General features: G+C 42.7%; 45 protein-coding genes and 1 tRNA gene (2 of these 46 running past the window's edge). 26 read left to right on the forward strand and 20 right to left on the reverse strand.

The features are described 5' to 3' along the window. Positions 1-288 carry the 3' portion of a GatB/YqeY domain-containing protein gene (locus HFD85_RS03140; protein ID WP_167605146.1) on the forward strand. It extends 162 nt beyond the left edge of the window, so the window shows 288 of its 450 coding nt (coding positions 163-450); the start codon falls outside the window, past its left edge; it ends in the stop codon at positions 286-288. Between the two features lie 64 nt (positions 289-352). Here the strand turns inward: HFD85_RS03140 and HFD85_RS03145 are convergent, their stop codons facing one another. Then, positions 353-730: a hypothetical protein gene (locus HFD85_RS03145; RefSeq protein ID WP_167605147.1), complete on the reverse strand. Its 378-nt coding sequence runs from the start codon at positions 728-730 to the stop codon at positions 353-355. 311 nt (positions 731-1,041) lie between these two features. Next, positions 1,042-1,479 (reverse strand): peptidylprolyl isomerase, encoded by a 438-nt coding sequence (locus tag HFD85_RS03150; protein ID WP_167605148.1) that lies wholly within the window; start codon positions 1,477-1,479, stop codon positions 1,042-1,044. Between the two features lie 426 nt (positions 1,480-1,905). Here HFD85_RS03150 and HFD85_RS03155 point away from each other — a divergent pair, with 426 nt between their 5' ends. Together HFD85_RS03155 and HFD85_RS03160 are read left to right on the forward strand one after the other, a co-directional pair. Next, positions 1,906-2,550 carry an O-methyltransferase gene (locus HFD85_RS03155; RefSeq protein ID WP_167605149.1) on the forward strand — a complete coding sequence of 215 codons (645 nt, stop codon included), beginning with the start codon at positions 1,906-1,908 and terminating at the stop codon, positions 2,548-2,550. Between the two features lie 7 nt (positions 2,551-2,557). Continuing rightward, positions 2,558-3,919 carry an APC family permease gene (locus HFD85_RS03160; RefSeq protein ID WP_167605150.1) on the forward strand — a complete coding sequence of 454 codons (1,362 nt, stop codon included), beginning with the start codon at positions 2,558-2,560 and terminating at the stop codon, positions 3,917-3,919. Here the strand turns inward: HFD85_RS03160 and HFD85_RS03165 are convergent. From HFD85_RS03165 to folB, 4 genes are all read right to left on the reverse strand, one after another. Beyond that, positions 3,907-4,653 carry a lysophospholipid acyltransferase family protein gene (locus tag HFD85_RS03165; protein ID WP_167605151.1) on the reverse strand — a complete coding sequence of 249 codons (747 nt, stop codon included), beginning with the start codon at positions 4,651-4,653 and terminating at the stop codon, positions 3,907-3,909. The genes HFD85_RS03160 and HFD85_RS03165 overlap by 13 nt on opposite strands. Positions 4,654-4,758: 105 nt before the next feature. Then, positions 4,759-4,829 (reverse strand) — tRNA-Cys (locus tag HFD85_RS03170). A 66-nt stretch (positions 4,830-4,895) separates the two neighbouring features. Continuing rightward, positions 4,896-5,066 carry a hypothetical protein gene (locus tag HFD85_RS03175; protein ID WP_167605152.1) on the reverse strand — a complete coding sequence of 57 codons (171 nt, stop codon included), beginning with the start codon at positions 5,064-5,066 and terminating at the stop codon, positions 4,896-4,898. Positions 5,067-5,639: 573 nt separating this feature from the next. Then, a complete protein-coding gene (gene folB / locus HFD85_RS03180; protein WP_167605153.1) occupies positions 5,640-5,990 on the reverse strand; it encodes a dihydroneopterin aldolase in 351 nt (116 codons plus the stop codon). A 111-nt stretch (positions 5,991-6,101) separates the two neighbouring features. On the opposite strand from folB, the gene HFD85_RS03185 reads away from it, so the two are divergent. The 9 genes from HFD85_RS03185 to HFD85_RS03225 all read left to right on the forward strand — a co-directional run bounded on the left by HFD85_RS03185 (position 6,102) and on the right by HFD85_RS03225 (position 19,176). After that, positions 6,102-7,808, forward strand: a complete 1,707-nt coding sequence (locus HFD85_RS03185) for a glutamine--tRNA ligase/YqeY domain fusion protein (protein WP_167605154.1) — start codon at positions 6,102-6,104, stop codon at positions 7,806-7,808. A 166-nt stretch (positions 7,809-7,974) separates the two neighbouring features. Continuing rightward, positions 7,975-8,352: a LiaF transmembrane domain-containing protein gene (locus HFD85_RS03190; protein ID WP_167605155.1), complete on the forward strand. Its 378-nt coding sequence runs from the start codon at positions 7,975-7,977 to the stop codon at positions 8,350-8,352. 93 nt (positions 8,353-8,445) lie between these two features. Further along, complete coding sequence (locus tag HFD85_RS03195) at positions 8,446-9,186, forward strand: LiaF transmembrane domain-containing protein (RefSeq protein WP_167605156.1); 741 nt, start codon at positions 8,446-8,448, stop codon at positions 9,184-9,186. A gap of 7 nt (positions 9,187-9,193) precedes the next feature. Continuing rightward, positions 9,194-10,243 (forward strand): sensor histidine kinase, encoded by a 1,050-nt coding sequence (locus HFD85_RS03200; protein ID WP_167605157.1) that lies wholly within the window; start codon positions 9,194-9,196, stop codon positions 10,241-10,243. A 2-nt stretch (positions 10,244-10,245) separates the two neighbouring features. Continuing rightward, entirely contained in the window at positions 10,246-10,995 is a 750-nt protein-coding gene (locus HFD85_RS03205; protein ID WP_167605158.1) for a LytR/AlgR family response regulator transcription factor, read from the forward strand. Between the two features lie 246 nt (positions 10,996-11,241). Further along, on the forward strand, positions 11,242-14,517 hold the full coding sequence (locus HFD85_RS03210) for a WD40/YVTN/BNR-like repeat-containing protein (RefSeq protein WP_167605159.1): 3,276 nt from the start codon (positions 11,242-11,244) through the stop codon (positions 14,515-14,517). 475 nt (positions 14,518-14,992) lie between these two features. Further along, positions 14,993-15,367, forward strand: coding sequence for a BlaI/MecI/CopY family transcriptional regulator (locus tag HFD85_RS03215; protein WP_206081847.1), 375 nt, complete (start codon positions 14,993-14,995; stop codon positions 15,365-15,367). Further along, positions 15,364-17,967 (forward strand): M56 family metallopeptidase, encoded by a 2,604-nt coding sequence (locus HFD85_RS03220; RefSeq protein WP_167605160.1) that lies wholly within the window; start codon positions 15,364-15,366, stop codon positions 17,965-17,967. The genes HFD85_RS03215 and HFD85_RS03220 overlap by 4 nt, the downstream gene beginning before the upstream one ends. Positions 17,968-18,027: 60 nt before the next feature. Beyond that, a complete protein-coding gene (locus tag HFD85_RS03225) occupies positions 18,028-19,176 on the forward strand; it encodes a tetratricopeptide repeat protein (RefSeq protein ID WP_167605161.1) in 1,149 nt (382 codons plus the stop codon). Positions 19,177-19,311: 135 nt separating this feature from the next. On the opposite strand, the gene HFD85_RS03230 is transcribed toward HFD85_RS03225, so the two are convergent. The 6 genes from HFD85_RS03230 to gdhA form a co-directional block, all read right to left on the reverse strand. Further along, positions 19,312-21,927 carry a TonB-dependent receptor gene (locus HFD85_RS03230; RefSeq protein WP_167605162.1) on the reverse strand — a complete coding sequence of 872 codons (2,616 nt, stop codon included), beginning with the start codon at positions 21,925-21,927 and terminating at the stop codon, positions 19,312-19,314. Between the two features lie 79 nt (positions 21,928-22,006). Further along, complete coding sequence (locus HFD85_RS03235) at positions 22,007-22,486, reverse strand: hypothetical protein (protein WP_167605163.1); 480 nt, start codon at positions 22,484-22,486, stop codon at positions 22,007-22,009. Continuing rightward, on the reverse strand, positions 22,483-23,295 hold the full coding sequence (locus HFD85_RS03240; protein ID WP_167605164.1) for a peptidylprolyl isomerase: 813 nt from the start codon (positions 23,293-23,295) through the stop codon (positions 22,483-22,485). Before HFD85_RS03240 ends, HFD85_RS03235 begins: the two co-directional genes overlap by 4 nt. 54 nt (positions 23,296-23,349) lie before the next feature. Beyond that, entirely contained in the window at positions 23,350-23,985 is a 636-nt protein-coding gene (locus HFD85_RS03245; protein ID WP_167605165.1) for a DNA-3-methyladenine glycosylase family protein, read from the reverse strand. 180 nt (positions 23,986-24,165) lie between these two features. Then, positions 24,166-26,565, reverse strand: a complete 2,400-nt coding sequence (locus tag HFD85_RS03250) for a TonB-dependent receptor plug domain-containing protein (RefSeq protein WP_167605166.1) — start codon at positions 26,563-26,565, stop codon at positions 24,166-24,168. Between the two features lie 210 nt (positions 26,566-26,775). After that, complete coding sequence (gdhA, locus tag HFD85_RS03255) at positions 26,776-28,131, reverse strand: NADP-specific glutamate dehydrogenase (protein WP_167605167.1); 1,356 nt, start codon at positions 28,129-28,131, stop codon at positions 26,776-26,778. 321 nt (positions 28,132-28,452) lie between these two features. Between gdhA and HFD85_RS03260 the strand changes: the two genes are divergently transcribed. Both HFD85_RS03260 and leuS read left to right on the forward strand, forming a co-directional pair. Continuing rightward, positions 28,453-29,079 carry a hypothetical protein gene (locus HFD85_RS03260; RefSeq protein WP_167605168.1) on the forward strand — a complete coding sequence of 209 codons (627 nt, stop codon included), beginning with the start codon at positions 28,453-28,455 and terminating at the stop codon, positions 29,077-29,079. Between the two features lie 147 nt (positions 29,080-29,226). Then, positions 29,227-31,878 carry a leucine--tRNA ligase gene (gene leuS / locus HFD85_RS03265; RefSeq protein WP_167605169.1) on the forward strand — a complete coding sequence of 884 codons (2,652 nt, stop codon included), beginning with the start codon at positions 29,227-29,229 and terminating at the stop codon, positions 31,876-31,878. Positions 31,879-31,947: 69 nt separating this feature from the next. On the opposite strand, the gene HFD85_RS03270 is transcribed toward leuS, so the two are convergent. The 3 genes from HFD85_RS03270 to HFD85_RS03280 form a co-directional block, all read right to left on the reverse strand. Beyond that, positions 31,948-32,316: a DsrE family protein gene (locus tag HFD85_RS03270; protein WP_167605170.1), complete on the reverse strand. Its 369-nt coding sequence runs from the start codon at positions 32,314-32,316 to the stop codon at positions 31,948-31,950. 36 nt (positions 32,317-32,352) lie between these two features. Next, positions 32,353-33,009 (reverse strand): cysteine dioxygenase, encoded by a 657-nt coding sequence (locus HFD85_RS03275; protein ID WP_167605171.1) that lies wholly within the window; start codon positions 33,007-33,009, stop codon positions 32,353-32,355. Positions 33,010-33,111: 102 nt separating this feature from the next. Further along, the gene (locus HFD85_RS03280; protein WP_167605172.1) at positions 33,112-33,972 is read right to left on the reverse strand and encodes a helix-turn-helix domain-containing protein; all 861 of its coding nucleotides are present in this window, start codon (positions 33,970-33,972) and stop codon (positions 33,112-33,114) included. A 295-nt stretch (positions 33,973-34,267) separates the two neighbouring features. Between HFD85_RS03280 and HFD85_RS03285 the strand changes: the two genes are divergently transcribed. The 11 genes from HFD85_RS03285 to HFD85_RS03335 all read left to right on the forward strand — a co-directional run bounded on the left by HFD85_RS03285 (position 34,268) and on the right by HFD85_RS03335 (position 50,894). Further along, positions 34,268-36,406 carry a sensor histidine kinase gene (locus tag HFD85_RS03285; RefSeq protein WP_167605173.1) on the forward strand — a complete coding sequence of 713 codons (2,139 nt, stop codon included), beginning with the start codon at positions 34,268-34,270 and terminating at the stop codon, positions 36,404-36,406. A gap of 195 nt (positions 36,407-36,601) precedes the next feature. Beyond that, positions 36,602-37,480, forward strand: coding sequence for a YitT family protein (locus HFD85_RS03290; RefSeq protein ID WP_167605174.1), 879 nt, complete (start codon positions 36,602-36,604; stop codon positions 37,478-37,480). A gap of 106 nt (positions 37,481-37,586) precedes the next feature. Beyond that, positions 37,587-38,861: a M23 family metallopeptidase gene (locus HFD85_RS03295; protein WP_167605175.1), complete on the forward strand. Its 1,275-nt coding sequence runs from the start codon at positions 37,587-37,589 to the stop codon at positions 38,859-38,861. 231 nt (positions 38,862-39,092) lie between these two features. Then, a complete protein-coding gene (locus tag HFD85_RS03300; RefSeq protein ID WP_167605176.1) occupies positions 39,093-39,962 on the forward strand; it encodes a hypothetical protein in 870 nt (289 codons plus the stop codon). Between the two features lie 2 nt (positions 39,963-39,964). Continuing rightward, the gene (locus HFD85_RS03305) at positions 39,965-41,302 is read left to right on the forward strand and encodes an NAD(P)-binding domain-containing protein (protein ID WP_167605177.1); all 1,338 of its coding nucleotides are present in this window, start codon (positions 39,965-39,967) and stop codon (positions 41,300-41,302) included. Beyond that, the gene (locus HFD85_RS03310; RefSeq protein WP_167605178.1) at positions 41,303-42,895 is read left to right on the forward strand and encodes a cytochrome c3 family protein; all 1,593 of its coding nucleotides are present in this window, start codon (positions 41,303-41,305) and stop codon (positions 42,893-42,895) included. Next, positions 42,895-46,296: a multiheme c-type cytochrome gene (locus HFD85_RS03315; RefSeq protein ID WP_167605179.1), complete on the forward strand. Its 3,402-nt coding sequence runs from the start codon at positions 42,895-42,897 to the stop codon at positions 46,294-46,296. The genes HFD85_RS03310 and HFD85_RS03315 overlap by 1 nt, the downstream gene beginning before the upstream one ends. Continuing rightward, the gene (locus HFD85_RS03320; RefSeq protein ID WP_167605180.1) at positions 46,289-47,908 is read left to right on the forward strand and encodes a hypothetical protein; all 1,620 of its coding nucleotides are present in this window, start codon (positions 46,289-46,291) and stop codon (positions 47,906-47,908) included. Before HFD85_RS03315 ends, HFD85_RS03320 begins: the two co-directional genes overlap by 8 nt. A gap of 33 nt (positions 47,909-47,941) precedes the next feature. Beyond that, positions 47,942-48,676 (forward strand): hypothetical protein, encoded by a 735-nt coding sequence (locus HFD85_RS03325; protein WP_167605181.1) that lies wholly within the window; start codon positions 47,942-47,944, stop codon positions 48,674-48,676. A 63-nt stretch (positions 48,677-48,739) separates the two neighbouring features. Further along, positions 48,740-48,991 carry a hypothetical protein gene (locus HFD85_RS03330; protein WP_167605182.1) on the forward strand — a complete coding sequence of 84 codons (252 nt, stop codon included), beginning with the start codon at positions 48,740-48,742 and terminating at the stop codon, positions 48,989-48,991. A 148-nt stretch (positions 48,992-49,139) separates the two neighbouring features. After that, the gene (locus tag HFD85_RS03335; RefSeq protein ID WP_167605183.1) at positions 49,140-50,894 is read left to right on the forward strand and encodes an alpha-L-fucosidase; all 1,755 of its coding nucleotides are present in this window, start codon (positions 49,140-49,142) and stop codon (positions 50,892-50,894) included. On the opposite strand, the gene HFD85_RS03340 is transcribed toward HFD85_RS03335, so the two are convergent. From HFD85_RS03340 to HFD85_RS03360, 5 genes are all read right to left on the reverse strand, one after another. Further along, positions 50,891-52,312, reverse strand: coding sequence for a sulfatase (locus tag HFD85_RS03340; RefSeq protein WP_167605184.1), 1,422 nt, complete (start codon positions 52,310-52,312; stop codon positions 50,891-50,893). The genes HFD85_RS03335 and HFD85_RS03340 overlap by 4 nt on opposite strands. 109 nt (positions 52,313-52,421) lie before the next feature. Further along, a complete protein-coding gene (locus HFD85_RS03345; RefSeq protein ID WP_167605185.1) occupies positions 52,422-52,982 on the reverse strand; it encodes an outer membrane beta-barrel protein in 561 nt (186 codons plus the stop codon). 11 nt (positions 52,983-52,993) lie between these two features. Continuing rightward, the gene (locus HFD85_RS03350) at positions 52,994-54,346 is read right to left on the reverse strand and encodes a hypothetical protein (RefSeq protein ID WP_167605186.1); all 1,353 of its coding nucleotides are present in this window, start codon (positions 54,344-54,346) and stop codon (positions 52,994-52,996) included. Between the two features lie 39 nt (positions 54,347-54,385). Further along, positions 54,386-54,580, reverse strand: a complete 195-nt coding sequence (locus HFD85_RS03355; protein ID WP_167605187.1) for a hypothetical protein — start codon at positions 54,578-54,580, stop codon at positions 54,386-54,388. Positions 54,581-54,836: 256 nt separating this feature from the next. Beyond that, positions 54,837-56,207 (reverse strand): dipeptidase, encoded by a 1,371-nt coding sequence (locus tag HFD85_RS03360; RefSeq protein ID WP_167605188.1) that lies wholly within the window; start codon positions 56,205-56,207, stop codon positions 54,837-54,839. A gap of 632 nt (positions 56,208-56,839) precedes the next feature. Between HFD85_RS03360 and HFD85_RS03365 the strand changes: the two genes are divergently transcribed. Beyond that, positions 56,840-57,671, forward strand: the beginning of a protein-coding gene (locus tag HFD85_RS03365) for a DUF885 domain-containing protein (protein ID WP_167605189.1). 887 nt of this gene lie beyond the right edge of the window; only the first 832 of its 1,719 coding nucleotides appear in the window; its start codon is at positions 56,840-56,842; the stop codon falls past the right edge of the window.

Below are 57,671 nucleotides of genomic sequence, written 5' to 3' on the forward strand. Positions count from 1 at the left end.
ATTTCGAAACTGGCAAAACAGGGTGGCGATTCAGCCAATATTTATAAAGAACAGGGGAGGGAAGACCTCTACGAACAGGAAATGCTGCAGGTAAAAATCTTTGAATCGTACCTGCCTGCAAAAATGTCGGACGAAGCGCTCGAGGCGGCCGTTAAAGCCATTATCGACGAAACCGGCGCCAGCGGTATGAAAGATATGGGAAAAGTAATGGGGATTGCTTCCAAAAAATTAGCCGGTCAGGCCGATGGGAAAGACATTGCAGATAAAGTAAAATCAATGCTCGCTTGAGAGAGTTGCATAAATCAGGAAATACAAAAGAAAAAGGCTTGCGATTGCAAGCCTTTTTTATTTATTAATCTTCGTCGTCGTCTTCGTCTATTTCTTCTTCCTCTTCTACGTCATCTTCGTCTTCGTTAAGCTTATCAGCAATGTGATCAAGTTCTGAATACTTATCTTCGTATTCCTGCTTAACTTCATCTTTCAGGAAGCCGTCATCATCATAGTCATCATCTTCATCAACCAGCGCCACAGCTTCGTTCTCGGTCATGCGCAGCATATAATATTTGTCTTCGGTTTCAAAAGGAAGTACGGTTATTTTAAGCCCGTTTTTATCAAAAAAGTGAATCAGATTGTCGGCAAAACCATCTGCATAAATTAACTTGATCTGCTGCTGCAGATCTTTGTCCAGTTTGTTGTAATCTTTTATTACCCTGGGTTTGCTGTTTGTCATCTCTCGATCGTTAAGTATTTGTTTTTAGCCTTAATATACAGCGGTTGAAAATTCAACCCTTCAAAAAAATCTAACTGAAGTATGTATAAATTCCTTCAACAAATAAATGTTATCAATTCGACATTTGCAATAGCTCGATGTTATTTTTTTTGATTCTGGCTTTTATTATTTGTAAACGGCAGAATTACAGGGTTGTTGGCTACTTATTGACATATCTTTTATTTAATTGAGCTAAGTACCAAGCCACGGAATTTCAAAAACAAAAAAAGGGATCTGTTTTGCAGATCCCCCTTGTTATTGTATTGCTTTTCTTAAGCTTCTGAAATAACAATCTTCTCGATTTCATCACCCTGGCGGATGTCGTCGATCACATCAAGTCCTTCGTAAACCTTACCGAAGCACGTGTGGTGACGATCGAGATGTTGCGTGTTTTCACGATTGTGACAGATAAAAAACTGTGAGCCGCCGGTATTTCTTCCTGCGTGAGCCATCGAAAGAACACCTTTATCGTGATACTGGTTATTTCCATCCAGTTCACATTTTATCGTGTAACCAGGTCCGCCCGCACCTGTCCCGTCGGGGCAACCACCCTGGATCACAAAATTCGGGATCACACGGTGAAAAGTCAGGCCATCATAAAAACCTTCTTCCGAAAGTTTAATAAAATTAGCCACAGTTCCGGGTGCGTCTTCCTCGAAGAATTTTACTTTCATTACACCTTTACTGGTATGAATTTCTGCTGTCTTCATATTAATAATATTCTTAGAATTCGGCACAAAAGTAGAAAAAGAGATTGGATTTCATAATGAGATTGAATCGCCGCATTAGTTTTAACTTCTTTTAGGAAGAAACATTTTATAGCGTGAATGGGATATGTAAGCTGTTTTGGTTGATTTTCAGTTTCTTGTAAAAGAAAGAAGGAGACTCATCAGTCTCCTTCCTAAATGTTAACCCCCAAACACACAATATGGGATGAATCCCAAATGCAATGCAAATATAGTCAAATAAATTTTCCGTCAAAAATGATTTTTGTCATTTTAACAATATTCTTCTATATGTTTACATAATTATATTATTGCATATTAAAATTTGATTGAAAAGCATTATTTTGTAATATTGATTTTGAAACTTTCTTTATTTGAATTGTTTTAACTTTAGGGCTTAAATTAACCGCGATGAAACTAAAGCTAATAATACTACCTCTGATTTTATTTCTATCCTTTGGGCAAACTTTTGCGCAATATCCCCAGGTGGAAACGAAGCTGGATAAGAAGATTAAAACTTTCCTCGAAGAGAATGCCAGTAATTGGACGGATATGAATGTGCCCTTGTCGGATGGAAAAATTATTTACGATATCATTATAAAAAACGGCTATACAAACGCCGTCGAAATTGGAACATCAACTGGTCACTCTGCGATTTGGATTGCCTGGGCGTTAAGTAAAACCGGTGGGAAATTAATTACCATCGAAATTGATAAAAACCGCTACATACAGGCCAAAGCCAATTTTAAAAAGGCGGGAGTTAGCAAGTATATCGATGTACGTTTGGCCGATGCACACGAACTGGTTCCGCAACTTGAAGGGAAATACGATTTTGTTTTTTCCGATGCCGACAAATACTGGTACAAGAACTATTTTATTGCCATGGAGCCAAAACTTAAAGTTGGTGGCTGTTTTGTAGGACACAATGTGGGAATGCGTGCAAACGGAATTCGCGACTTTTTAGACTATATTGAAAACGCTGAGAATTTCGCGACTACCTTTGATAAAAACAGCCGGGCAGGCATGTCGATTAGTTATAAGCTGAGCGAAAAATAGCACAAGTTTGAATGATTCCAATCATAGACTCCAACGAAAACTAGGACTTTTCCCTGTTACCAACATCGTTATAGCCAACATTATTGGTGCCGGTATATTTACCACCACAGGTTACCTGATGGGATTTCTTGGGAATGCGATGATAATGTTAGCGCTTTGGGTCATTGGTGGAATGATTGCACTGTGCGGAGCCATTGCTTTTGGCGAACTCGGCGCTGCTTATCCCGAAGCCGGTGGCGAGTATGTTTTTATTTCGAAACTTTTCAATCCCTTATTGGGCTTCTTAAGCGGTTGGCTTTCGTTGATTGTGGGTTTCTCTGCGCCAATCGCTGCCTCTGCAATTGGCTTCAGCGACTATTTTACCTGGGCATTTCCAAACTTACAGAATTGGTTAATGCTGAATGGAGTGATCAGCGGGCAAAGCTTTAGCCGAATACTGGCCATTGCCCTGATTTTAATTTTTAGTGTGATTCATTCTCGGGGTGTAGTACTCGGAGCCAGGGTACAAAATATTCTTACTCTGTTAAAAATAGTTTTGGTAGCCGGACTGATAATAGCCGGATTTACCGTTGGTGAAGGCAGTTTTTCGCATTTGGAAAACCGTGAAATGCTGAGTTTCGATTTCGAAAACTGGAAGTCGATTGGACTGTCGCTAATGTTTATCATGTTTGCTTACAGCGGCTGGAATTCGGCTACCTACATCGGATCCGAAATCAGAAATCCGGGAAAAGTCATTCCACGTTCTTTATTGATTTCAACCTTGGTAGTAACAGTTTTATACGTATTGTTGAATCTGTTTTTTGTATACGCAATTCCTGTGGACCAAATGAAAAATGAACCAGAAATTGGCGGACTGGCAGCCGGTTTTGCATTTGGGGCAACTGCAGAAGTTATTGTCTCCCTGCTTATTTCATTCGCACTTTTCTCATCGCTCAGCGCATTTATTTTGCTGGGGCCGCGTGTGTATTATAAAATGGCACTGGATGGCTATTTCTTCAAGTCAATTGCAGCAATTCACCTTCGACGAAAGGTGCCGTCGAATGCTATTTATTTACAGGCAGCCATTGCCATAATTCTGGTTTTGTCAGGCACATTCGAAGAAATTCTGACCTACATGGGATTCTCCTTAGGGATTTTTCCTCTTTTGGCCGTGGCTGGAGTTTTTAAGTTGCGCAAGCAGAGAAAGAGTCACCTTAAACTTCCTGGTTTTCCTTTGATTCACATTTTTTTTATCGGTACAAACATTGCCATTTTGGTGCTGGCTTATTTTCAAAGGCCTGTTGAATCAACCATTGCGGTAATTACGGCACTGTCAGGAGTGCCGGTCTATTACTGGTTCAGATTTCGAAAACGAATTCAGAATTCCTGAATTTCTTCCAGCATGGCATCGATTTTTTCTTTTACCTGCTTTTGAAGTTCTTGGTAGTCGTTTGATGAAATTGGTTCGCCAAAGCGAACATTCACCCGGGTTACGGGTTTTCCGAGCTGGCGGAAAAAATGACCGATGAAAGTATCATCATCTACCCAGGCATCGTCTTTGTCTTTAAATTCGATGGCCATCGGGATCACCGGAATTTGAGTATCAGCGGCAATTTTAAAACTGCCGTTTTTAAAATGTTTGGTTAACGGTCCTTTAAAGGTTGTTCCTTCGGGGAACAGCGTGACAGGAATGCCCTGTGAAACCGAGCTTTTAATTTTCGACATGGTTTGCAACAGGCTGCTGGTGTTTTTACGGTCGACTAAGATCGAACCGGTGCCTCTGACTCCCATATTTACAAAGGGCCATTTGGCAACTTCGGCTTTGGCTATCATTGCAGATGGAACGAGGCCTGTCACAATAAAAATATCGATGTAACTCCGGTGATTAGGCATCAGAATAAAATTAGTGCTCTGTGGTAACTGATACTTGTTGAGTATAACTCCCAGAATAAACATAATGGCTCTTCCCCAGTTGCGTTCCATCCAGTTTTGCAGTTTTCGGCTAAATCCGAAAAGCTTTAGCCACAATATGCCAACAATGGTAATGTAAGCGGTGATGGCAAGCAGCAGAATAAGGCGAATAAAAGCAAGCGGAAAGAAAAGGATGGTACGGATTAGCTTCATACCTGCAAATATGGGAAAAGAAATTTTTAGTGATTACAGGGAACTGGAAAATTATTTGAAGTTGTAGAAATAAAAAAAGGCAGTCAAACTGACTGCCTTTTTTTGAGGTTCCTGGCGGAGTCGAACCGCCGTACACGGTTTTGCAGACCGCTGCCTAGCCACTCGGCCAAGGAACCATTTGTACGTTTCGGTGTGCAAAAATATAAATTTTTACACATCCTGCAACAGGAAAATTAATTGTATTATTTTCTCAGGTTTTGCCAGTGTGCATTTACAAGGATTTCGGCCGGTCCTGAAACTTTTGGTTCGTTGATGATTTTTGGATTTTTCCCCTCTTGTAACTCGCGTTTGCGGCCTCCTGCACAGTTGTCGCGGCAACCGCCTTCATTCAAATTTCGTGTATTTAAAAACATTGTTTAAAGCTTTAATGGTTCTGTTTTCAAAAATACGAACAAAAAGTTTGAAAAATTTGACTTATGTCATTATCCGGCTGGTAATTAAATATTTAATAACATATGTTTTGAAGGGCTGAAAGAAATGCTTTAATGCTTAAATGCGGGAATGCTTTAATGTCAAACTGCTAAATTGAAGAATTGCAAAATTGCAATTCCCCAAAAGAAACTGTCTACTGCGACTGTGACTGCCAACTGCACAATGCCAATTGCCAACTTGAACATTGAAGGATTGATGGACTGAGGGATTGCTGGAAAGTGCTTTAATAGAAGGTCGTTTAACTGCTAAATTGAAGAATTGTAAAATTGCATACTTCAAAAAGAAAACTGCGTTGGTGACTGCCAACTGCACAATGCCAATTGCCTACTTAAACGTTGAAGGATTTATGGACTGAGGGATTGCCGGAAAATGCTTCAATGTTAAACTGCTAAATTGAAAAATGTCAAATTGTAATTTCACAAACAAGTGTACACGGAGACTGAGACTGTAAACTGCGACTGTCTGCTCCTCTAAACCCTGAACCCTGAACTCCCTCACCGTTCCAAAGTCACACTTACTTTCTCTATTTCGCCACCCATTGGAGGATTCATTTTCGAGATTTTCACCCGGGCGTGTTCAATAGCCGGGAATTTAGCGTGTAATGCATCCAGCATGCGTTGCGCAACATGTTCGAGTAGTGCTGATGGAATTTTCATTTCGGCCTGAAGGGTTTCGTAAACCGACTGGTAGTTCAGTGCATCGTCTAGATTATCGCTGGCGGCGGCTTTGCTACAATCCGTCTCTATGCGAAGGTTAACCTCAAATTTGTTTCCAACTACCTTTTCAGCTTCAAAATGCCCGTGATAGGCATAGAATTTCATTCCTTCGATTTCGATAACTCCCATGCGATTTTTAATTATTGTCAACAAAAGTAATAAATTGAAGTGGGGCTGACCGTTCTCACAAATCATTTTTTAATTTTGTAGCTTCATTTAAAAGGGGTTAATTCAAATACAATGACGGATAATAAAACAAATACAGCTACAGAACCGCAGAAGAAATCGAATTTTATTCACATGCAGATCGACGCTGACCTGGCGGCGGGTAAAAACGGAGGAAGGGTGCATACGCGTTTCCCCCCCGAACCGAATGGTTACCTGCACATAGGGCATGCCAAATCGATCTGTCTGAACTTTGGTTTGGCGCAGAAATATGGTGGTAAAACCAACCTTCGTTTCGACGATACCAATCCATCGAAAGAGGAGACCGAATATGTTGATTCGATTATGGCTGACGTGCGTTGGTTAGGTTTCGACTGGGAAGACCGTTTGTATTATGCATCCGACTTTTTCCCGAAACTGCATGCTTTTGCTATTCAGTTGATCAAGGAAGGAAAAGCTTATGTCGACGATCAGGATGCGGAAACGATTAGCAGCCAGAAAGGAACACCCCAGAAACCGGGAATGGAAAGTCCGTTCAGAAATCGCACTGTTGAGGAAAACCTCGATCTTTTTGAACGAATGACAGCCGGTGAATTTAATGAAGGAGAAAAAGTGTTACGCGCCAAAATAAATATGGCATCGCCAAATATGCACATGCGCGATCCGATCATTTACCGGATCATGAAAGCGCACCACCACCGCACCGGCGATAAGTGGTGTGTGTACCCGATGTACGATTTTGCCCACGGACAGTGCGATTTTTGGGAAGGAATTACCCATTCGATCTGTACCCTGGAATTTGAGGTGCACCGCCCCTTGTACGATTGGTTTGTCGATCAATTGATGGATTCGGATTACCGACCGCGCCAGATTGAATTTGCGCGTTTGAACCTGACTTATACCGTGATGAGTAAACGTAAATTGCTCGAACTGGTGAAGGACGGTCACGTAAATGGCTGGGACGATCCGAGGATGCCCACTATTTCAGGCTTACGCCGCAGGGGATATACACCGGAATCGATCCGTAATTTCTCGGATAAGATCGGAGTGACCAAAGTGGATGGGATGATCGATGTTTCACTGCTGGAATTCAGCGTACGTGAGCATCTGAATAAAACCGCACAACGTGTGATGGGAGTGATCAATCCGCTAAAAGTGGTGATTACGAATTATCCCGATGGAGAGACTGAAGAGCTGGATGCTGTGAACAACCCGGAAGATGAGTTGATGGGAACGCGTAAAGTGCCGTTCTCGAAAGTGCTGTACATCGAACGCGATGATTTCATGGAAGATCCGCCAAGAAAATTTTTCCGACTTGGTCCGGGCCGCGAAGTACGTTTGCGTTACGCGTATTTTATTACCTGTACCGATGTAATCAAAGATGCAGATGGTAATATTACTGAACTGTTGTGTACTTACGATCCGGCGTCAAAAGGTGGTAATTCGCCCGATGGGCGTAAGGTAAAAGCCACATTGCACTGGGTTTCAGCTGAACACGCTGTGAAATCGGAAGTGCGTTTATACGATCGTTTGTTTAACGACGAAGATCCGGCAGGACATAAAGATGTGGACTTTAAGGAATTTATGAATCCCGATTCGCTGAAGATTCTACCGGATTGTTACCTGGAACCGTTTGTGAAGGAATCGAAACCTTTCGATCATTTTCAGTTTGAACGTTTGGGGTACTTCAACATGGACCCGGATTCGACACCGGAAAAACCGGTATTTAACCGAACAGTTGCGTTACGCGACTCGTGGGCAAAGGCTCAAAACAAACAATAATACAAAAGCGGGATTCTTTCCCGCTTTTTTTGTTTTTTCAGCTTACTCCCCAATTTTCAAGAGAAACATTATCACATTCACCGATTGATAACCTATGTTAACCGAATGTTAAGTCCTCTTGTATTCAAACATCTTTACATTTGAACGGTAATTTAAAAATGGGACTATGGAAAATCGAGTGGAACAACAAGACAACTCCAGAAAAGTATTGGCAATCGTACTCATTGTACTGGGTATTTTATTGGTACTGAAAAAAAGTGGTGCGATCTATAATTTTCCATTTTTTCATTTAAACAATGTGTTTTTCCCCTTTCAGAATGCCTTTCATAGTATCGGGCACGTCGTTTTCTCGTGGCCGGTTATTCTGCTAATCGTCGGAATAGTTTTACTGGCCGGCCGTCGTTCGGGAGGCTGGGTATTGGTTGTGATTGGCGGCTTATTTTTGCTGCCCAAATTGTTCGTTTTGTCGGGAGCTGCAATTGTACTGTTGTTACCACTTATTTTAATTGGAGTGGGAATAGCAATAGTAGCCCGATTGCTTTAGAGGATAGCTTAACCGACAATAAAAGGTGTTTTACCGATTAAAAATGCAACAAACAGAGCTTCAAGAATAGATTTGACACATAAATTTGAAAAAATGGAAAAACCGGAAACATCAAATAAACGAGTTTACTTCGGACTGTTCCTGATCGTTGTGGGATCCTTGTGGATTCTCGAACGCCTGAACCTTATCCCGTCGTTTTGGAATGACATCCTGATCTCGTGGCAGATGCTGCTGATAGGAATCGGCGTTTTCTCAATGATTGGAGGAAACAAAACAACCGGTATTATTCTGATTGTCATTGGCGGATTCTTTTTGATCCCGGAACTGACAGATATTCCTTATCAATTAAGACGAATCGGATGGCCGGTATTGATCGTGGCAGTTGGTTTTGTTCTACTGTTCACACAGGGAGGGAAACATCATAAGGCACACATGCATCCACCTTTCGAGCCGGGCGATCCGCACCAGCAACATCAACATGCAAACAACGATTATTTCGATGATTTTGTGATCTTCGGCGGACGTGAGGTTTACGTTGATTCGCAGCATTTTATCGGCGGAAAAACTACCTCCGTTTTCGGTGGAACCGAGTTCGATCTGCGTCAGGCTAAACTGTCGCAAAACGGAGCAGTAATCGATTGTCTGGCTCTGTTCGGAGGCTGCGGTTTTAAAGTACCGCCCGACTGGACCGTAAAAAATGAAGTGACAGCTATTTTTGGCGGTTATACCGATAAACGTGGATCATCGCTCAATCACATTGTGTCTGATCCTACAAAAACACTCGTTATTAAAGGTTTTGCGGCCTTTGGCGGTGTTGAAATAAAGTATATGTAAAACCTAAATGGACTTTCGCCATCCTTTTATATCTAATCCAAAGCTGTTAATCGGGTACGGAGCTTTCTGGCTACTGGTTTCGGCGGCGCTAATTGGTACGGCCACAACCATCGATGGTATGCCTTTTGGGATGGCAGTGCTCGAAGTTTTTACTTTTGTTATCCTGTATGCCATTATCGGAGCAGCCATCTGGTATGTAATTAAATACAGTTCGCTCGAAAGCAGCAGCATTATCCGAGTTGTATCGGCCCACCTCATTGCAGCGACCATCATCGTTTTGCTGTGGATGTACCTCGGGGCCGTCTTTATTAAAATATTTCATCCGCTCGCGCAGCAATGGCTTGAAAAAGCCGCAGTAACGCGCGTTGTTGCGGGTTACATGATGTACATCGGTTTTGTGATATTCTTTTACGCTGTAAATTATTATTATGCATTTAAGGAAAAATCGAGAAACGAAACCCGTTTAAAAGCCCTGGTAAAGGAAGCTGAGTTACATGCACTGAAATCGCAAATCAATCCTCACTTTCTGTTCAATAGTTTAAACAGTATCTCGTCGTTAACGATGACTGATCCGGCTCGTGCCCAGGAAATGGTGATCAACCTGTCGCAGCTGATGCGTTATTCCCTGAAACACGATCAGGACGAGAAAGTTACGTTGGAACAGGAGTTGGAGAACAACAAACTTTATCTAAGTATCGAGAAAGTGCGTTTTGGCTCGAAACTCAATCCGGTTTTTGCCATCGAAAAAGAGTGCCTTAAAGCCAAAATTCCTAATATGATCCTTCAGCCACTGTACGAGAATGCTATTAAATATGGCGTTTACGAGGCCATCGATACCGTGGACGTGATTACCCATTGCCGTGCCACAGACAGTATGCTGGAGGTAACCATCAGCAATACTTACGATAAGAATGTGATGAGCAAAAAAGGTGAAGGAATTGGCTTGCGTAACATTCGCGACCGCCTTCAGGTAATTTATGGAAATCCACATTTATTAAAGGTTGTCAACCAAAATAACGAATTTACTGTAACTTTAACCATTCCTCAAAATCTCTGAAAATGACTGAAAAATTGCGAACCATAATCGTTGAAGACGAAGAACTGGCCCGGAATCTGATGAAATCCTTTCTGGCGAAAATCGATGCCATCGAGTTAATCGCCGAGTGTGAAAACGGATTTGAAGGGGTGAAAATGATCAATGAATTGAAACCCGACCTGGTTTTTCTGGATATCCAGATGCCCAAAATCACAGGTTTCGAAATGTTGGAGTTGCTCGATCATAAACCGCAGATCATATTTGCAACGGCTTACGACCAGTATGCATTAAAAGCTTTCGATTACAACGCCGCCGATTACCTCCTAAAACCGTATTCGCAGGATCGTTTGAAAGAAGCCGTTGAAAAAGTGCTGGAACGTATTCAAACCGAAGGAAAAGAATCGGATGTGGCAGAAAAAATCAGTGAATTTCCAAAAGAAGAATACCTCGACAGGGTAGTGGTTAAGGACCGCCATAAAATTCATATCGCCCCGATAGATGCGGTGCGGTACATCGAGTCGATGGATGATTACGTAATGATTTATACCACCGAAGGCCGCTGGATGAAACAAAAGACCATGAAGTATTTCGAAAATGCACTGAATCCGAAGGACTTTGTGCGCATTCACCGCAGCTACATTGTTAAGGTAAACGAGATAGGTGAAATTCAGCAGTACGAAAAAGAGTCGTATGTGGTCATTCTTCACGATAAAACAAAACTAAAGGTTAGTAAAACAGGCTATAAAAACTTAAAAGACGTGCTTAGTTTTTAAAAGAAATATTCTATTCAAATGATATTTGTAGGCCTGCCTGGTGAAACCAGGCAGGCTTTTTTTATTGTTAGCCGCAACCTTCAGCTGACTCAAAAATCCTTTACTGACTTTTATGCTGTTTTGTAAAAGGGATAATTATTATCTTCAGCAGCTGCATATGACCTGTACCAACGTAAAATACCTGATTATTCAAGCTGTCTGTGTTTCAGATCATTCAAATACAAAAACGCTATAAATAATTGCTTTATGAAAAAACTGACACTGTTTCTGATTGCCGTTTTTTTAACCTCTACGGTAATCTTTGCAAAAAAGAAAGAGGAGGAAAAGAAAGAAGAAGCCAAGCCCTTTATTAATTCGGGCCTGGTGAGTGGACTTAAATGGCGCAGCATTGGTCCGGCATGGGCCAGCGGGCGTATTGCCGATTTTGCTGTAAATCCAAAAAATCCAAAAGAATATTACGTGGGAGTTGCCAGTGGTAACGTTTGGAAAACCGAAAACAATGGCACCACCTGGAAACCGATTTTTGATAACTACGGATCTTATTCCATCGGTATTGTTGAACTCGACCCGAACAATCCGAATGTAGTTTGGGTTGGCACCGGCGAAAACAATCACCAGCGTGCCCTTGGATATGGCGACGGGGTTTATAAGTCGCTCGATGGTGGAAAGTCTTTCAAAAATATGGGACTGAAAGAAAGCCGCCAGATTGGAGGAATCGTTATCGATCCGAGGAATTCTGACGTTGTTTTTGTGGCAGCCGAAGGTTCGGTATGGGGACCGGGTGAAGAGCGTGGCCTTTACAAATCGACCGACGGTGGTGAAACCTGGAACCAGGTTCTGTCGATTAGTGAAAATACAGGCGTTAATAATGTGGTGATGGATCCTTCGAATCCCGACATCATGTACGCCACATCAGAGCAACGTCGCAGAACTTCATTTACGAAAATTGGCGGAGGACCTGAATCAGCAGTCTATAAATCAACTGACGGAGGTGAAAACTGGCGCAAGATCATGAAAGGCCTTCCGGGAGTTCATCTTGGAGGAATGGGCATTGATGTTTCACCGGTCGATCCTAACTATGTTTACCTGATTGTTGAAGCTGCCGACGATAAAGGCGGATTCTTCCGCTCGACAGATAAAGGCGAAAGCTGGGAGAAAATGAGCGACTACCACAGTAGCGGCCAGTATTACAACGAAATTGTTTGCGATCCGAAAGATGTTGATAAAGTGTATTCCACTGAAACGGTTTCGAAAGTTACGGTTGACGGTGGTAAAAACTGGAGCAGTATCAGTACCCGCGGCCGTCATGTTGACGATCATGCGATATGGATCGATCCGGCCGATACCGACCATTATATTATTGGTGGAGACGGTGGTATTTACGAAACCTGGGATGCCGGACAAACCTTCGATTTTAAAGAAAATCTGCCGGTTACGCAGTTCTATCGTGTTTTTGTTGACGACGCCGAACCGTTTTACAATGTGTATGGCGGAACTCAGGACAACAATTCGATGGGTGGTCCTTCGCGCACGATCAGCCGCAGCGGGGTTGTCAACGACGAATGGTATGTAACCATGGGCGGCGACGGTTTCTGGGCAGCTACCGAACCGGGGAATCCCGACATTGTTTACACTGAATATCAGTATGGAAACATGTCGCGCTACGATAAAAAGAGTGGCGAAAGAATCAGTATCAAACCCCGCGAACGGAAAGGGGAGCTAACATATAAGTGGAACTGGAATACACCGCTGATTGTTAGTCCGCACCTGAAAACTCGTTTGTATGTAGCTGCCAATAAAGTTTTCAGAAGCGACGACCGTGGAAATACATGGGAAGTCATCAGCGACGATCTAACTGCACAGGTTGATCGAAACTCTTTCCCGGTGATGGGAAAATACTGGCCATCTGACGCCGTGGCAAAAGATGTTTCCACCTCGCAGTGGGGAACTATTGTTGCGCTCGACGAGTCAAAAATCAAGGAAGGTTTGCTGTATGCCGGAACCGATGATGGTGTGATCTCGGTAACTGAAAATGGTGGTGACGACTGGACACAGGTAAAAGCGTTTCCCGGCGTTCCAGAATATACCACAGTGAGTGACCTTGCTGCCGACCGTTTTGACGAAAATGTGGTATACGCCACTTTTGATAACCTGAAACGCGATGACTTTAAGCCTTACGTGTATAAGAGTTCTGACAAAGGGAAGACCTGGGTGAATATATCGGGCAACCTCCCTGAAAATGGTACGGTTTATACGATTGTGCAGGATTACCTACGCCCCGAATTATTGTTTGTGGGTACTGAATTTGCTATCTACTTTACTGTTGATAATGGCGAAAACTGGGTGGAACTGAAATCGGGTCTGCCAACTATTCCGGTTCGCGATATTACCATTCAGGAACGTGAAAGCGATTTGGTGATTGCTACTTTTGGCCGTGGCTTTTATATTCTCGACGATTACAGTCCGTTGCGCCAGGTGAGTGCCGAACTGGAAAATAGTGAGGCAGAAATTTTCCCGATAAAAGATGCACTGATGTTTATTCAAACCAGTGGTAAAAGCAACCAGGGCAGCACATATTTTACTGCCGACAATCCGGAATACGGAGCCACTTTTACCTATTTCCTGAAAGAGGTTCCAAAAACCAAAGCGCAATTGAGAAAGGAAGAAGAAAAAGAGCTGTTCAAAGAAGGAAAACCGATTCCGCAGCCAAGCTGGAGGGAATTGCAACTGGAAGAGCAGCAGGAAAAAACACACCTGATTTTCACCATTTACGATAACAATGGCAATGTGATCGACCAGTTTAGCAAGGCACCTTCAAAAGGTATCAGCCGGGTGAACTGGAACATGACTTATGCTACTACTGTTAATTCGCGAATTGGTGGAAAATTCAACCCGGTTTCGAATACCGGACGAGGAATTATGGTGATGCCCGGAACCTATAAGGTGGGATTAAAAATGTGGCACGAAGGTGAGTTGACCGAGCTGGTTGAACCGGTATCTTTTGTTTGCAAAAAACTCAATAATACCGTTCTTCCGGCCGAAGATTATAACGAAAATGTTGAATTCGCCGAAAAAGTAAACAAACTGGCGCTCGCTGTTGTAGGTGCCGGCCGTGTTATTAATGAGAATATTGATAAAGTTGAGAATATCAAACAGGCCATTTATGCCACACCGGGTGCCAGCCAGGAACTAATGGACAAAGCCCGCGCATTGGGTGTTGAATTGGAAAAACTCAACTTTACCATGAACGGTTTACCTGCTAAAGCAAGTGGCGAGGAAGTTCCGCCGGCACAAGTACCGTTGAACGATCGGCTTGGAAACATTACCTATACCCACATGGGATCGACCAGTGGAATTACTACTACAGAAAAGCAGGCTTACGAGATTTTGAAAGAAGAATTTCCACCTGTATTAAGTGCCTTAAAACAACTTGTTGAAAAAGATATTCCGGCTTTGGAAGCTGAGCTGAACAAGATCAATGCTCCGTGGACACCCGGGCGCCTGATCGACTGGAAAGAATAAGATAGCTTTGAGCTAAGTGCTTTGAGCTACGAGCAGATCACCCGATTTCGGTCATATGACAGAAATCGGGTGAATTTGTTTTATCAATATCTTTTTCTATTTTTAGCCTTTAGTTAAATGTACAACCAAAATGCAAACACATGAACATCAAAGAACTAATTCAGGTTTACAAGCAAGACCCCGTTGTTAGAACCCTGCTTGTTATTGCCGCAATTTTAGCATCTTTATTACTACTTTTTAGTATTGGAATAAGCTAACTGTGTAGGGCGACATAATTGGTGCTCCTACGAATAGGCCCCGTACTGATTTGAATTTCTGTGCATACATTTTTACTTCATTTATTCAGTGGAATAAATGATTCGAGCGTACTTGAGAATGGATTAACTATGTGAAATAGTTTAGCAACTATAAAAAATAGTTGCAAAACTAAAAAATATAGTTATATTTGTTTTGTAGTTTAAATCTAAAAATCAGCATGATGCAAAAACTGACACAAAAAGAAGAGGAAATAATGAACTACTTCTGGGAGAAAGGCCCAATGTTTGTGAAAGAACTCAAAGAATTATACACGGATCAGAAACTGCATTACAATACCCTTTCAACAATGGTGCGGGCTCTCGAAGAAAAAGGCTTTGTAGGTCATGAGCAGTTTGGAAACACACACCGTTATTTTGCCATTGTCAGCAAAGAAGAATACAGTAAGGGAACACTTGGGAATGTGGTGAAGAAATACTTTAATAACTCGTATAAAAGTGTGGTGTCGCTGCTGGTTGAAGAAGAAAACCTTTCGCTCGATGACCTGAAGAAACTGATTGAAGAAATTGAAAAACAACAAAACAACCTGCAATGAACCCATTCCTGGTTTGGCTCCTAAAATCGAGTGTAAGTCTGGCGCTGTTGTATGCAGTGTTTAAGCTGGCTGTTTGTCGCGACAAAATGCACACTGCCAACCGCTTTGTATTGCTGGGTATTTTGCTAACATCGGTAATCCTTCCTTTTGCCAACATCCCACTTATACGCGAAACACAGGTGATTCCGCAGTTCGAAACGATTCACGAGTGGGTGGCTGCACCCGTAGCAAACGAGTTAGTAATTTATACCGAAAATCTACCGCTGAGTGAGCCAACTCCCGCGAAAGCGCCGCTTAACCTGTGGCTGTTGTTTTACCTGTCGGTAATCGGGCTGCTGGTGGTTCGTGTACTCTTTTCGGTGGTGCGGGTGATGCAGCTCATTCGCCGGGCCGAGAAACAAAACTTCAGGGACGTGGTTTTGGCCATTGTAAAAGATCTTATTCAGCCCTTCTCTTTTTTGCAGCACATTGTTTTGTCGGAAAAGGATTTTACCGAAAACCATGATATTGTGGTGGCCCACGAATACGCACACATTCAGCACAAACACGCGCTCGATCTGATGATCTGCGAGCTGTTTGCGGCCCTTTTCTGGTTTAACCCGGTGGTGTGGCTGTTGCGCCGCGATCTGAAACTGATACACGAATACCAGGCCGATGAGGCCGTACTAAATAAAGGCATCGATGCAAAAACATACCAACTGTTGGTTCTTAAAAAGGCCGTAGGCGAAAGACGTTTTGCCCTGGCCAGCCATTTTACACAAAAACCAATTTTAAAACGAATCAAAATGATGCACATGAAAACAAATCGCCGCCGGACAAGCCTGAAACTGGTTTTGTTTGTTCCGGTGTTGGCACTGCTCTTACAGGCTTTTGCAAGACCTGAGATGATTCCTAATAAAATCAGTGATCTGGTACCTACAATAGGTGTTCAGAAAGACAGTTCGGAAGTTTGGCTCGATAACTGGAGCATTCAGCACCTGTCGAAAATAAACGACGGACTGGAGATGAACCAATTTGAGGTGGCACCTCCACCCCCGGAGAGCAATCAAGAGCGGTTTCCGAAATATGATAAGACAAAACACGGCGATCCAATACCGTCAGAGAATATAATGACGATTCTGGTTAACCGGGAAAGTCGGATTTTAGCCTGTGGTTCCTTCGCAACTATTGATGGAGTGCTTGATGGAGTAACGAAATTCTTAAACGGAAATCCGCCTTTTGAACAAGTGAAAAACGGGCCAGAAGTCATTACCAAAAATCTGCCATTAGTGGGAGATGTGAAAATCTCTAGAGGGGTAATTACCTTGCGATACGATGCTGAAACAGATAAAGCTTTTGTAGATAAAATGCTTCGCTCCATTGGGAAAATTTATCTTGAAAAGCGTCAACAATTGTCGCAGGCAGAATTCAAACAGGATTATTTCTCCTTGTCTGCTGAGAAGAAAAATGTGATCAATCAAATGCTTCCGGTGCGGTTTTCGATTATGGAGCCAAAGGTTACGAGTTCAGTAGCTCCACCGCCACCGCCACCACCGTTTGTTAATGTAAAAATTACAAAAGAAGGAGCTATTTATGTTGAAAGATATTACGTCGAGCCAAAAGCAAAGGATGAAAAATGGCAGCTAATAGAAAACAAAGAACTTACAATCGAAGAACTAAAGGAGTATTTGGCACAACGGAGAAATTTGGTTAATGAAGGAAATCGAAAAACCGGAACTAATCACGAACAGGGAGTAAATGTAACCGTCGAAAACGGGGCCAGTGATAAGGTTGTTGCCGAGGTAAAAGAAACTTTGTTTTTTACCGGGATAAAAAACGCAAATTTTAGAAGGGCCTCAGATGATACATCTTCTTCGCAACATATTGGAAAATACGATGTGAGAGTTTATCCTGATAAATTCGAGGTTTTTAACAAAGTATCTACCGTTGAAAACGTAAAACAGGAAGTTGAAGAATATTTAAAATCAATGGGTGATAAAACAACGATTTCCGTTTTGTCTTTTAGCGATGTCCCGAAAGAAAGATTGCGTGCCGTTCTCAATGAACTGAACCAGGTTCCGTTTGTAAAAGTAAGTACAACGGTTCTGAAATTGGAGCAGGAACCGGTTTCCACTGCGCAACACAAAATTCTGTTAAAAGCCAATGGGAAAATTGATCTGGATAACAAAGAATACAACCTGAACGCGTTTGAAACCAAGATAAACCAAATCGGAAAACAGCCTGGGGAAACCAATGTTGTTTTAACCCTTGAAGACGATGTTACTTATCTTCAATCAGAAACGGTATTAAATGTTCTTAGAAAAGCAAACATTAACCAGGTTGGTTATAGCATTGAAAGGCACTCAGTAAGGGAAACAGAACCAGGAACAAAGATCGGCGAATCGGTTAACATGTTTTGGTTTGGTTGGTCGGGAAATTCTCCTGAATTGGAAAAAGCAAAACGGGAAGCTAAAAAATTTCTTTCAGGAAAAGGTAATCGGAGTTTGTACGCCGGTATCACACCGGATGAAAATGCAACGTCGGAAGATATTGAGGCTGTTAAAAATGCGCTGATTGAAGCAGGTTTTCTAAAAGTGGATGTCCGTACGCGTCAGAATTGATGCTTCTGACTTAGGCAATCTGTAGTTATCACTATATCATTAACATAAAGAATTAGACCAATGAAACGTTTTGGTATTACCATTGCTATGGTAGTGGTTTGTTATGCATTATTTGCACAAAAAGGGCAGGTAAATAAAGCCGCCAATTATTTAGAATCCGGGGATCTGGACAGGGCATTGGAATGTATTCAAATTGCTACTGATTCAACCAGCGAAAAATCATCAAGATCCATTAATTGGCCGCGAACCTGGCAGGTCAGGGGCGAAATATTTCAGGCGAATGACAAGAAACTTAAATCAATTACCGATGATCCTTTAACCGAGGCGTTTAATTCATACAAAAGGGCAATGGCCTTGGATTTAAACAATAAGTTCTCGAAAAGTTTAAAAGTTAATTTAACCTTACTGATCAACGATCTTCAAAAAGAGGCAATTACAGACTACAATGATAGTGCTTATGTTGATGCCGTAAAGAAATTTGAACAAATTTTGGAAATTTACGAGATGTCAGTGTTTCATTCCGATGATAGTTTTATCGACACAGCAATTATTTACAACTGTGGATTGGCAGCATTAAATGCTGAACAATTCGATAAAGCCATAAAATACTTTAAACAAACATCACAATTGGGCTATAATCCTGAAGCTTCATATATATGGTCTGCCAAAGCATACAAAAATATAAAGGATTCATTAAATGCCTTGGAAACTCTAAAGGAAGGTTTTAGCATTTATCAAAATGATGTTGGAATAATGAACGAGTTGATTCAAATTCTTTTAGAATTGGATAGTAGAGATGAAGCTATAAAATACTTGGATATGGCTATTGAGAATAATCCAGAGGTTAATTATTATCTGATAAAAGGAGACTTGTATAAAAAAAATGGCGACGAGGAAAATGCTATTAATTTTTATGAAGAGGCATTAACGATAAAGCCAGAAAACATAATGGCCCTATACAATCTTGGGGTAATTTATTATAACCGTGGTGTTAAGCAGGTTGAATTGGCCGGAAAGGTTCCAATAAATGATGAAGTAGCGTATCAAAACGAGATTGATAAATCCAGGATATGGTGGGGAAAGTCGTTGCCTTACATCGAGAAATGCCATCAGTTAGATCCGAGTGATGTTACGATTAAAGAAACTTTGAAGACATTGTATTTAAGGCTAAAGCTGATGGAGAAATATCAAACTATAGCAGGGGAGTAATACATGAAACTAAAAAGTACTTATTGTGGAAAAGTATTAGAAAATTAAGAAATCTTAAGGACAATGAAATTTACTCATAAGTTGGTAAATAATGGTTAAATAAAAAGCCCGGAGAGCCGGGCTTTTTTATAGAGGTTAATTAAATATCCTCGAACGTCGTTTTTCTTTTTTGCTGAAATTCCAGGTAAGTTTTGCTCCTACCATTCTGGGAGGGCCGGGTACAAAAGTTGGTGCTCCAAACAAGCTTCCTGTGTTTCCGGCGCTGGTTATAAATTGCTCATCGAGCACATTGGTTGCCCAAACCGAAAGAATTATGTTGGGATCCGACATGGCAAGTCCGCCGTTGATATTCAGAATGCCATAGGCATCCTGTTCCAATCCCGGCGAGTTAGCATCTTCAAAGTAGATGTGCGATTTCCAGGCATACGAGGGCGTAACAAACAGTTGCATTACCGGAAGTATATTAACCCTTGCACTTAATCCAACATTAAAACTGTGGTCAGGTGCCATTCTGAAAACATTGCCGGAATATTCCTGTGCCACTCCGTCAACATCGGTTGAATCGAATGCGGTTTTCAGCCAGGCATAATTGGCAAAAAAATCGAGTTGTTTAATGATCGCCACCCTCAGATTTGCTTCTGCGCCATAGGATGTTGCTTGTCCGCTGTCCTTAAATTTCAGGTTGAATTCACCCGATTCGGGATCAGCTACCCAGGCCTGCGTCTGAAAGTTCTTGTAGAGTTGATAGAAACCGGTAACATCCAGATAAATCCGGTCGAAATAAACGCCTTTTACACCCAGCTCAAAATTATCGAGTATTTCGGCATCCAAAACTTCTTCTTCGCCGGTAGAGGTGAACTGCAGCACATTTGGCCGGCGGCCGCGTGCATAGTTCGCAAATACATTTCCATATTCGTTAAAGCGGTACTTTAAGCCTCCCTGCCAGGTAAGCGACAACGTGTTCTTTTTAATTTCCTGACGTTCGCCGGGGAGAAAAAATACATTGGGGTAATTCCCTGTGAACGAACCAAGGGTAGAAGCTTCACCACCCACAAATGCTGCTTCGTTCGACAGTTTGTAGCGGTCGTAAACGCCACGAACGCCTGCCGAAACAAAAAACTTGCGCGTAAGCTGGTATGTAATATCAAAGAAAGCTTCGGCAGCCATGTTTTTTGCCTTGCTGTAATTGTCTTCTTCGTGCGTTGTTGGCAGCGGAATATAGAATGTTGTATCCAGAACCGGATCGTAATTGGGAATAACCGGAATGGAATTCGGTTGCCCATTTGCATCAACGAGCGGCAGTGGAGGAGAGGCTAACATAAGGTTCGCCAGGTGTTGTTCGTTTGTCGAGAACCAGTAGCGTTGATCGGCCTTTTCCTGCCAGTAGCTTGCGCCTATCACACCGGTCAGTCTGCTGTTCGAAAAATTGCCTCGGATTTCCTGGTAGAATTGCGACGCTGCACTGGTTTCTGCCATATCGATAGCTGCCGCTGCAGTTCCGTCGCCGTCCCAGCGGGCATTGGCATCGAGCTTGCGGTACGAGGTGATCGAAGTCCAGTATGTTTGCTCGTTAACGTAAAAACGATAATTCAGTGTAGCATCAAACAATTCCTTTCCTGTTCCCAGGTTCTTGCCCTGTTCGTGCGACGCCACACCGCTGAAAATACCGATGTCGCCATTCGTGTTTGGCAGATCGGCAGGCATAAAAGCAATGCCGGGAGATTTATCTTTCTGGTAGTTCAAAACCAGGTCGACTCTGTGATTCCATGCCGGACGAAAACGTGTTGAAAACCTTCCGGCAATTGTCTCTTTTCCCATCAAGTCGCCGCCAAAAGTATTTTCAACATAACCATCGTGCATGTTGTAACTACCGGCTGCGCGAATCATCAGTTTATCCTCAAAAATCGGGACATTAACAAAACCACTTACTTCCTTGTGTCCGTAGTCGCCAATACCTGCGGTCAAACTTCCGTACAAATCGCTGGTTGGCATCTTGCTGACGTAATGAAGAGCACCGGCTTGTGCATTTCGCCCGAAGAACGTGTTTTGCGGTCCTTTCAGTACTTCAACACGTTCCATCTCGTATAATTCGAGAGAAGCCCCGCTCGCACGGTTGATGGGAACGCTGTTGAAATAAACCGATACACGCGGCTGTGCACTCGGGCTTACTTCATCGCTGGTCAATCCACGGATAACAAAGGTTGGACGGTTCGCTCCCTGCTCCCGAATATACAGTCCCGGCACAAATTCGCTCAACTGGCTGAGTTCGGTAATGTTCGATTGTTCCAACATGTTGTCAGTCACCGAGGCAATGGCCGTAGGAACATCCATGATTTGTTGCTCGCGTTTTTGTGCATTTACCAAAACCGGCTCCAGGTGCACATTATCAAGCTGCAGCATAACGTTCTTCTCGTTTTGTCCGGCCCGAAGAATTATGTCGGCAGTGTGGGTTTCGTAACCGATAAAGGATACCCTTACCCGCGCGCGTCCGGTAACCAGCCCGAGAATGAGGTATTCGCCATCCTCATTGGTATTCACACCTTTGCTCGTTCCGTCAATTGTGACATGGGCTCCGGGAAGCGGAACATAGTTCTCGTCGTAAACAGCGCCGCGAATGATCACGGGAGGAAGTTCCCTCGAGACAGTTTCGGTATTGCGGTATTTTCGCTTAACCTGACCTCTTTTTTTTGCCTGGCCGTAAGTAGCTGACGAAAATACAAGTATTATTAATGCTGAAAGGAGAATTCTCATAAGAACAATTTTAATGCTATCCTAAATAACGCAAAAGTTGAAGGAATAATATATGGAGAATTTTGGGGCTGAAGAAATATTAATGGTGAGGAATGGAATAAACAGGCATTTTTAGCCAGATAGAAAACTCATCGAGGCTTTGCTGACCGAGTTCGGGCGTTTTGCAGGTTTTTATTTCGATGGCTGGCTTTTTGGCTTTATTTACGAGGTAGATCCGGTATTCTATTTTCTGCGAAGAATTCACCCGATTGGAGCGGCTGTACATGGTAAGCACCTTTTTAATGGGTACCAAAGTAACGCCCAGGTAATCGTCGAGGTTTTGCCACCGACCTGATTTAAACAATGCAAAATGTTTATTGTAAGCTTTGAATTTTCTGGCTTCGGTGTTGATTTCCACTCCTGAAAAAGTACCAAACAGATATCCGGCAATTATGAGGTTGAATGCTGCAAACCACCATTGGGCCGAGAAGAGACTGAGCAGGCCGGTAATTACAAATATCAATCCGAAGAAAATATAAGGACCTGTCAGAAAAGGTGTTATTTTGTTATTGATCGTCATTCTTCAACAATCCGTGCAGTAATAATTCTTACATCGTTTAAAGGGCGATCCAGTGAATCGACTGGCTGTGCCGCAATCGAATCTACAATGTTCATTCCCTCGATTACTTCACCAAAAACCGTATAATTCTGATCGAGGTGTGGGGCACCGCCAATGGTTTTATAAACCTCGCGGTGTGCTTCCGGATAGGAATAACGTTCGAAATTGGTGTAGCTTTTTCCTCCCGATTGAATGCTGTCGGCCCATTTCATATAGGCCTGTTCGTTTTCAGCTTTCATGGCCGTTTCAAATGAATCGCGAATGGCTTTGTTGGTCGGATCGTTAACAAAATAATATTCCGCCAGCCAATTGTTGATCCTTTTTTCTGATCGTTCCAAGGTGCTGTCGGTTTGTACTTTACCCTGAACAATAAAAAACTGTGAACCTGCCGAGGCGCGGTCGGGATTGTTATCGCGGGCAGCATTTAAGGCACCACGTTTATGGAAAAGTTCGGTATTAATTTCCGCCGGAATCGTATAAACAGGGCCTCCGTTCCCGAGAGCTTCGCCGGGCTTTGCCGTTTTACTGTCGGGATCGCCCGATTGAATTCCAAAACCATTGATGACCCGGTGAAAAAGCATGCCATCGAAATAGCCTTCATTTGTGAGCTTCACAAAATTATCGCGGTGAAGAGGTGTTTCATCCGATAATTCGAGTATCACATTACCATAACTGGTAGCCAGTTCAATTTTTACCGGTTTTTGTTTTTTCTGTGAAGAACAAGCGTAGAGCAGGCCAAGTATTAGGACGAGGTATTTGAAGTGCGACATGGTTTTGTTTTTGATGCTAGTCAAATCTACTAAATTTGGTGGTTTTTGGGGTGTTTATTCCAGCGTTAATTTGCGCTTTTCGATGTAGGCGTGCCACAAAATATACGTTGCTACCGAACGGTAAGGCGAAAAGCGTTTCATGTATTCCACAATTTGCTCTTTCGAAGCTTCGGCAGGAACAAGATTGAGTTCGTATACGGCTTTTATTGTTGCCAGATCTCCCGGAGGAAAAATGTCGGAAAAATGCAGACTCATTAAAACATACATATCCACAGTCCAGTTGCCAATGCCTTTCAGGTGGATCAACTTCTCACGAATTTGCTGTTCGTCGAGCTGATTGATCTGCTGCAGATCAAGGCGGCCTTCAACAATTTCGGTAGCAAGTATGCGGGTGTATTGAATTTTTTGCCTGCTGAAATAGCATTCCCAGAGTTCCTGGTCGCTAAGTTTTAGCAGGTTTTGGGGTGTTATATCTACAATCCGATCAAGCAATTTCAGGTAGGCAGCTTTTGCCGAAGCCAGCGAAACCTGCTGTTCGAGAATGGTGAGCACCAGCGTGGCAAAATTGGGATCGCGGTGCCAGAAAGGCGGGTAATCGTATTCACTGATCACCGAGGCCAGCCTGGGCTCTTTTTCGGTGCACCAATCGCAAAGCAATTTAAATTCGGCTTCGTTTTTAATTTTCTTCATGCCCTAAAATAAAACAAAAAGGGAGATGACACGCATCTCCCTTTGAAGGCAATACCGAATTAAATAAACTAAATCTTCTCTGATTGAATTTCTGCCTTCTGACTAAAAAAACGGTAAATAGTTTTATTTATTATCAGACTTTTGATCTTAGAAAGGGGATTTTACGGAACATTCGGACTATCAGAATTTAACAAGCGCCGAAATCGATGCATTTATTCCCGGAGCAACTATTCCTGAAGAATATGGCCGATAGCGTTTGTCGAGTATATTTTCGAGCCCGGCACTTAAAGTTACCTTCTGACTGAGCTTGTAATTCGATTTCAGGTTGATGGTCCACCACGACGGCGAATATGGATTCCCATTTTCGTCGGGCAAATATAAATGTGGTTTGTTTTGTCCGTCGGGAGCCAGTTCGTCAAAATCGAGTTTGCCATTGTAGTTCACATACAGGTCGACAAACCAAAGTTGATTTTCGTAGATCAGATGCGAACTGCCAAAAGTCGGCGGAACGTGTCTGATCGGGAGGCCTTCCGAATCTTCGCCTTTGGTGATACTGATGTCGTGACGGGTTCTCATGTGATGATTGAAAAGAAACTCGACGTTCACATTCAGTCCGTAAATTTTTGCCGACTCGGCATTCACCAGCGCTTCCACCTTGCTCATTTCGCCATCGTACAAAATTGAATCCTGGCCGTTCAAACTAAAGTCACGGCGAACCATGGCATCTTTCAACCAGGTATAAAAGCCGGTGAATTCAATTTTAGCTTTGTCGTTGATGTTTCGCAGAACATTAATCTCAAAATTGCGGGCATACTCGGGTTTCAAGTCCGGATTCGGAACAACCACGTTACCGGGTTCCGAATCGAAAACCTTGGCCACATCGTCGATGTTGGGCGAACGGAAACCGGTTGATCCGTGCAGGTTAATCTGCCACTCAGGCGTTGGATGCCACACCAAACCCAGGTTACCGTTGAAAGCCGAATTCTGCATGTCGAATCCGTCGAAAGGGAAATTATAATATTCCGGATCGAAGGTTCCTTCGAGTTGAGTGACCGTAAAACGGGAACCAACCTGGAAAATGAGTTTCGGGCTGATGTTGTATTTGAATGAATAATAAGCAGCAATACTCTGGTAAAGCGATCCGTCGGGATAACGCGGTGCAATGTCCCTGGTTTCGTCGTTGAGCAGATTTTGGGAAACGCCGGTTGATCCTACATTATTCAGGTAGCCTTCAACACCATAAAACAATTCCGCTTTCGTATCGAATGCCTTTCCAAAATCGAGGTTGAAAGAGAAAATGTCCAGATCTTCTTCACGGCTGCGTAACCAGTCTTTGTTCACTTTTCTGTCGTTCCGGCTTTCGGTATATCCCTGGTAGCCCAACAACAAACTCATCCGGTCGAAAAGCAGATGTTGTTGCGTGTAGGCCACACGCCCTGACAACATTGACCAAATTTGAGGTCCATAATACCAGTCGGCATAAGTAAGTTTATCTCCACTGTATTGGATCAGGCGGTCGTAGCGCGGAATGTCACCTGTTTGCGAGTGATGGGCGCTCAATACAAAATCCCATTTTTCGCTTGGGCGGTAACGCAGTTTTCCCATAATGTTAAACTGGTTGTACCCGGTATATTTTTGAATTTTATCATTGCTGTTCTGAACGGTCTTGTCTTCTCCGGTGTATTTTTCATCCAATACATATTCCGGGCGAAGGTACGAATCAGGTCCTGAGCTTCCCATGCGCAAATCGTCGAAACCGGTATAAGTTGTACTGATGACAGCCGCCCATTTTTTACCTCCCAGATTATACGAACCGTGTATTGTTTTTTCGAAATTGGCACTGGAGTAACGTGAGTAGATCTTCCCGAATGATTCCGGTTTGTCGCTGGTAGAAAGTTTTGGCGACAGGGTATTAAAACTCATTACACCACCAAGCGCATCGCTTCCATAGATCACTGAACCGGGGCCAAAAATAACTTCGGTGCTTTCCAGGCTGTTGGCATCGATCGCTATTACGTTTTGCAGGTTTCCACTGCGATAAATGGCATTGTTCATTCTGATCCCATCCACCACAATCAGAACACGATTGGCCGAAAAACCGCGTATCATGGGGCTTCCACCACCCATCTGACTTTTCTGGATAAAGATTCCCACTTTCGATCCCAGCAGATCGGCAGTAGTTTGCGGGCTGTAATTCAGGACGTCTTCCGGGCCGATGGTTTCTATCAGGTGAGGGATCTCCGATTTTGATTCTGCCCAGCGATTCACCGAGATAACCACTTCGTCAATTTTTATGGGATTCTCGATCAACAGTATAACATTCCCGTGTTTAGCAATTTTATTTCGGGTACTGGTTGTGCTTAAAAACGATGAATGTTGAAACTTAATGCTTTCATCTTCCTTGAATCCGTCGAGCCTGGCTTTCCCTTTACCATCGGTTTGCGTGGTATGTTTTTCTGAAATTAAAAGAACACCTTCAACCGGGCTGCCGTTTTTAGCGTCGATAACGGTAACCAGTTCCTGGCTGAATAGTGTAGATGTAAGAAGTAACAGTACAAAGGTCAGTAGTTGTTTTTGCATAAAATACGAATCAGACTTGGTTCATCTTCGCGCAAGGATAACAAAAATCATACCTTTTTATCTAATTATAGCCGCAATACGAATTTAAGATTGATGAGAATATCTTCGGTCTTTTATTGGTTGGTGTAAATAACAGATAGACAGCTGATAGAAAAAAAACCGAACTGAAAGATCAATCCGGATTTATCTGAAATGAGAATTTAGTTCTTTTTATACCAGTCCCTGAGCCATCATTGAATTGGCTACTTTTACAAAGCCGCCAATGTTAGCTCCTTTTACATAGTTGGTAAAATCGGAAGATTCAGAGCCATATTTTACACACATTTCATGAATGTTTTTCATGATTGAATGTAGTTTGGTATCTACCTCTTCGCGGCTCCAGGCCAGGCGCATGCTGTTTTGCGTCATTTCCAGTCCCGATACTGCCACACCTCCGGCATTGGCAGCTTTTCCAGGTCCATAAAGTATTTTAGTTGCCAAAAAGAGATGAACTGCTTCCTCGTTACTCGGCATGTTGGCACCTTCGGCTACAACAAAGCAACCATTGGTTATCAGCGTTTTGGCTTCTTCGAGGTTAATCTCATTTTCGGTGGCACATGGCAATGCTACATCGCATTTTATACTCCACGGGCGTTGACCTTTGAGGTACGGTACTCCATATTTTTCGGCGTATTCCTTGATTCGTCCACGGTGTGCATTTTTTAGTTCCATCACGTAAGACAGTTTTTCAGTGTCAATTCCATCAGGATCGTGGATTGAACCGCTTGAATCGGAAAGTGTGACAACTTTCCCACCAAGCTCGAGTACTTTTTCGCAGGCAAACTGGGCCACATTACCCGAGCCGGAGATGGCAACTGTTTTTCCTTTAAAACTTTCTCCCCGGGTTTTCATCATCTCCTCAGCAAAGTAAACAGCTCCGTATCCGGTGGCTTCGGGGCGTATCAGCGATCCACCCCATTCTACACCTTTCCCGGTAAGTACTCCCGTGAATTCGTTGCGCAATCGTTTATATTGTCCGAACAAAAAACCGATTTCTCGTCCGCCAACGCCAATGTCACCGGCCGGAACATCGGTATATTGTCCAATGTGGCGCGAAAGTTCCGTCATAAAACTTTGGCAGAACCGCATCACTTCGTTATCCGATTTATTTTTCGGATCGAAATCAGAACCACCTTTTCCACCGCCCATTGGCAACGAAGTCAGACTGTTTTTGAGAACCTGCTCAAAAGCCAGGAACTTCAGAATACTTTGGTTAACCGTTGGGTGAAAACGCAAGCCGCCTTTGTAGGGACCAATCGCGCTGTTCATTTCAACACGAAAACCCCTGTTGATGTTAATGTTTCCGCGATCATCAGTCCACGGAACACGGAACTGAATAATGCGTTCGGGCTCAATCAGCCGTTCCAGGATTTTAGCATGAAGGTAACGCGGATTGTCCAGTAAATAATCGGCCAGCGATTCTACTACTTCATGTACAGCCTGGTGAAATTCAGGTTGTCCCGGATCCTTACTTTTAGCGTATGCCATGAAGTCATCCACAAAAGACTTGCTGTTCTTGGTGTTCATTGTTCTGTATTTTGTATTATGCAGTTAAATTACGAAAAAAAAATGTTCTTATGTATTTGTTTTTCAGCATGTTGATAATGTGTCGGAAAAACAATTTGATACTTTTTTTATTGGTGAGATATTAATTCCTAACCAATGTGTTCAATTTCTGTGGAATGTGTAATATAGGATGGTATCCATTGCCGGGGAGGCTGGATGCTATCCGTATCCGTTAATGTTTCAGTTTTGAAATTGAAATGTTTTGAGAATAAAAAGGTAACATGCTCGGTTCATATACCTTGTTGCTTTCTTATAAATATTTCCCTACTTTCAAGATAAAAAATGCCATCTGTAGAAACTATTACTCCGTTGGTAGGTGGAGGTTACTATCATATTTACAATCGAGGTGCTAATAAGGGAAATATTTTTTTTCAGCCAGAAAACTACCAATACTTTTTAGCATTGTTAAAAAAGTACCTGTTGGATTCTGTTGAAGTTTTGGCATATTGTCTGTTGCCTAATCATTTTCACCTTCTTTTGAGAATTAGAGAATCACTTGATATAATGGATGCTAAAGGTCAGTTAGTTACCAGTATTACAGATGAGGCGGAAATTGGAAGGCTTGCATCAGAAAAATTCCGGCGTTTGTTTATTTCATATTCGCAGGCAATAAATCGTCAGGAGAAACGGACAGGTGGTCTTTTTAACAGGAATTTCAAACGAATTTTACTTGAAGAAGACGACCACTTAAAATATCTGTTTTTTTACATCCATTATAATCCTCAGAAACACGGTTTCTGCAAGAATTTCAAAACGTATAAATTCAGCTCGTTTCAGGCTTATCTTTCCAACAAATCCAGTTCTGTTTATCGGAAAATTGGATTGGATTTGTTCGATGGGGTGGATGGCTTTGTAAGATTTCATAATTATTTTCAAAGTGAGCGTGATTATCTGCATTTGGAATCGTAAAAATGAAAATCATCCGGTACCTGCAATATTTTTTGTTTTTTGGGAATTTACGGTTCAAAAAATGGATAGCATCGCTTTGGAGCGATGCCATCCAACAAAATACTTATCTTTGCGGCTTTAATTCAGAATCCTGTTCAATAAAGAAAAATGGAATATAAATTCGCAGAAATTGAGCCGAAATGGCAGCGCTATTGGGAAGAAAACAAAACATTTAAAACGGTCGACGATTATTCTAAGCCAAAATATTATATCCTCGATATGTTTCCGTACCCTTCGGGAGCGGGATTGCACGTAGGGCACCCTGAAGGTTATACCGCAACGGATATTCTGAGCCGTTACAAGCGGATGAAAGGCTTTAATGTGCTGCACCCGATGGGATATGATGCCTTTGGTTTGCCGGCCGAGCAATATGCCATTCAAACCGGTACGCACCCAGCGATTACAACACAAAAGAACTGCGATAATTTCCGTCGCCAGATTAAAGCCATAGGTTTGAGCTACGACTGGGACAGGGAGATAAACACTACCGATCCGAAATATTTCAAATGGACACAGTGGATCTTCAAAAAACTTTACGATACCTATTTTGATGAGGAACAGCAAAAAGGCCGTCCGATCTCGGAATTGGTAATTCCTGAAGCAGTAAAAGTTCAGGGCGAGGAAGCCGTAAAAACATACATCAGCGAAAAACGCCTGGCTTATTACGATAATGCACAGGTTTGGTGGTGTGATTCATGTAAAACGGTTTGCGCCAACGAAGAGGTGCTGACAGATGGTTCGCACGAAAAATGCGGACACCAGGTAGTTCGCAAAAACCTGAAACAATGGTTGCTCCGTATTCCGCATTATGGCGAACGTTTGCTGAGCGGTCTCGAAGGAGTTGACTGGCCGGAAGGTGTAAAAGACATGCAACGCAACTGGATTGGCAAATCAACCGGTGCTGAAGTCGATTTCCGGATCGATGGTTTGGATAAAAACCTGCGGGTTTACACCACACGCCCTGATACCTTGTTCGGAGCCACCTACATGGTAATTGCACCGGAACATGCCCTGGTAAATGAAATCACTACTGATGAACAACGTTCGTCGGTTGAAGCATATATAAAAGCTGCTGCGTTGAAATCGGATCTGGATCGTACCGATCTGGCGAAAGAAAAAACCGGTGTTTTTACCGGAAGATACGCGGTGAATCCTGTCAATAAGGAATTGATCCCAATTTGGGTGGCCGACTATGTTTTAATGGGCTACGGTACCGGAGCCATTATGGCAGTACCGGCTCACGATACCCGTGACTTTGAGTTTGCCAAGGAATTCAATATTCCGGTGATTTGCATCCTCGATCCGAAAAATGCGGAAAACCGTGACGAAGTATTGGCCGGCGATGCCTGCTGGACCGAAGACGGAGAATACATCCGTTCTGCCAGTGCCGAAACCGGACTCGATATTAACGGCCTGAATAAAACAGCAGGTATAGATAAAACTGTTGCCTGGCTCGAAGAAAACGGTCTGGGTAAAGCCACTGTAAATTTCAAATTGCGCGACTGGCTGTTTAGCCGTCAGCGTTACTGGGGCGAACCATTCCCGGTTATTCACTGGGAAGATGGTGAAGTAACTTTAGTGGAAGATGAAAATCTGCCATTGCAATTGCCCGAACTGGAAGAATACAAACCGAGCGAAAGCGGTGAATCGCCACTGGCAAATGCCGGTGATTGGTTGACCGTTACTGATAAAAACGGACGAAAAGGACGCCGCGAAACCAACACCATGCCGCAGTGGGCAGGTTCGTGCTGGTACTACCTGCGTTACATCGATCCGAATAACGAAGACAGTATTTTCGATGGTAAAAAAGAACAATACTGGATGCCGGTGGATTTGTATGTGGGCGGAGCCGAACACGCTGTTCTGCACTTGCTTTATTCACGTTTCTGGCACAAAGTGCTGTTCGATTTGGGAGTTGTTTCTACTGATGAACCGTTCCAGAAACTGTTTAACCAGGGAATGATCCTGGCTTTTGCATACGAAACTTCAACAGGTGCCAAAGTGGCCTCGGATTTGGTGGAGGAGAAAGATGGTAAGTATTTCCATACTGAAACCGGTGAAGAACTGAGACAAATTGTGGCAAAAATGTCGAAGTCGCTTAAAAATGTTGTGAATCCGGATGATGTGATCGAACGTTACGGTGCCGACTCGCTGCGTTTGTACGAAATGTTTATGGGACCACTCGATGAGCGTAAACCATGGGCTGAGAACGGTGTAAAAGGAGTGTTCAACTTCCTGGCACGCGCTTACCGTTTCTTCGCAAACACTGAAAATATTGTAGAAGGAGAGGAAGACAAGGAAGTGGCGAAACTGCTTCATCAAACGATCAAAAAAGTGGCTTTCGATATTGAAAACCTGAAGTTCAATACCGGAATCGCAGCGCTGATGATGTTTAATAACCTGGCCATTAAAAAAGGCAAGGTAACAAAGGCAACAGCACGCACTTTTGCGAAGATTCTTTCGCCTTATGCACCTCATATGGGAGAAGAGTTGTGGTCGATGTATGGTGATACGGAAACGCTGGCTTACGAACCGTGGCCTGAAGTTGACGAAAGCCTGTTGCAGGAAGCTACTTACGAGTACCCGGTTTCGTTTAACGGAAAAACGCGCTTTAAAATCGAACTTCCGGTGGATATGCCAAAAGAGGAGATCGAAAAAACAGTGCTGGCCGACGAGCGTTGTGCGAAATGGATGGAAGGAAAAACAGTACGGAAATTCATTTTTGTGCCGAAAAAGATCATCAATATTGCAATAGGTTAATATCGAAATCAAAATAAACAGAAAGGGATGGCAAAACTGCCATCCCTTTTTTCATGAAAAAAGCTTCTCTTAGAAACTCAATACCGCAGCTCCTTCTTTTACCCGTTCGTGTATGGCTACCGAGCCCACGATTTTTACTCCCTCAACCAAGTCTTCCTCGCTGTATCCGCGCACTTTGGCACAAGGTGGACATACGCTGATGCTGCAACCGTTGTTGAATACATTCTGGATCATTTCCTTCATGGTTGGATCTTCAGGATTCGGGCGTGCTTTTTCAGCTGCTCCTTTGCGTACCCAGTCGATGGCTGAGCTGACCAGGAAGATGGAAACATCCAGTCCGTTGTTAATACCTCCGTTAGCAATGCTCCATGCTACTGATGAGCGTTCGTCGTCGTGACCTCTCGAAATAACTACTACTAATTTTTGTTTTGCTTTCATGATGTTAAATTTTAATGGTGAATACTATTTGTATGATTAAAAAATGTTTTCGTTAAATGATTTTGGACTGCCGGGGGTGTAAACGTGTAAGCTTACGGCTGAAGCTCCGAAGGGATTGCCAACGGCGTGGTAACCCAGACGATCGTCGATGTAGGCGATGCTGCCTGCCCGGTAACCATTCGAGCAAAGAATCCGCTGCTTTTCATCGGTGGAATACCTCAGTTCCTCCAGTTTGCCGTGCAGTACCTTAAAAACGCATCCTCCGCTTGGGTGACCGTGAATGTCACTCACTTTTCCGGGTTTCCAGTGAATCAGCACTACTTTCATCCAGCTGTTGTCAACCAGAACGTGTCGTGTTTCCCTGTTTTTTAAAAATCGTTTTAGTTGATCGGGATCAAGAGTTGAAACCTGTTGCATTACCGGAACAAACTGAAGTGCTGAATAAGGCGCTTGTTTCGTGTGAAAAGTGTTAAACAATTCGCGGCAAACTGTTGCCAGGTTCGGAAGACTGCCGTTGCTCATTCCCAACGAGGCTTCCGGAGTTAAGAGCCGGCTTGTACCAAAGTTATTGGAGTTATTTGCCTGAACATCGTTATTGTTTTCGTAGCTTTTTTTCGATGTTCCTTTCAGAAAGAAGAAAGGAGAGAATCCGTTGTCGGATGTTTTTGCTGTGGTGTAAATCAAGTTTTTCATAGTTCTCTGTTTTTGTTGATACAAAGTTGAGAACTATCTGAGCGTCAGACTTTGCTAAAAAGTCCGAAGTATTGACTATTTAGTTCATGAGCTGAAATTTGATCAAAAAACCATCGATTTTTTGTATTCGGAAGGACTTTTACCTGTGATTTTTTTGAAAACCCGGCTAAAATGAGAGACATCTTCAAAGCCGGTTTCGTAAGCTATTTGCGTAATACTTTGGTTTGAATTTGCGATTATATTGGCTGCATGTTCTACGCGGCGCCGTGTTATCCATTTTCCGGGCGACTCGTTAAACAGCTGTTGGAATTCGCGCTTAAACGACGAAAGACTGCGGTGCGAAAGTTCGGCAAAATCTTCCAACTTCAGATTAAAGCAAAAATTCTTTTCCATAATCTGTTTAAGAGATGGCCGGTCGGTTTCGGTTAAACCTATAAAATAGGAGGTAAGCACCGGATCGCAATTTACCAGGTTGATCAGCAATTCTTTTAGTTTTAACACCAGAATCGGATCGGGCGGGCGGTTAACTCCCCTGAAATAGGTGAGCATGGAATTAAAATATCCTTCCAGATAATCGGATTCTTTTACAGGACGAGCTGTAAAATCAGCACTGTCATTTCCGGATTTTAAAACCTGATTCCCCTGCAATTCCTTTATGGTTTCGCGGATGAGTTCATCGGAGAGAAAAAAGCCAAGCATACAGTACTGGTCATCAAAATACTGATGGATAATTTCCGCTCCTTTTTTAAGGTAGAGTGTCTGTCCTGGTTCCAGGGTCCATTCGCCATAAAGCGTTTTATAGGTTTTCTTACCACTCAATACATATACAATGTAATCGTTTCTCGAAAAAATACCGATCTCTTCAGCCTCAATCGGGCAGGTGTACTCGAGGCACACTGTTTCCCTGAACTCAAACCGCTTAAAATTCAGGTTTTCCTTTACTATTTTGTAGAAATTAAGCACGGCAATTCGTTTTGGAGAATACAATTTAAGATATTTTAGTCGTTAATCAAAGCTGATTGGTTATACAAGGTGTTATTGCATAGTAGTTTAAGAGGAGTGTTGTTTGTTTTGTGCGTACAAAAGTCCGTGACAAAGCTATTGTTGGAAGTAAGTAATTATTGCCGGGTGACTTCAAAAATACTGAAATGTGTATCAGTAAATAACTGATAATGGGCTTTCGGATTTTGGAGGTATATGTTCATAATAACATTTTACTTAACTTGACCTTCGATGTTAGTTCAACACCATACTAACTGTGAGTAATGAGATAAAATCAATAAGGGAAAAAATTACTAATAAGATTATTCTTATTACCGTTGTTTTTTTGACTCCCGGTTACCTGGCATCCATTGCCCGATGGCTGGAATTTGGTTGGAAAGACATTTATGCCATTCATACAGTGATGTATGTGATGATCCTTACCCTTTATTATTTCCGAAACAAACTTAGTACAGAGTTAAAAGTATACATTCTTACTGCTTCCTACACAATCGTGGGTTTGGTTGCGCTTTGGTACCTTAGTTTTAGTGGTGTTCACTATTTTGTGATTATAGCTATTGCAATTGCCACCATATTAACCGAAAGAAGGATGGCAATAACTCTGATTTTATTTATTGGCTTCGCATATATAACCATTGCCATTCTGTTTATGATTGGGGCGATAGAGCCTAATTTCGACCTCAATGCACTTCCGAATTCCGTCATTCAATGGTCATCTGTTCTTTTCTCACTGCTTGCATTTTCTATAATATTTATTGAAGGTTTTGGGCAATTGTATCATAGGTTGCTCTTTTCAATTGATGATAAAGGTAAAATTGCAAAAGCACTTGAGCACCAGAACGAAGTTTTGCTAAAAACCCAGGGGCAACTCAACCAGAAAATTGAAGAGCTCAATAAACTGAATGTTCGCTTACAGGTCAGCGAAGAAAAGTACAGGAACATAGTTGATGTTTTTCCAGATGTACTGTACCGTTATTCGACCAAAAACGGAGGCTTGTTTTTTTCTGAAAGCATTAAAAATATTCTGGGATACGAGCCTTCGGAATTGGAATACAACGTGGAAAAGTGGCAGCAAATTATTCTGCCGGAGGATTGGAACACACTACACGAGCAATTAAGGACGTCAGTGATTAACGAAAGAAATTTACTGGAGAACCGGCTGCTGACCAAATCGGGTGAATGGATCTGGGTAAATAATGCTTTTGTAGTGCTTAAAAAAAATCAGGACGAAATACTTGTTGAAGGTCATTTTTCGGATATAACTGAAAAGAAGCGCATGGAGCTGATGTTAAAAGACAGCGAACAACGCTGGCAGTTTTCGGTTGATGGCAGCAATTTAGGACTTTGGGACTGGGATATTCCTTCGGGGAAGGTGTTTTTTTCCAGACGTTGGAAAAGTATGTTGGGGTATGAGGATCACGAAATTGCAGGAGATTTTATCGAGTGGGAAAACCGTGTACATCCGGATGATTTACCCGAAGCTAAAAGAAAGCTTGAAGAGTGTTTTGCAAATAAAGAAGTTCATTATTTAAGTGAATTCAGAATGCGCTGCAAGGACGGTTCGTATAAATGGATTCTGGACCGAGGAAAAGTATTGTCGTACGACGAAGATGGTAAGCCGCTGAGAATGATTGGCACACATGCCGACATAACAGAGAAGAAGCTGGCAGAATTTGAATTGAAAAGGATAAACAGCACCAAGGACAAGCTGTTCTCCATTATTGCCCACGACCTGAAAAGCCCTTTTAATTCGATGATCGGATTATCGGAAATACTTAAAAACAATTTCGATGAACTGGATGTGAAAAGTAAAAAGAAATTTGTTAAAGCGGTTCACGGTGGGATTCTGGAAACTTATGATTTGCTCGAAGACCTCCTGCTCTGGGCCAGTACCCAGCGCGACACTATTGCTTTTAATTCAGAACCGCTGGACCTCCAGAAATTGATAACCCAGGTAAAAGGTACTTTGAAGTTGGCTGCTGATGCGAAAACTATTAGCATTCTATCGCAGATACCCGCCGGTACAATAGTGAATGCCGACCGCTTTATGCTGGCCGCTATTTTGCGTAACCTGATTTCGAATGCGATAAAATTCACGCCAAAGGGCGGTGAGATCATTATTAGTCTGGATACACTGTCAAAGGAAAACAAACGGTTTTCAAAAATTGGTGTCCACGATAATGGAGTGGGTGTTACGCCTGAAAACCAGGCCACTATTTTTGATGTTGACGGAAACACGTCGACAAAAGGTACCGAAAATGAGAAAGGATCCGGAATGGGGCTTTCAATTTGTTACGAGTTTGTAAAAAAACATGGTGGTACTATTTGGCTTGAAAGCGAACCCGGAAAAGGATCCAACTTCTATTTTACGCTTCCTGATTCTACGGTGAGTTAAGGTGCGTATTGAAGAAAAAGTGATTTTCAAATGCCGGAAATTCGCTTTCAATGATTTCATATTCAGTTTGTTCAATTTATTCTGCATTTCCTATTTTTTTTAGTTGAATTATTTTGAAATACTGATAAACTTCAGGCTTTTAACAAGAAACTGTTTGTTTTTTTGCGGCCGAATTTAACCTCAAAAAAGTAAGTGATGTTTACGAAAATTACTGCAGCTAATCATAACCTTTTTAAAGTAATCGAAGATTACGGAATCATGACCTTTGGCTTGTTTCTGTTTGCCATGTCGTGGGTAGTTTTTATCATACCTGCTCAGATCACCGGAGGTGGAGTGAGTGGGGTGGCAGCAGTGCTATATTATGCAACAAAGATTCCGGTAAGTATAACCTACCTCAGTATTAATGCGGTACTTGTGATAATAGCCATAAAAGTACTGGGTGCCAATTTCGGGGTAAAAACCATTTACAGCATCCTGGTTATCACCGCCTTTTTTGCCATTTTTCAGAATTTGGTTAAGCAGCCTTTGGTTGATGATATGTTCTTATCCTCTGTTTTAGGTGGCGGACTCAGCGGCATCGGGCTGGGGCTTGTATTTTCGCGTGGTGGGAGCACTGGCGGTACCGATATTATCGCCATGATAATTACCAAATACAGAAATGTGAGCCCCGGGCGTGTTATTATGCTTTGCGATGTTATAATAATCGGCTCGGTTTTTCTGGTATTCCGGTCAGTTGAAAAAATGGTTTACGGTTATGTGGTAATGTGGGTGGTTTCTTATGCGCTCGATTCGTTTCTGAGTGGCGCCAACCGCTCCGCGCAAATGTTTATTATTTCGAAAAAGTACGAGGAAATTTCAGAATTCATCAATAAGGAAGCCATCCGCGGGGTAACACTTCTCGAAGGATCGGGGTGGTATACCAAACAGAATGTAAAAGTTATTATGTCAGTTGTCCGTAAAAAAGAGACCGGGGCTATATTTAGAAAAATCAAACATATCGATCCGGATGCTTTTATTTCGATGGGCAGCGTAATGGGTGTTTACGGGCAGGGTTTCGATAAACTTAAACTCTGATGTTGAACTTCCGTTAGTCAGCTCATTCTAAATTACCGCGAAGATGACATACTTAAGTTCCGTTTTAATCAGTTTTCTTATTTTTGCCTAATTAAAGCGAAACAGTATGTTGAAATTTATCAGATTGACTTTTGTGGGGCTTGGACTGTTCATCGCATTCTCCCAGTTCTCGTGCAGCTCGAAAGCTGAAAAACGGGTTGAGCAAATTCCTCAGGATACGATTGTTCCGGTGAAAGAACCGGTTTTAAAATACGGTTTGCCTGTCGATTCGTTCGACGTGGAATACGGTAAGGTTAGAAACAACCAGTACCTCAGCCAGATTTTGAACGAGAAAGGAGTGAGCATGGTCACCATCGACAAGATTGCCCGAAAATCAAGGTCGATATTTGATGTGCGTAAAATTAAAAGTGGCGAACCTTATGCCATTTTCTCATCGCGAGATTCAGTTCCCACAGCCAAATATTTTGTTTACGAAAATTCAGCGGTCGACTATACCGTATTCGAACTGTTCGATACGCTTGGAATTATACAAGGTAGCAAGGAAGTGAGAACCGAAATGCGCACCGCTCAGGGGGTGGTTGAAACTTCGTTGTGGAACAGCATGGTCGACAATGGTCAGGATCCGATGCTTGCACTCGAGTTGTCGGATATTTTTGCCTGGACGATCGACTTCTTCGCCATTCAACAGGGCGACCGCTTCCGGGTAATTTACGACGAAATGTTTGTCGATTCAGTGCCAATCGGAATTGGCGAAATTTATGCCGTTCAGTTCGATCATTATGGCGAGGAAAACTATGCTTTTCTTTTCGATCAGGATGATCGCCTTGATTATTTCGACGATAAAGGGCAAAGTTTGCGGAAAGCATTTTTGAAAGCTCCTTTACAGTTCTCACGTATTAGTTCGCGTTTTTCCAAAAGCAGAATGCATCCGGTTCTTCGTATTCGCCGCCCACACCAGGGGGTAGATTATGCCGCCGCCAAAGGTACTCCCGTAATGAGTATTGGCGATGGTACTGTAATTGCCCGTGCCTATCAGAAAAACGGCGGCGGAAATTACGTGAAAATCAAACATAACTCTGTTTATACTACCACCTATATGCACCTTTCAGGTTTCGGCAAAGGAGTCAGCACCGGGGCACGAGTGAAACAAGGCCAAGTTATTGGTTATGTTGGTGCTACCGGAATTGCTACCGGCCCTCACCTCGATTTCAGGGTACAAAAAAACGGAAGTTATGTTGATCCCTTAACTGTAAAAGCTCCGCCGGTAGAACCGGTCAAAGAAGAGAACATGGAACGTTATGTCGTCTTACGAGATTCCATGATGAACGAACTTCAGAAGATTAAATGGGCCGAAGATCTGGATGTTCTCGTTAGTAAATAATTACGACAATTCTTTTATCCGTTTGTTGTTCGATTTCCCCCGTTGTTTTAATTGGTAAATAGTTCGGATGGATTGATCTGAACTTTAGCTTGTTACGGCTATCCAGTCACTACAGCTTTCTTTTCCTGTACGCCGTTTAGAATGATTTTAAAATACTAAAGTTCATTGCTTTAACGTATATCTAAATTATTATATACGTAAATTTAAAGATCAATAAAAAACCAGGAACGGATGGGGAGGTTGGCACACACTGTTTATCTGGCAGTCTTAACCGGAATTGTAGTATTCGTATTTATTACGCTGGCTTTTTATGGCCGGTCGTATTATACCACACCCTTTCATGAACGCCATTTCCACGAACAAAATGAGTTGCTGAAACCATCGGGTTTTGTTGGGCACGGAATTGGTATCGCCGGATCAGCTTTTATGGTTATCGGTGTTTTTGGCTACATGGCACGAAAACGCTTTCGACGCTTATCTCGTATTGGTATCCTTAAGCACTGGCTCGAATTTCATATTTTCCTTTGCACGCTCGGGCCCGTTCTGGTGCTTTACCACACTTCTTTCAAATTCGGCGGGATAGTTGCCGTTAGTTTCTGGAGCATGGTTGCCGTGGTTGTAAGTGGCATTATCGGCCGATATATTTACCTGCAAATACCACGTACTATCGAAGGTCGCGAAATGAGCTTGAACGATCTGAATTCGATGGAAACAGATCTTTACGACCGCTTAAAAGATCAGTTTCAGGTTGCACCTCAAACACTGACGAAAATGAACACCGCATTGTTGCAGGCTGTGCAGCCAGAAGAAACGAATTACCTGATCCGTATCGTAAAACGATTCCTCTTCGAACAAAAACTGGTCAGGCAGATCAAGCAGGAACTCAGGGATCAGGGAATAAAAGGAAGAAACATGCGGAAAGCTACCCGCATTTTCAAATCGAAAATAATCCTGAACAGAAGGATCGCCTGGCTTTCGTCGATGCAGAATTTTCTGCGCTACTGGCATGTGGCTCATTTGCCATTTGCCTTGATTATGCTGGTAATTATGATTGTACACATCGTTATTGCAGCGCTTTTTGGTTACACCTGGATATTTTGAACATGGAAAATTTCTTGGAAAAAATAATTATCTACGGTGCCGTCAGCATTTTCCTGATCGGCGTAGTTTATGTATATATCAGGAAGCTGCGTCGGGAGTCGAAAATTGTTGGTGAAAAGATCAGGGTTGCAAAAGAAGAAGGCCTGCACGAGCCGGTGTCGCTTCATCCGGTGGTGGATGTGAACTCGTGTATTCAGAGTGGTGCCTGCATCCGGGCTTGTCCCGAACACGATATTCTGGGCATTCAGAACGGAAAAGCTACAGTAATTAATGCCAGCCGCTGTGTGGGTCACGGCGCCTGTTTTCATGCCTGCCCTACACAGGCAATTTCACTTTTTATCGGAACGGAAAAACGCGGCGTAGATCTGCCGCATGTAAATCAATTTTTCGAATCGAATGTCAAGGGCATTTTCATAGCAGGCGAAATGGGTGGCATGGGACTGATTAAAAATGCGGTTGAGCAGGGTCGACAAGCAGTTAATAATCTTGCCCGGGGAATTGACAAGAAAAGTGAAGAGGATTACGATCTGGTTATCGTTGGTGCCGGGCCTGCCGGTATCGCATCAACACTTGAGGCCCATCGTCTGAAGTTAAAAACCATCACGCTGGAACAGGATTCATTGGGTGGAACTGTTTCCAGTTTTCCCCGATCAAAAATTGTTATGACTTCTCCGATGGATCTGCCGCTACACGGAAAAGTAAAGCTCTTCGAAACCGGCAAGGCAGAATTGTTGGAGCTTTGGAACGAGGTGCTTTCAAAAAATGCCATTCAAATTGCAGAGAAAAAGAAAGTCGATCGCATCGTGCAGCAAAACGGCGGTTTCGAAGTACAGTGCAACGACGGAAGCAACTTTTCTACCCAACGAGTATTATTGGCGATTGGAAGGAGAGGAACACCCCGAAAGCTCAATGTTCCGGGTGAACATCTGCCTAAAGTTTTTTACCGTTTACTGGAACCCGAGTTGATCCACAATAAAAATATACTGGTAGTGGGAGGTGGCGATTCGGCCATTGAATCGGCACTTCTGCTGGCTTTGCAGAATCAGGTTACGCTTTCATATCGAAAGGATACTTTCTCGCGATTAAAGTCTAAAAACAAACAGAATCTCGATACTGCGATTGCTGAAAAGCAATTTGAGGTGGTGCTGAATTCAAATGTGGTAAAGATTGAAAAGGATTCCGTTCTGCTTGAATTAAATGACCACGAAGAAATTTCAATTCCGAACGATCTGGTGTACATTTTTGCCGGAGGCGAGCTGCCAACCGACTTCCTGAAAAGTGCAGGCATTTTAATAACACGGAAGTTTGGTGAAGCAGTATTGAAACACGAAAAACGATAAATGAACGGTGGATTAAAATATGGTGTAATATTTCTGTTGATGCTGGTGAATACCGCGTTACTGGCACAGATCTCGCCAGGCGAGCTTTCAAAAGCTCATGCTCATCTCGAAGGTTTGACGAACTGCACCAAATGTCATGTTTTGGGTGAACAGGAAACAACTTCGAAATGCCTCGATTGCCACAAGGAGATCAAAGCTTTGATCGATCAGAACAAAGGTTATCATGCTTCGGTTGAGGCAAAAGGGAAGAAGTGTGCCCAATGTCACGGCGAGCATTTTGGACGCGATTTCAAAATTGTGCGTTTCGAGCCGGAGAATTTTGACCACCAGCTAGCAGGTTTTAAACTGGAGGGCAAACATGCTGCGATTAAATGCGCCGATTGCCATAAAGCAGAACTGATTGCCACAAAATTATCGCAAAAAAAGCAGCCGGGTACTTTTCTGGGAATGGGAACCGATTGTACTTCGTGTCATGAAGATGTGCATCAAAACACGCTTTCGAAAACCTGTACGCAATGCCACAGTCAGGATGCATTTAAACCGGCAACGGGTTTCGATCATTCAAAAACCGATTTTGTACTGATCGGGCAACACAAGGGAACAGCCTGTATAAAATGTCACCCTATCACCACACTCAACGAAAAGGAATTTCAGCAGTTTGCCGGCCTCGAATTTGGCACATGCACCAATTGTCACGACGATGTACACGATAATAAATTTGGCTCGGATTGCCGGAAATGTCACAACGAATTTTCTTTTAAACAGGTAAATACAGCTTCCACTTTCAATCATAATCACACCGACTATCCTTTGCTGGGTAAACACCTTGGCGTGGATTGTAAAAGTTGCCACAAAAGCGGGAGTTATACACGGGCCTTAAAATTTCAGCGTTGCACCGATTGCCACCGTGATTATCACGAAGGACAGTTGGCAAAAAAAGGTGTGTCGCCCGATTGCGAGTCCTGTCATTCAGTAAATGGATTTTCTACTTCGTCATATTCAATCATGCGGCACAATCAAAGTCAGTTTGCACTGGAAGGGGCGCACATGGCCACACCGTGTTTTGCCTGCCACAAATCAGGTGAAAAATGGAATTTCAGCATTCCCGTAAATCGATGTGTCGACTGTCACGAAAACATTCATAGAGATGTGCTGGATAATAAGTACATGCCCGAATCGGATTGCAAGGCTTGTCATAACAATGATGTATGGAAGCAAGTTTCATTCGACCATAACACCACCAATTTTAAACTTCTTGGAAAGCATGCACAGCAAACCTGCCGTGATTGTCATTTCCGGGAAAGCGATGGAATTGTAAAACAACAGTTTTCAACACTTTCTGAGAGTTGTGAAAACTGTCACGAGGATATTCATTTCAAACAATTTGAAGTACTGGGGAAAAATGATTGCACGCGTTGCCACACCTATAATAACTGGCTGCCCGACAAGTTCAATCATGCTGATGCGCGTTTCAAACTCGATGGGAAACACGAAGGCCTGCAATGTTTGGCCTGCCACAAGCCCACCGATGGATTGATCAGGAATTACATTGTTTACAAATTTGAAGACATATCATGCAAAAGTTGTCATTAATGCTTTTGATTGTATTCTGGGCTTTGTCGGTAAAGGCGCAGGATAATCCGCATGGCGACGATCTGAAGTTTGACTGTTTGGATTGCCACACCACCGAAGGCTGGATCTTTTCTGCAGCCACTGCGAAGTTCGATCACAATAAAACCACTTTCAAGTTGGAAGGTCAGCACGTGGCGACGGATTGTAAAGCCTGTCATTCGAGCCTTGTTTTTTCAGAAGCCAAAACCAACTGCATGGATTGCCACACCGATATGCATAACACTACCCTGGGAATGGACTGCGCACGTTGTCACGACCCGAAATCGTGGCTGGTTTCAAACATTACCGAAATACACCAGGCAAGCCGGTTTCCTTTGCTGGGAGCACATAATACTGCCGATTGTGCCGACTGCCACACCTCGGCTTCGAAGCTCGAGTTTCAGCCACTTGGCATAGAGTGTATCGATTGTCACCGGCAGGATTACGAAGCCACTACCAATCCGAATCATGCCCAGGCGGGCTTGTCAACCGATTGTATTGAGTGTCACAAAATCGATGCTTTTTCATGGAGCTCTCAAGGCTTTAACCACGACTTTTTCCCGTTGAGTAAGGGGCACGAAATTAATGATTGTGCGGCCTGTCATACTGCCGGAGTTTTTGAGCCCATTTCTTCGGATTGTTACTCGTGTCATCAAAACGATTATTTAACTGCCGCCAATCCATCGCATCAGAATTCCGGCTTTACTACAACTTGCACTGATTGTCATACCACAGCCCCCGGCTGGCAACCTGCTAAATTTGATATTCACGACGATTATTATTTTCCGATTTTCTCAGGTAAACACCGTGGCGAGTGGGAGAGCTGCACCGATTGTCACACCCAACCCGAAAGCTACGCCGTTTTTAGTTGTACCGGTTGTCACGAGCACAACCAGAACAAAATGGATGATGAACACCGCGGTATTAACGGGTACTCCTACAATAGCTTAGCTTGTTATGCTTGCCACCCGATGGGAAGGGAAGAAGGAGCATTTAATCACGAAACCACAGGTTTTTCGTTGAAAGGGGCACATGTCCAAACCGATTGTCTGGAGTGTCACTCCAATGGTTTTTCAGGTACATCAAACGAATGTGCAAGTTGTCATATCAATAGTTATAATGAAGCCGCAAACCCGGTGCATCTTACAGCCGGAATTTCCACCGAGTGTCAGGTCTGCCATACTGAAGAAGGTTGGATTCCATCGCAATTCGATCATACTGCAACCAGTGGGTTTGAACTCACAGGTGGCCATTCAGGAAGACAATGTGCCGACTGCCACCTTGGAACCACAACGGCTGCGAGTTCAGAATGCATTACCTGCCACCAGGCCAATTTCAATGAAGCACCCAATCATCTGGCGCAGAATTATCCAACTGAATGTTTGCAATGCCACACGGTGAACAGTTGGGAGGCCGTGAATTTTGATCATAACCTGACGAACTTTCCGTTGACTGGAGCACATATTGCCACGGAGTGTTCGGCGTGCCACTCCGATGGTTACACCGGTACTTCGATGCTGTGTAATTCGTGCCATGCAGAGAATTACAACCAGGCACAAAATCCGATACACAGTACTGCCGGATTATCTACCGAATGTGAAAACTGCCATACCACCACCGCGTGGATTCCATCGCAATTTGACCATACAGCAACCAGTGGTTTTGAACTTACTGGCGGCCATTCAGGAAGACAATGTGCCGACTGCCACCTTGGAACCACAACTGCTGCAAGTTCAGAATGCATTTCCTGTCATCAGGCTAATTTCAACAGTGCGCCCAATCATTTGGCACAGAATTATCCAACCGAATGTTTGCAATGCCACACTGTGAACAGTTGGGAGGCTGTTAATTTTGATCATAACCTGACGAACTTCCCCTTGACCGGAGCACATATTGCTACCGAATGTTCGGCGTGCCACACCGATGGTTATACCGGGACTTCGATGTTGTGTAATTCTTGTCATGCAGAGAATTATAACCAGGCACAAAATCCAATACACAGCACCGCCGGATTATCTACCGAATGTGAAAACTGCCATACCACGACCGCCTGGATTCCATCGCAATTCGATCATACTGCAACCAGTGGGTTTGAACTCACAGGTGGCCATTCAGGAAGACAATGTGCCGACTGCCATCTGGGAACAACAAGTGCAGCGAGTTCAGAATGCATTTCCTGTCACCAGGCTAATTTCAACAATGCGCCCAACCATTTGACACAGAATTATCCAACCGAATGTTTGCAGTGCCATACCGTTAACAGTTGGGACGCTGTGAATTTCGATCATAGCCTGACGAACTTCCCGCTCACCGGAGCACACATTGCCACGGAATGTTCGGCTTGCCATACCGATGGTTATACCGGTACCTCGATGCTGTGCAATTCGTGCCATGATGATAATTATAACCAGGCACAAAATCCGATACACAGTACTGCCGGATTATCTACCGAATGTGAAAACTGCCATACCACCACCGCGTGGATTCCATCGCAATTCGACCATACTGTGACCAGTGGATTTGAACTCACTGGCGGCCATTCCGAAAGACAGTGTGCTGACTGCCACCTTGGAACCACAACGGCTGCGAGTTCAGAATGCATTACCTGCCATCAGGCGAATTTCAACAATGCGCCCAACCATTTGACACAGAATTATCCAACCGAATGTTTGCAATGCCACACGGTTAACAGTTGGGATGCTGTAAATTTTGATCATAACCTAACGAATTTCGCGCTTACCGGAGCACATATTGCCACAGAATGTTCGGCATGCCATTCCGATGGTTATACCGGGACTTCAATGTTGTGCAGCGCTTGTCATACAGCGGATTACAACGCAAGTATAAACCCAAGTCACGGATCACTGGGGCTCTCTACTTCCTGCGATGATTGTCATACCACTAACCCGGGGTGGGAGCCTGCGCTGTTTCCAAATCACAACGATTATTATGCGCTGAATGGTGATCATGCAACGGTTGCAAGTAATTGCTTTTTATGTCACGAGGGAAATTATTCAAACACGCCGAACACCTGTTACGGGTGTCATGCCTCAGATTATAATACTACTACAGACCCTTCTCACCTGGCGGCAAACTTTCCAACCGAGTGTCAAACTTGTCATACGGAAACGGCCTGGGTGCCTTCTACTTTTGATCACGACGGGCAATATTTCCCCATTTACAGCGGACGTCACAATGGCGCTTGGAACTCCTGTGCCGATTGTCATACGCAGGCTACAAATTATGCTGTGTTCTCGTGTATTACCTGTCACGAACACAATCAAACTGAAACCGACAGCCGTCATACTGATGTGAGCGAATATGTATATACAGCAACCAGTTGCTTTGATTGTCACCCGAATGGATTTGCCGGAGATGATTAGCCGAATTCCACATAGAAGCTCGTTGGTTTTGCTGATACTGTTTTTTTGCGGGATCATAAATGGCTATTCACAGGAAAAGTACAGGCAGGGAACTGTTTCGTATATCAGTGGCGATAACATTTATGTGAAGTTTGAAACCACGGCCGGAATTGAAAACGGGGATACGCTTTTTGTATTTAAGGAACAGGCATACATACCGGCACTGGTAGTTCAGCATCAATCTTCCATTTCGTGTTTATGTACTGCCCTTGGAGACCTCACTTTCAAAACATCGGATTTGATTTTTAATCGCGAAAAGTCTTTGCCGAAAAGCGATGTTATTCCCGTTATTGCTGAGCAGGAACTTCCTGAAAAGGATGTGAGCCAGCAAGTGTTGACAGCGACGGAACCAACAAATCAGAAAAAAAATACGCCGGATTTTTCAGGGAAATTGCGTTTATCGTCATACTCCAATTTCTCGAATGTATCGGACGATATGCATCGCTTTCGTTACACATTTTCGGCACTGGCTTCGAATGTTTCAGGTTCAAATCTCTCTGCCGAAACCTATATTTCGTTTACCCATAAATTGAACGAATGGGACGTGGTGAAAGAGAACCTGAACGATGCACTTAAAATTTACAGCCTGGCCCTGCGCTACGATTTCACAGAATCAACTTCGCTGTGGCTGGGGCGTAAAATAAATCCACACGTAGCCAATGTTGGTGCAGTGGATGGTATTCAGTTTGAATACGATTTCAAGAATTTCTACGCGGGTATTATTGCCGGATCGCGCCCCGATTATTACGATTATGGCTATAATTTCGATCTGTTTGAATATGGTGCCTATTTCGGCCACAGCCGGAAGGTTGAGCATGGTTTTGTGCAGTCGTCGCTGGCTTTTTTCGAACAGCGAAATGCGGGAAATGTTGATCGCCGCTTTGCTTATTTTCAGCACACCAACTCAGCCGTTAAAAATCTGAATCTTTTTACTTCCTTCGAAATCGATTTGTATAAACTCGAAAACAATCAACCCAAAAATACGCTGAGTCTTACCAGTTTATATTTGTCGGCGAATTACCGTTTTTCAAGGCAGTTGTCGCTGTTTGCTTCTTACGATAACCGGAAGAATGTGATCTACTACGAAACGTTCAGAAACATAACCGACGAAATTCTTCAGCAGGCAAGCCGGCAGGGAGTACGGGTTCGCATGAATTTCCGCCCCATAAATTACCTGATCGTAAGTGCCAGCGCTGGCACGCGTTTCAGTGAAAACGATCCGAGACCTACCAAAACAGTAAATGGTTTTGTTACCTGGTCCCGGTTGCCAGGAATAAATGCGTCTTTAAGTTTAAGCGGAAACCTGATGCAAACCAGCTACCTCGATGGCCAGGTGTACGGTGCACGGTTGTCGAAAGATCTGATTGACGGGAAGTTGTATTCCATGCTTTATTACAGGTGGGTTGATTTCAACTATGTCAATTCTCTTTCAAGTTTGAAACAACACATCGGAGAGATCGATTTTTCTTATCGATTCAACAAAAATTTTTACTTCTCTGTTAACTTTGAAGCCACTATTCAGGAAAAAGATATTTTTAATCGGTTATATTTAAGCCTGAGAAAGAATTTTTAGAATAGAGGAGTTTAATTTATTAAATAGTGCAAAATGTATAAAACAAGATTATTCTTTTTGGTGATTTTAGTGATCGTATTTTCATCATGTGTCCGCAATAAAAATCCGCAGCAAATGCAGCAAAGCGTGATTCAACCAACAAATCAACATGTTTTTGAAATAAGCGAAGTGATTCAGGGAAACACCTACACTTACCTTAAGGTGAAAGAGAACATGATGGAGCGCTGGGTGGCTATCGGTAAAAAAGACGTGAATAAAGGCGATGTATTGTATTACGATGAAGCTTTGCAAATGACCGATTTTCACAGTAAAGAAATCGATCGGACTTTCGATGTGATTTATTTTGTGAACCAGGTGAGCACAACACCTTTGAATCAGCAACCCGCAATGACTGGTGGAATGCCATCGGCGCATAAAGGTAAAGTAAGTGCAAGCGATGCAGAAGTTGAAATTGACAAGCCGGAGGGTGAATTAAGTATTGCCGATGTGTATGCCAACAAGGCCGATTACAGCAGCAAAGAATTTGAAATACGCGGAGTTGTAGTAAAAGTGAACGATCAGGTGATGGGTAAAAACTGGGTGCATATTCAGGATGGAACCGGAACCAGTGGAAATTTCGATTTGACTATAACCACGGAAGCTGTTGTAAAGGTTGGCGACGAAGTTGTTTTTAAAGGGAAACTTACTTTGAATAAGGATTTTGGTGCCGGTTATTTCTACGATTTAATCATGGAAGACGGTACTTTGGTCAGCAAAAAGGTTTCGTAAACGTATTTTGAAACCGGACTCTAAATTTATTTATATATTTGTATCTAAATATATCGATATATTATGATAGAGTTCAAAAAGCTGGAGATTAAGGAAGAAGGAAACCGGTTTCAACGCCTGGTCAGGAAGCCACATACAAAAAAAACGCTGGTGTATATTCTGATTGGTGCTGTAGCCGGTTTTCTGTTTTATTTTTTTACCGAAGGAATGCACATGGATGCCATGCCGGGCCGCGAGATTATTCAAAGTGTGGCAGTGGGAGCTTTTTTCGGATTCTTTGTCACCAACAGTCCGTGTTCACGGGGGCGGTGTTAAAAAGTCAACCGGTTATTTCTGAATTCCCAAACTTAAACACTTGTCTTTAGACAAAGGTGTCTCAATATTTCTTTATGTTGCATGTTGATTTTTGTAACTTTAATCTGAAAATCAATACAAGTAAGGTATTACGTTTAAACATCCCGCAATGAAGAAATTAGTAGTTATCATTGGCACTTTCTTAATCCTCATGTCCTGCTCTAATCCAAACAGCGAACACCAGAAGAAAAAAAATCTTACTCCTGAGGAACAAAAAATGGAGTGGTGGACCGACGCCCGTTTCGGGATGTTTATTCACTGGGGCCTGTATGCTGAGCCAGCCGGAGAATGGAAAGGTGAACGTATTCCGGGAATTAGTGAATGGATAATGTGCAATGCAAAAATTCCGGTAAAAGAATACGAAAAGCTGGCTGAAACTTTTAATCCGGTTAAATTCAATGCCGATGAATGGGTGAAACTGGCCAAATTTGCGGGGATGAAATACATCGTAATCACCTCAAAGCATCACGATGGATTTGCCATGTATCATTCTTTGGCCAGCAAGTATAATATCGTTGATGCCACACCTTTCACACGTGATCCGCTAAAAGAATTGGCCGATGCCTGTAAAAAGTACGATATGCGGCTTGGGTTTTATTACTCGCAGGCACAGGACTGGCACGAGCCGGGCGGAACTTACCGTGGTTACGACGAAGGTAAGCCTCACTGGGATCCGGATCTTGTACGCGAACCATTTATGGATTATATTGAAGGGAAAGCCATTCCGCAGGTAAAAGAAATTTTGGAAAATTATGGTGGCCTCGATATACTTTGGTGGGATACCCCGTTTGGCATGACCGAAGAAGCGGCTGAAAAACTAAAAGCAATAACCGATGATTATCCAAAACTGATTACCAATAACCGATTATACAGACCCTGGCCGGGCGATTTTTCGACGCCTGAACAGTATGTACCGCCAACAGGGCTCGATTATAACTGGGAAGTGTGTATGACCATGAACACAAGCTGGGGCTACAAGTGGTACGACGATAACTGGAAATCGTCGGAAGATTTGATTCGCATGCTGGTTGATATTGCGAGTAAAGGCGGTAATTTCTTGTTGAATGTTGGCCCTACCGCTGAGGGTGAGTTTCCGGAGCCGAGCGTAGAACGACTTAAAGCAATCGGGACCTGGATGCAAAAAAATGGCGAATCGGTTTACGGTACTTCCGCGAGTCCGTTTTTTAAGCTGCCGTGGGGGCGTTGCACGGTTAAAAAAGTAAGAGGTGGAACAAATTTTTACCTGCATGTGTTCGACTGGCCCAAAAACGGTTTGCTCACCGTGCCGGGTTTCAAGGCAAACGTGAAGGATATTTATCTGCTTTCGAATTCAAACCAGCATTTTGCCTGGAAATTTGATGGGAATAACCTGGATATTCATGCACCTTCAGTGATCTTCGATGAGGTGAATACCGTAGTGGTAGTGAAGGTAAAAGGACAATATATTGTTGAAAGTAACAAGCCGACTCTGTTTAATGGCAGCATATTGTTACCGGCCGATTTTGCCGATGTTTATAATCCGGGGTATGGCAGTCATGCTAAGATAGAAGGACAAGGAACAAAATCAGTTATTTCAAACTGGGTTGACGGCCGCTCGAAGCTAAAGTGGATTTTTGATGTAAGCGAGCCCGGGAAATACAGGGTAGAAACATTGGTGAATGCTGAAAGTAGTTCAGGTTTGAACATGGAGATTGGTGACAACAAAATAGCTTCAGAAATTCGTTCAACCGACGGCAAATTTGACGTAGTGAAGCTCGGTGAAATCGAGATTAGTGAAACCGGAGATCACATGATTTCCCTGGTCCCCGATCGCGAAAACTGGAATGGTGCCGAGCTGATGTACCTTGAACTGATTAAACTTTAGTCGCGCGGTGCATAGTCGTGATTGGGCACAGGAAACTGTGCATTCGTTTCGGATAAACGTGCTTCCAGCAATTTTTGCAATTCCCTAACTTTCTCCGGATTTTGTTCGGCTATATTAGTCGATTCTCCCGGATCATTGGCGAGGTTGTATAATTCCACATGATCATCTTCGTAAAAAAGTACCAGTTTCCAGTCACCTTTTCTGATGGCCGATCCCGGAGTCCAGGCACTGCCGTGGTAATGCGGGTAATGCCAGAATAATTCGTCACGATTTAGACTTCCCTCGTTGGTGAGAATTGGTAAGAGATTCTCCCCGTCGTTATCCTCATGTTCTATTTCAGCCAGATTCAAAATGGTAGTAAAATAATCCATACTAATGGCGGGTGTTTCAGTGCTTCTTCCCGGTTCAGCCACCTCGGGGCCGGCAATGATCAACGGCACCCGAATCCCGCCTTCGTAACACCAGCCTTTGCCGGCGCGCAACGGCCCGTTGCTTGTTGGAGCATTGGGGCGGTACAATGTCGATAATCCACCGTTATCGCTTGTGAAAATCACCCATGTATTTTCGTCGAGACCTTGTTCTTTCAGTGCTGCCAGGATTCTGCCGACGTTCGCATCCATGGCATTTACCATCGAAGCATAGGGCGCATCTTCCTGCATCATTTTGGTCCAGCCTTCGCCTTCCTCGCGGAACGGAACGTCTTCAATATTCATAGCTTCGCGCTTGGCTTCGTATTTTTCTATGCTCGATTTGGCTGCCTGGATAGGTGTATGAACAGTATAAAAAGCCAGGTATAAAAAGAAGGAATTTTCTTTATTTTCGGTGATGAACTTGATCCCTTCATTCGTCAGGCGGTCGGTGAGGTACTCACCTTCGGGACCATCCGGAAGTTTCGGATTTTTGTAGGGCGAATAATAACCCCCCGGAGGATGCCCCATGTGATAACCGCCGATATTGATATCAAAACCCTGATCCTCGGGATAAAAACCTTCGCTGCCCAAATGCCATTTTCCTATAAAACCGGTTTTATAGCCTTTCTCTTTTAGTTTTTCGGCAATTGTAATTTCATTCAGTGCCAGCTCGTCGGCATCCTGCGGACCCAGCAGCGGACGTTTTTTCGGATCGTTACCAGGGATCCAGTCAGTAATATTTACCCGGTTCGGGTGTTTGCCGGTCATTATAGCGGCACGTGTGGGGCTGCATACCGGGTTGGCCGCATAAGCCTGTGCAAAGCGCACGCCGCTTTTAGCCAGTTTATCGATGTTGGGTGTGTCGTAAAAACTTTCAGGATAATTGCATTTTACATCGGCCCATCCCAGGTCGTCAACCAGAATGAATACAAAGTTGGGATCTTTCTTTTTTGAACAGGAAAGAATGCTAATGGCGATGATAAAAAGTAAAAATGCTTTACGAAACATGGCGAATTATTTTAGCCTGAAACTACCACTTTATACGCGAATAAAAAAGAACCGTTCTCTCTAAAAAGAACGGTTCTCTTAGTATAAACAATGGCCAAGTTTTATCCTATTAATTATTTTCGGTACCTTTTCGGTGCAAATAATAACTAAAACCCCAGCGCACATCAAAATTATCACTTGGAAATGTGGATCCTATCTGGGTAAAATCATCCGCATTTTCTGAATTTCGATAGGAGAGCCAAAGAAATGTACTCAGGTTTTGTGTTATATTCCATGCAACTTTAGGGCCGATGATAAAAGAGGCATAATCCTTCGACTGAGGATACATATTATTCTTGAGAACGAAATTTACACCTGTTTTAACGGAAATACCAAAATTATTACGATTTAGCAGGTAGGCTTCTAAAGTTGGCCCTGCCGTTAAGTTATTGATGGTATTAGATTCTTTGTATCCAATATAACTAACTTTAAAACCTGCAGAAAAATGCTTGAATATGAAATAACTAACATGCGTATTTAGTAAGAAAGTTTTAATTTTCTTTTCGTCTGTGCTATTAACACTGGAATAATTTCCTGATCCGCCCAATTCAAAAGAGCCTCTGTCGGGCTGAGCAAATGTTTGAATGGATATAAGGCATAAAATTAGAATTGTAAATAATTTGTGTTTCATGGCAATGATTTTTAACGAATGATTAATTGTTGTTTTACTAGCTCATTGTTCCAGTTTACATGTAAAAAATAAGTGTCTGGTTCCAGGTCGCGGGTATCAATATTTAGATTTAATGCCTTGGATTCAATCGATTTTCGCACTCTTCCGTTTTTATCCAAAATTTGTACCAAATATTCATCAATATCTCCATTTTTAAGATTCTTATTTTTATTAACTTTAATTTTATTCTTTTTTTCTTTCACGTCTTTTTCTTCAATAAAAGTTAATTCAACATACGAATCTGCCGGATTGGGAGACATTAACATATACATGCCGTAATCTTCGGTATAAAACATTGCACCCTGCGCCATAATATAGTCTGTTCCGCATTGGTTCTCGGCATTTACCTGAATTACCTGACTTGAAGGAGCTGTATTGTCCAGATACAAATAAACAGTGTAGTTATCAGGATGGCCACCTCCCGAGCTATATCCTGTTATGTAGTCTGCCCAGGCTTGTCCGGGCCATCCGGTTCCTCCAAAGTTCCAGTTGTAAGTATTAACACCCTGCACCGTTTCATTTGAATTGTTAAGAATTCCAATAGCAATGGATTCATTTCTTGGCGCTACATATTGATTGCTTTCAAAATACACTCCAAAGTCTATTTCGTTGTTGCTGGGAATACCATACCAAACAGGTTTATTACTCTCATCGCTGTCAGCATATCCATCCGCAACTGCTTTTACTTTAACATTTCCACTTCCTGATCCTGAAGGTTTGTGTACGGTAACAGATGTTTCCGGTCCGGTATAAGAAGTAACATATTGTCCTCCCTGGTATATCTTTAATCCATTTGTTACTGTCCATGCATATTCTTCAGTGGGCGAGTCACTTGTTGAGATTGAGTAGACTTCAGAACTACAAATAGGTGTATCTCCGCTAATAGTTGGTGGATTTAATTTACGAGCAATATTCACTGTATCCCATGGTATGAATTCACTGCAAAGATCGGATTGCATATATTTTGTTTTAAAGCTCACCCACCCAGGCTGATCACCTGTCATTTTATACTTGTATACATGTTCAATAATATCAGCTTCATTTATAGACCAGCTATATTGGTCTTCATTGATATTGGATGATTTTAAATATTCATAAACTACGCCGGGATTCGAATTAAGTCTAACATAAAATACTTTATTATTGCCAACTGGAACTGTTTTCTCGTGTGTTTCTCCCAGAGTCAACCACGTTGGATGCAAATAATGAATGTCAAATTCTTGAAAGTCTTGTTCTCCTTGCCCATAATTTACAGTAAGTATCCCATCATTTATTATATCGTTCCATCGAATACTAATCTCATTATTGGTACTATCAGCATTCATCCTAATTATTGTACTGTCGTTCGAATTTAGATAGTAACTTCACGGTACAATAAAAACTCCACCGTTCAGAATTAGATCAATATTCCCATATTCATAATAGTTTGAGTCTATGGTATAATTATATTCTTCTCCATAACAAACATCTTCATTATCTGGAGAAACAATTTGAGCTAAAGAAAAATGAGAAAAGCTAATTAAAAAAGCTGCGAATAAAGTAAATAGAAAATTTTTCATTGGTTTAAAATTTGGGTTTATAATTCACATTAATTGTAGTATGATGTATCTGGAATATATTAAGCGCGCGTCCAGGTATCATAGTTCGATAAAGGTATAATACCCCCCCCTGTTTTAATATGATAAATATCAGCAGTGTTATGAAGCATAAAAACGTGTGTGGTGTGAACAGATTATGATGATTTAATAAGAAAGAACCGTTCTCTCTAAAAAGAACGGTTCTCTATCTCATTACTATTATTCTATATACTCAGTACTACTTACTCATCTCCGCAAAATACTTGTAGAAAAGCGGAAGGGTTCTGATGCCGTTAAAGAATTGCTCCAGCGGATAATTTTCGTTGGGCGAGTGTATGGCATCCGCTTCGAGGCCAAAGCCCATTAGTACGGTTTTTATACCCAGCACTTCCTCAAAAGTCGAAATGATGGGGATACTGCCACCCGAACGTATCGGCACCGGACGTTTGCCATAAGTATCCTGATAGGCTTTTTCGGCAGCCTGGTAGGCCGGAATATCAATAGGACAAACGTATCCCTGACCGCCATGCAGCGAAGTTACCTCTACTTTTACCGATTTTGGTGCAATGCTCTCGAAATGGTTTTTGAAGAGTACAGCGATTTTTTCGTGGTTTTGATTGGGGACCAGTCGCGATGAAATTTTTGCAAACGCTTTTGAAGGCAAAACGGTTTTGGCACCTTCGCCGGTGTAACCTCCCCAGATGCCGCAAACATCAAACGACGGGCGGATTCCGGTGCGTTCCGAAGGAGTGTATCCTTCTTCGCCGGCTAACTCTTCCACGTCGATGGCTTTTTTATAGGCCTCTTCATTAAACGGAGCGCGGCCAAGCAGTTCGCGTTCTTTGGCTGAAACTTCCAGCACATCGTCGTAAAAGCCGGGGATCGTAACTTTGCCTTGTTCGTCTACCATTTGAGTGATCATTTTCGACAACACGTTAATCGGGTTGGCTACCGAACCTCCAAATATTCCTGAGTGCAGGTCTTTGTTGGGGCCGGTAACTTCTACCTGCCAGTAGGCTAGACCGCGCAATCCGGTAGTAATCGACGGTGTATCGCGGGCGATCATCGAAGTATCGGAAACCAGGATGACATCAGCCTTTAGCATGTCCTTGTTTGCGGCACACCAATGTCCCAGGTTAGGCGATCCGATTTCTTCTTCGCCTTCAATCATGAATTTTACGTTGCAGGGCAGCGTATTGGTTTTTACCATCAATTCGAAAGCTTTGGCGTGCATCATTCCCTGACCTTTGTCGTCGTCGGCACCGCGGGCAAAAATTTTTCCATCGCGGATTTCCGGCTGAAACGGATCGGAGTTCCACTTTTCAATCGGATCAACCGGCATTACATCCATGTGCGAATAAACCAATACAGTTGGCAGCGCCGGGTCGATGATCTTTTCGGCATATGTAACCGGATTCCCTTCGGTTTCAAAAACTTCTGCTTTGTCGGCTCCCGATTTCAGCAGCAGTTCTTTTAAATACTCGGCAGCCCTGTACATATCGGGCTTGTGGCTTTTTATCGAACTGATTGACGGAATGCGAATCAGTCCAAAAAGTTCTTCCAGAAAACGGTCTTTGTTTTCTTCAATATACTTATTGATGTGTTCCATAATAGTGCAAGTTTTAAGCGTTGAAAATAGGGGTTTTCACGGTACTAAAAAAACGCTTTTGTCATGTAGAGGAAGAAAGGCGGAAGAGTTCAGAGTTCAGGATTCAAAGTCGCAGTATCCAGTCTCTGTCAGCAGTTTTCTTTTGATAGTTTGCAATTTGACAATTTATCAGTTGAACAGTTTTGCAATTCTCAGGCTTGTCCAATCCATACCGGGTTGCCGGTACTTTGATTCAAATGATTTTACCAAAATCAAATCCGTACCGGATTGCTTCGCATCTCAACGCAGTATGCGTTAGCTTATGGTAGTAGGTGCTGCTTTTCCTTGCAGCGAAGCAGGTGATATGGTGAGTGAAGATGAAACGACTAAGCGCGTTAAGTTCTCTCCAACCCATACCGGTTTGCCAGGATTATGAGTCTTATGATTTACTAAAATCAAATCCACACTGTATTGCTTCGCGTCTCAACGCAGTATGCGTTGGTTTATAGTAGTATGTGCAAATGAATTCGATAAAACCCTGTAAGGGTTTGATAAACGAAGGTTTAACGTTCAGAAATCTAAGTAACAATAATCGTAAAGTATAATTTGTTATTATAATAATTATTAAATTTATGCAACTATGATTCTGCCCCTTGAAAAAGTTTATTGCATATATTTTGTTTCTATTACTGCATTCATGTTCAGAATTTAAATCTGAGGATGAAAAAGTCATTCACTTAGCCGATTCATATTATGGTCATTATATCAATACCAATCCTGAATATGCTCTAATACAAGGTATTTCGTCTGAACTTATATTTCAGTTTAACCCGAATAGCTTAGAAGATTTTAAAAGGAATGAATTCTTTGAAGACAGTTTATATACAGAGCTGCTTGCTGTCGATAAAACCCAAATAGAAGATAAAGTCAATACAATTACCTATTCGATTCTAAAAGAGCAATTGGAGCGGACTGCCGATCTTCGCATTTGCAAAACATACCTGTGGAATGTGAGCCATAGATATGGCCTTCATCACAGGTTCTTAAAGCTTGCTGAGCAGCAGCCACTCGAAACCCATTTACAGCGAAATGCAGCTTTAAAACGATGGGCTACTTTCCCTGATTACATACAAAATGAACTTAATAACCTGAAAACCGGGATTTCGGAAGGTTACACGATGCCCAAGGAAGTTGTCAGAGCTGTTATCGTTCAGATTAACAGAATTTTGGATTATGATTTGGATGACTCCCCATTCGTAAAGCCGGTATTAAAAACCGGAGACAAGATTTTTATTCAGGATTGGAAACAGTTGGTCGAACAAAAGGTGCTGCCGGCATTAAGTTTATATCGCAACTTTTTAAGTGATACGTATTACAAAGAAGCAAGAACCGATATTTCAATGTTGGAATTGCCAAATGGAGAGGAATGCTACAATGCATATTTGAGATTAAATATCGGTCCGAATGTATCCGGTGCTGAAATCT

It is taken from the genome of Maribellus sediminis, assembly GCF_011799805.1.
Taxonomy (GTDB): Bacteria; Bacteroidota; Bacteroidia; order Bacteroidales; family Prolixibacteraceae; genus Draconibacterium; species Draconibacterium sediminis_A.

Excerpts from the sequence above, each read along its gene's own strand:
- HFD85_RS03145 (WP_167605147.1), bottom strand. The coding sequence starts at position 730 with ATGACAAACAGCAAACCCAGGGTAATAAAAGATTACAACAAACTGGAC.
- HFD85_RS03150 (WP_167605148.1), bottom strand. The coding sequence starts at position 1,479 with ATGAAGACAGCAGAAATTCATACCAGTAAAGGTGTAATGAAAGTAAAA.
- HFD85_RS03155 (WP_167605149.1), top strand. The coding sequence starts at position 1,906 with ATGAAACTAAAGCTAATAATACTACCTCTGATTTTATTTCTATCCTTT.
- HFD85_RS03165 (WP_167605151.1), bottom strand. The coding sequence starts at position 4,653 with ATGAAGCTAATCCGTACCATCCTTTTCTTTCCGCTTGCTTTTATTCGC.
- HFD85_RS03175 (WP_167605152.1), bottom strand. The coding sequence starts at position 5,066 with ATGTTTTTAAATACACGAAATTTGAATGAAGGCGGTTGCCGCGACAAC.
- folB (WP_167605153.1), bottom strand. The coding sequence starts at position 5,990 with ATGGGAGTTATCGAAATCGAAGGAATGAAATTCTATGCCTATCACGGG.
- HFD85_RS03185 (WP_167605154.1), top strand. The coding sequence starts at position 6,102 with ATGACGGATAATAAAACAAATACAGCTACAGAACCGCAGAAGAAATCG.
- HFD85_RS03190 (WP_167605155.1), top strand. The coding sequence starts at position 7,975 with ATGGAAAATCGAGTGGAACAACAAGACAACTCCAGAAAAGTATTGGCA.
- HFD85_RS03195 (WP_167605156.1), top strand. The coding sequence starts at position 8,446 with ATGGAAAAACCGGAAACATCAAATAAACGAGTTTACTTCGGACTGTTC.
- HFD85_RS03200 (WP_167605157.1), top strand. The coding sequence starts at position 9,194 with ATGGACTTTCGCCATCCTTTTATATCTAATCCAAAGCTGTTAATCGGG.
- HFD85_RS03205 (WP_167605158.1), top strand. The coding sequence starts at position 10,246 with ATGACTGAAAAATTGCGAACCATAATCGTTGAAGACGAAGAACTGGCC.
- HFD85_RS03210 (WP_167605159.1), top strand. The coding sequence starts at position 11,242 with ATGAAAAAACTGACACTGTTTCTGATTGCCGTTTTTTTAACCTCTACG.
- HFD85_RS03215 (WP_206081847.1), top strand. The coding sequence starts at position 14,993 with ATGATGCAAAAACTGACACAAAAAGAAGAGGAAATAATGAACTACTTC.
- HFD85_RS03220 (WP_167605160.1), top strand. The coding sequence starts at position 15,364 with ATGAACCCATTCCTGGTTTGGCTCCTAAAATCGAGTGTAAGTCTGGCG.
- HFD85_RS03225 (WP_167605161.1), top strand. The coding sequence starts at position 18,028 with ATGAAACGTTTTGGTATTACCATTGCTATGGTAGTGGTTTGTTATGCA.
- HFD85_RS03230 (WP_167605162.1), bottom strand. The coding sequence starts at position 21,927 with ATGAGAATTCTCCTTTCAGCATTAATAATACTTGTATTTTCGTCAGCT.
- HFD85_RS03235 (WP_167605163.1), bottom strand. The coding sequence starts at position 22,486 with ATGACGATCAATAACAAAATAACACCTTTTCTGACAGGTCCTTATATT.
- HFD85_RS03240 (WP_167605164.1), bottom strand. The coding sequence starts at position 23,295 with ATGTCGCACTTCAAATACCTCGTCCTAATACTTGGCCTGCTCTACGCT.
- HFD85_RS03245 (WP_167605165.1), bottom strand. The coding sequence starts at position 23,985 with ATGAAGAAAATTAAAAACGAAGCCGAATTTAAATTGCTTTGCGATTGG.
- HFD85_RS03250 (WP_167605166.1), bottom strand. The coding sequence starts at position 26,565 with ATGCAAAAACAACTACTGACCTTTGTACTGTTACTTCTTACATCTACA.
- gdhA (WP_167605167.1), bottom strand. The coding sequence starts at position 28,131 with ATGAACACCAAGAACAGCAAGTCTTTTGTGGATGACTTCATGGCATAC.
- HFD85_RS03260 (WP_167605168.1), top strand. The coding sequence starts at position 28,453 with ATGCCATCTGTAGAAACTATTACTCCGTTGGTAGGTGGAGGTTACTAT.
- leuS (WP_167605169.1), top strand. The coding sequence starts at position 29,227 with ATGGAATATAAATTCGCAGAAATTGAGCCGAAATGGCAGCGCTATTGG.
- HFD85_RS03270 (WP_167605170.1), bottom strand. The coding sequence starts at position 32,316 with ATGAAAGCAAAACAAAAATTAGTAGTAGTTATTTCGAGAGGTCACGAC.
- HFD85_RS03275 (WP_167605171.1), bottom strand. The coding sequence starts at position 33,009 with ATGAAAAACTTGATTTACACCACAGCAAAAACATCCGACAACGGATTC.
- HFD85_RS03290 (WP_167605174.1), top strand. The coding sequence starts at position 36,602 with ATGTTTACGAAAATTACTGCAGCTAATCATAACCTTTTTAAAGTAATC.
- HFD85_RS03295 (WP_167605175.1), top strand. The coding sequence starts at position 37,587 with ATGTTGAAATTTATCAGATTGACTTTTGTGGGGCTTGGACTGTTCATC.
- HFD85_RS03300 (WP_167605176.1), top strand. The coding sequence starts at position 39,093 with ATGGGGAGGTTGGCACACACTGTTTATCTGGCAGTCTTAACCGGAATT.
- HFD85_RS03305 (WP_167605177.1), top strand. The coding sequence starts at position 39,965 with ATGGAAAATTTCTTGGAAAAAATAATTATCTACGGTGCCGTCAGCATT.
- HFD85_RS03310 (WP_167605178.1), top strand. The coding sequence starts at position 41,303 with ATGAACGGTGGATTAAAATATGGTGTAATATTTCTGTTGATGCTGGTG.
- HFD85_RS03315 (WP_167605179.1), top strand. The coding sequence starts at position 42,895 with ATGCTTTTGATTGTATTCTGGGCTTTGTCGGTAAAGGCGCAGGATAAT.
- HFD85_RS03320 (WP_167605180.1), top strand. The coding sequence starts at position 46,289 with ATGATTAGCCGAATTCCACATAGAAGCTCGTTGGTTTTGCTGATACTG.
- HFD85_RS03325 (WP_167605181.1), top strand. The coding sequence starts at position 47,942 with ATGTATAAAACAAGATTATTCTTTTTGGTGATTTTAGTGATCGTATTT.
- HFD85_RS03330 (WP_167605182.1), top strand. The coding sequence starts at position 48,740 with ATGATAGAGTTCAAAAAGCTGGAGATTAAGGAAGAAGGAAACCGGTTT.
- HFD85_RS03335 (WP_167605183.1), top strand. The coding sequence starts at position 49,140 with ATGAAGAAATTAGTAGTTATCATTGGCACTTTCTTAATCCTCATGTCC.
- HFD85_RS03340 (WP_167605184.1), bottom strand. The coding sequence starts at position 52,312 with ATGTTTCGTAAAGCATTTTTACTTTTTATCATCGCCATTAGCATTCTT.
- HFD85_RS03345 (WP_167605185.1), bottom strand. The coding sequence starts at position 52,982 with ATGAAACACAAATTATTTACAATTCTAATTTTATGCCTTATATCCATT.
- HFD85_RS03350 (WP_167605186.1), bottom strand. The coding sequence starts at position 54,346 with ATGAATGCTGATAGTACCAATAATGAGATTAGTATTCGATGGAACGAT.
- HFD85_RS03355 (WP_167605187.1), bottom strand. The coding sequence starts at position 54,580 with ATGAAAAATTTTCTATTTACTTTATTCGCAGCTTTTTTAATTAGCTTT.
- HFD85_RS03360 (WP_167605188.1), bottom strand. The coding sequence starts at position 56,207 with ATGGAACACATCAATAAGTATATTGAAGAAAACAAAGACCGTTTTCTG.